General features: G+C 65.9%; 52 protein-coding genes, 1 pseudogene and 4 riboswitches (1 of these 57 only partly in view). Of the genes and pseudogenes, 45 read left to right on the top strand and 8 right to left on the bottom strand.

The features are described from left to right. Positions 1-179: 179 nt before the first annotated feature. From MSP7336_RS17575 to malQ, 5 genes are read right to left on the bottom strand one after another with little or no spacing between them, the layout of a single operon-like run. On the bottom strand, positions 180-1286 hold the full coding sequence (locus tag MSP7336_RS17575; RefSeq protein ID WP_113964227.1) for a PDR/VanB family oxidoreductase: 1107 nt from the start codon (positions 1284-1286) through the stop codon (positions 180-182). Continuing rightward, entirely contained in the window at positions 1286-2185 is a 900-nt protein-coding gene (locus tag MSP7336_RS17570; RefSeq protein ID WP_069397470.1) for a metal-dependent hydrolase, read from the bottom strand. Before MSP7336_RS17570 ends, MSP7336_RS17575 begins: the two co-directional genes overlap by 1 nt. A gap of 42 nt (positions 2186-2227) precedes the next feature. Then, entirely contained in the window at positions 2228-2698 is a 471-nt protein-coding gene (locus tag MSP7336_RS17565) for a nuclear transport factor 2 family protein (protein ID WP_113964226.1), read from the bottom strand. Beyond that, the gene (locus MSP7336_RS17560) at positions 2695-3585 is read right to left on the bottom strand and encodes an LLM class F420-dependent oxidoreductase (RefSeq protein WP_069397468.1); all 891 of its coding nucleotides are present in this window, start codon (positions 3583-3585) and stop codon (positions 2695-2697) included. Before MSP7336_RS17560 ends, MSP7336_RS17565 begins: the two co-directional genes overlap by 4 nt. Positions 3586-3597: 12 nt before the next feature. Beyond that, complete coding sequence (malQ, locus tag MSP7336_RS17555; RefSeq protein ID WP_069397467.1) at positions 3598-5742, bottom strand: 4-alpha-glucanotransferase; 2145 nt, start codon at positions 5740-5742, stop codon at positions 3598-3600. A 266-nt stretch (positions 5743-6008) separates the two neighbouring features. On the opposite strand from malQ, the gene eccB reads away from it, so the two are divergent. The 27 genes and pseudogenes from eccB to MSP7336_RS17425 all read left to right on the top strand — a co-directional run bounded on the left by eccB (position 6009) and on the right by MSP7336_RS17425 (position 38002). Then, the gene (gene eccB, locus MSP7336_RS17550; protein WP_069397466.1) at positions 6009-7526 is read left to right on the top strand and encodes a type VII secretion protein EccB; all 1518 of its coding nucleotides are present in this window, start codon (positions 6009-6011) and stop codon (positions 7524-7526) included. Continuing rightward, the gene (gene eccCa, locus MSP7336_RS17545; protein WP_069397465.1) at positions 7523-11707 is read left to right on the top strand and encodes a type VII secretion protein EccCa; all 4185 of its coding nucleotides are present in this window, start codon (positions 7523-7525) and stop codon (positions 11705-11707) included. Before eccB ends, eccCa begins: the two co-directional genes overlap by 4 nt. Positions 11708-11961: 254 nt before the next feature. Further along, positions 11962-13161, top strand: a complete 1200-nt coding sequence (locus MSP7336_RS17540; RefSeq protein WP_113964225.1) for a PPE family protein — start codon at positions 11962-11964, stop codon at positions 13159-13161. 206 nt (positions 13162-13367) lie between these two features. Then, positions 13368-13667, top strand: a complete 300-nt coding sequence (locus tag MSP7336_RS17535) for a PE family protein (protein ID WP_113964224.1) — start codon at positions 13368-13370, stop codon at positions 13665-13667. A gap of 13 nt (positions 13668-13680) precedes the next feature. Then, positions 13681-14844, top strand: coding sequence for a PPE family protein (locus MSP7336_RS17530; protein ID WP_113965019.1), 1164 nt, complete (start codon positions 13681-13683; stop codon positions 14842-14844). A 32-nt stretch (positions 14845-14876) separates the two neighbouring features. Further along, a pseudogene (locus MSP7336_RS24595) lies at positions 14877-15050 on the top strand (cytochrome P450); the annotation flags it as partial. A gap of 377 nt (positions 15051-15427) precedes the next feature. Then, complete coding sequence (locus MSP7336_RS17525; protein WP_069397462.1) at positions 15428-15727, top strand: PE family protein; 300 nt, start codon at positions 15428-15430, stop codon at positions 15725-15727. A 105-nt stretch (positions 15728-15832) separates the two neighbouring features. Next, the gene (locus tag MSP7336_RS17520) at positions 15833-16129 is read left to right on the top strand and encodes a WXG100 family type VII secretion target (RefSeq protein WP_069397461.1); all 297 of its coding nucleotides are present in this window, start codon (positions 15833-15835) and stop codon (positions 16127-16129) included. 58 nt (positions 16130-16187) lie between these two features. Beyond that, positions 16188-16472, top strand: coding sequence for a WXG100 family type VII secretion target (locus tag MSP7336_RS17515; protein ID WP_069396469.1), 285 nt, complete (start codon positions 16188-16190; stop codon positions 16470-16472). Between the two features lie 83 nt (positions 16473-16555). Beyond that, positions 16556-17467, top strand: a complete 912-nt coding sequence (locus tag MSP7336_RS17510; RefSeq protein ID WP_069397624.1) for an ESX secretion-associated protein EspG — start codon at positions 16556-16558, stop codon at positions 17465-17467. Positions 17468-17638: 171 nt separating this feature from the next. Next, complete coding sequence (eccD, locus tag MSP7336_RS17505) at positions 17639-19150, top strand: type VII secretion integral membrane protein EccD (RefSeq protein ID WP_069397623.1); 1512 nt, start codon at positions 17639-17641, stop codon at positions 19148-19150. Then, entirely contained in the window at positions 19128-20849 is a 1722-nt protein-coding gene (gene mycP / locus MSP7336_RS17500) for a type VII secretion-associated serine protease mycosin (RefSeq protein WP_113964223.1), read from the top strand. Before eccD ends, mycP begins: the two co-directional genes overlap by 23 nt. Further along, positions 20846-22045: a type VII secretion protein EccE gene (eccE, locus tag MSP7336_RS17495; protein ID WP_069397621.1), complete on the top strand. Its 1200-nt coding sequence runs from the start codon at positions 20846-20848 to the stop codon at positions 22043-22045. Before mycP ends, eccE begins: the two co-directional genes overlap by 4 nt. Beyond that, positions 22042-23874 (top strand): type VII secretion AAA-ATPase EccA, encoded by a 1833-nt coding sequence (gene eccA, locus MSP7336_RS17490; RefSeq protein ID WP_069397620.1) that lies wholly within the window; start codon positions 22042-22044, stop codon positions 23872-23874. The genes eccE and eccA overlap by 4 nt, the downstream gene beginning before the upstream one ends. Before the next feature lie 226 nt (positions 23875-24100). Next, positions 24101-24271, top strand: a riboswitch (M-box (ykoK) riboswitch). Between the two features lie 248 nt (positions 24272-24519). Further along, complete coding sequence (locus MSP7336_RS17485) at positions 24520-24819, top strand: PE family protein (RefSeq protein WP_069397619.1); 300 nt, start codon at positions 24520-24522, stop codon at positions 24817-24819. A 12-nt stretch (positions 24820-24831) separates the two neighbouring features. Beyond that, positions 24832-26013, top strand: a complete 1182-nt coding sequence (locus MSP7336_RS17480) for a PPE family protein (RefSeq protein WP_113964222.1) — start codon at positions 24832-24834, stop codon at positions 26011-26013. Between the two features lie 180 nt (positions 26014-26193). After that, a riboswitch (M-box (ykoK) riboswitch) is annotated at positions 26194-26364 on the top strand. 287 nt (positions 26365-26651) lie between these two features. Next, a complete protein-coding gene (locus tag MSP7336_RS17475; RefSeq protein ID WP_069397617.1) occupies positions 26652-26951 on the top strand; it encodes a PE family protein in 300 nt (99 codons plus the stop codon). A gap of 9 nt (positions 26952-26960) precedes the next feature. Next, positions 26961-28160, top strand: a complete 1200-nt coding sequence (locus MSP7336_RS17470) for a PPE family protein (protein WP_069397616.1) — start codon at positions 26961-26963, stop codon at positions 28158-28160. A 247-nt stretch (positions 28161-28407) separates the two neighbouring features. After that, positions 28408-29640: a sodium-dependent bicarbonate transport family permease gene (locus MSP7336_RS17465; RefSeq protein ID WP_113964221.1), complete on the top strand. Its 1233-nt coding sequence runs from the start codon at positions 28408-28410 to the stop codon at positions 29638-29640. A gap of 619 nt (positions 29641-30259) precedes the next feature. Next, on the top strand, positions 30260-31561 hold the full coding sequence (locus MSP7336_RS17460) for a PPE family protein (RefSeq protein WP_069397614.1): 1302 nt from the start codon (positions 30260-30262) through the stop codon (positions 31559-31561). A 48-nt stretch (positions 31562-31609) separates the two neighbouring features. Beyond that, positions 31610-33007 (top strand): PPE family protein, encoded by a 1398-nt coding sequence (locus tag MSP7336_RS17455; protein WP_113964220.1) that lies wholly within the window; start codon positions 31610-31612, stop codon positions 33005-33007. Positions 33008-33130: 123 nt separating this feature from the next. After that, positions 33131-33451 carry a DUF732 domain-containing protein gene (locus MSP7336_RS17450; RefSeq protein ID WP_113964219.1) on the top strand — a complete coding sequence of 107 codons (321 nt, stop codon included), beginning with the start codon at positions 33131-33133 and terminating at the stop codon, positions 33449-33451. Between the two features lie 25 nt (positions 33452-33476). Continuing rightward, complete coding sequence (locus MSP7336_RS17445; RefSeq protein ID WP_113964218.1) at positions 33477-33776, top strand: PE family protein; 300 nt, start codon at positions 33477-33479, stop codon at positions 33774-33776. A 79-nt stretch (positions 33777-33855) separates the two neighbouring features. Then, on the top strand, positions 33856-34443 hold the full coding sequence (locus MSP7336_RS17440; RefSeq protein WP_113964217.1) for a TetR/AcrR family transcriptional regulator: 588 nt from the start codon (positions 33856-33858) through the stop codon (positions 34441-34443). A gap of 194 nt (positions 34444-34637) precedes the next feature. Then, on the top strand, positions 34638-35861 hold the full coding sequence (locus MSP7336_RS17435; RefSeq protein WP_069397628.1) for a PPE family protein: 1224 nt from the start codon (positions 34638-34640) through the stop codon (positions 35859-35861). A 7-nt stretch (positions 35862-35868) separates the two neighbouring features. Further along, complete coding sequence (locus tag MSP7336_RS17430) at positions 35869-37227, top strand: PPE family protein (RefSeq protein ID WP_113964216.1); 1359 nt, start codon at positions 35869-35871, stop codon at positions 37225-37227. Positions 37228-37273: 46 nt separating this feature from the next. Further along, positions 37274-38002, top strand: coding sequence for an MgtC/SapB family protein (locus MSP7336_RS17425; protein ID WP_113964215.1), 729 nt, complete (start codon positions 37274-37276; stop codon positions 38000-38002). 25 nt (positions 38003-38027) lie between these two features. On the opposite strand, the gene MSP7336_RS17420 is transcribed toward MSP7336_RS17425, so the two are convergent. Next, positions 38028-38948, bottom strand: coding sequence for an alpha/beta hydrolase fold domain-containing protein (locus tag MSP7336_RS17420; protein ID WP_113964214.1), 921 nt, complete (start codon positions 38946-38948; stop codon positions 38028-38030). 68 nt (positions 38949-39016) lie between these two features. Here MSP7336_RS17420 and MSP7336_RS17415 point away from each other — a divergent pair, with 68 nt between their 5' ends. The 3 genes from MSP7336_RS17415 to MSP7336_RS17405 all read left to right on the top strand — a co-directional run bounded on the left by MSP7336_RS17415 (position 39017) and on the right by MSP7336_RS17405 (position 41417). After that, positions 39017-39958, top strand: coding sequence for a sterol desaturase family protein (locus MSP7336_RS17415; RefSeq protein WP_069397607.1), 942 nt, complete (start codon positions 39017-39019; stop codon positions 39956-39958). A gap of 92 nt (positions 39959-40050) precedes the next feature. After that, positions 40051-40662: a LysM peptidoglycan-binding domain-containing protein gene (locus MSP7336_RS17410; protein WP_069397606.1), complete on the top strand. Its 612-nt coding sequence runs from the start codon at positions 40051-40053 to the stop codon at positions 40660-40662. Positions 40663-40790: 128 nt separating this feature from the next. After that, the gene (locus MSP7336_RS17405; protein ID WP_069397627.1) at positions 40791-41417 is read left to right on the top strand and encodes an Rv1815 family serine proteinase; all 627 of its coding nucleotides are present in this window, start codon (positions 40791-40793) and stop codon (positions 41415-41417) included. Positions 41418-41421: 4 nt separating this feature from the next. On the opposite strand, the gene MSP7336_RS17400 is transcribed toward MSP7336_RS17405, so the two are convergent. Next, positions 41422-41865 carry a nitroreductase/quinone reductase family protein gene (locus MSP7336_RS17400; protein WP_069397605.1) on the bottom strand — a complete coding sequence of 148 codons (444 nt, stop codon included), beginning with the start codon at positions 41863-41865 and terminating at the stop codon, positions 41422-41424. A 115-nt stretch (positions 41866-41980) separates the two neighbouring features. On the opposite strand from MSP7336_RS17400, the gene MSP7336_RS17395 reads away from it, so the two are divergent. The 3 genes from MSP7336_RS17395 (at position 41981) to MSP7336_RS17385 (ending at position 44691) form a co-directional block, all read left to right on the top strand. Beyond that, positions 41981-42667 (top strand): TetR/AcrR family transcriptional regulator, encoded by a 687-nt coding sequence (locus tag MSP7336_RS17395; protein ID WP_069397604.1) that lies wholly within the window; start codon positions 41981-41983, stop codon positions 42665-42667. 72 nt (positions 42668-42739) lie between these two features. Continuing rightward, positions 42740-43240 carry a VOC family protein gene (locus MSP7336_RS17390; RefSeq protein ID WP_069397626.1) on the top strand — a complete coding sequence of 167 codons (501 nt, stop codon included), beginning with the start codon at positions 42740-42742 and terminating at the stop codon, positions 43238-43240. Next, entirely contained in the window at positions 43237-44691 is a 1455-nt protein-coding gene (locus tag MSP7336_RS17385) for an FAD-binding protein (RefSeq protein ID WP_069397603.1), read from the top strand. Before MSP7336_RS17390 ends, MSP7336_RS17385 begins: the two co-directional genes overlap by 4 nt. A gap of 107 nt (positions 44692-44798) precedes the next feature. Here the strand turns inward: MSP7336_RS17385 and MSP7336_RS17380 are convergent, their stop codons facing one another. Continuing rightward, on the bottom strand, positions 44799-46712 hold the full coding sequence (locus tag MSP7336_RS17380; protein ID WP_069397602.1) for an ABC transporter ATP-binding protein/permease: 1914 nt from the start codon (positions 46710-46712) through the stop codon (positions 44799-44801). Between the two features lie 70 nt (positions 46713-46782). Between MSP7336_RS17380 and MSP7336_RS17375 the strand changes: the two genes are divergently transcribed. The 12 genes from MSP7336_RS17375 to gcvP form a co-directional block, all read left to right on the top strand. Further along, on the top strand, positions 46783-48420 hold the full coding sequence (locus MSP7336_RS17375) for an acetolactate synthase (protein ID WP_069397601.1): 1638 nt from the start codon (positions 46783-46785) through the stop codon (positions 48418-48420). A gap of 13 nt (positions 48421-48433) precedes the next feature. Further along, positions 48434-50770 (top strand): accessory Sec system translocase SecA2, encoded by a 2337-nt coding sequence (gene secA2 / locus MSP7336_RS17370; RefSeq protein ID WP_069397600.1) that lies wholly within the window; start codon positions 48434-48436, stop codon positions 50768-50770. A gap of 11 nt (positions 50771-50781) precedes the next feature. After that, a complete protein-coding gene (locus MSP7336_RS17365; protein WP_069397599.1) occupies positions 50782-51381 on the top strand; it encodes a CDP-alcohol phosphatidyltransferase family protein in 600 nt (199 codons plus the stop codon). Continuing rightward, positions 51368-52279 (top strand): DUF881 domain-containing protein, encoded by a 912-nt coding sequence (locus tag MSP7336_RS17360; RefSeq protein WP_113964213.1) that lies wholly within the window; start codon positions 51368-51370, stop codon positions 52277-52279. Before MSP7336_RS17365 ends, MSP7336_RS17360 begins: the two co-directional genes overlap by 14 nt. A gap of 29 nt (positions 52280-52308) precedes the next feature. Continuing rightward, positions 52309-52641: a small basic family protein gene (locus MSP7336_RS17355; RefSeq protein ID WP_069397597.1), complete on the top strand. Its 333-nt coding sequence runs from the start codon at positions 52309-52311 to the stop codon at positions 52639-52641. A 16-nt stretch (positions 52642-52657) separates the two neighbouring features. Then, positions 52658-53470, top strand: a complete 813-nt coding sequence (locus MSP7336_RS17350; RefSeq protein ID WP_069397596.1) for a DUF881 domain-containing protein — start codon at positions 52658-52660, stop codon at positions 53468-53470. A gap of 23 nt (positions 53471-53493) precedes the next feature. Further along, complete coding sequence (gene gcvH / locus MSP7336_RS17345; protein WP_069397595.1) at positions 53494-53889, top strand: glycine cleavage system protein GcvH; 396 nt, start codon at positions 53494-53496, stop codon at positions 53887-53889. 160 nt (positions 53890-54049) lie between these two features. After that, positions 54050-54523: a glycogen accumulation regulator GarA gene (gene garA / locus MSP7336_RS17340; protein WP_069397594.1), complete on the top strand. Its 474-nt coding sequence runs from the start codon at positions 54050-54052 to the stop codon at positions 54521-54523. Then, positions 54523-55266, top strand: coding sequence for a transcriptional regulator FtsR (ftsR, locus tag MSP7336_RS17335; protein WP_069397593.1), 744 nt, complete (start codon positions 54523-54525; stop codon positions 55264-55266). Before garA ends, ftsR begins: the two co-directional genes overlap by 1 nt. A gap of 86 nt (positions 55267-55352) precedes the next feature. Beyond that, a complete protein-coding gene (locus tag MSP7336_RS17330; RefSeq protein WP_069397592.1) occupies positions 55353-55847 on the top strand; it encodes a bifunctional nuclease family protein in 495 nt (164 codons plus the stop codon). Positions 55848-56046: 199 nt separating this feature from the next. Further along, positions 56047-56661: a MerR family transcriptional regulator gene (locus tag MSP7336_RS17325; protein WP_069397591.1), complete on the top strand. Its 615-nt coding sequence runs from the start codon at positions 56047-56049 to the stop codon at positions 56659-56661. Positions 56662-56729: 68 nt separating this feature from the next. Then, positions 56730-56827, top strand: a riboswitch (glycine riboswitch). Positions 56828-56829: 2 nt separating this feature from the next. After that, positions 56830-56951: riboswitch (glycine riboswitch) on the top strand. 33 nt (positions 56952-56984) lie between these two features. After that, a protein-coding gene (gcvP, locus tag MSP7336_RS17320) for an aminomethyl-transferring glycine dehydrogenase (protein WP_113964211.1) crosses the window boundary here: on the top strand, positions 56985-57671 show its 5' portion. Its footprint extends 2145 nt past the window's final position; the window shows 687 of its 2832 coding nt (coding positions 1-687); its start codon is at positions 56985-56987; the stop codon falls past the right edge of the window.

Genomic DNA, 57671 nt, shown 5'->3' with positions numbered 1-57671 from the left:
AGGTAGCTCATAAGAACGCCTGTTCAGGGGCCACATGGCAACCCGACGAGCGGGGCGCGCGATATCTGTATCCGAATTTCCGAAGTGATATCGGTGTTCCAATCGAATTTTCTACAAAATAGCTTGTAATAACTCGAAATTACGGAATCGAGAAACGCCCAGCTCCCTTCAGCGCCGGGCTACAGATCGAGCACGAGGTTGTCGCCCTTGGCGGCGCGCGAGATGCAGATCAGCATCATCCCGTCGGCGCGTTCGGTGTCGGTGAGCAGCGTGTCGCGGTGGTCCACACGGCCGGACAGGACACGGGTGCGACAGGTGCCGCAGAACCCTTGCCGGCATGAGTACGGCGGCCAGACGTCGGCGTGTTGCAGCGCCGACAGCAGGGTTTCGTCGGCGCCCACCCGCACCGTGGCGCCCGTCGAGGCGAGCTCGACGTTAAACGGCTCCCCGTCGATCACTGGCGGTGCGGCGAACCGCTCGAAGTGCAGCTCGACGTTGTCGCGGCCCGCCAGCTCTGCGCGGATCCCGGTCAGCATCGGGGCCGGCCCGCAGGCATACACCGCTGTCCCGTCCGGACATTCACCGAGCAGCTCAGCCGGCGTCGGCAGGCCGTGGACATCGTCGGTGCGGACCTCGACCGGCTCGCCGAACACGGCCAGTTCGTCGATGAAGGGCAGGCTGTCGCGGCTGCGACCGGCGTACACCATCGACCAGTCGACACCGAAATGTTCGGCGTGGCTCACCATCGGCAGGATCGGCGTGATGCCGATTCCGCCGGCGATGAAGCGCAGGCGCTGTGCGGGTGATCCGTACCCGGGCAGGGTCAGGGGAAACGCGTTGCGCGGTCCGTGTGTGGTCACGGTGGTGCCGACGCCCAACGCGTCGTGCACCTCGGCCGAACCGCCACCGCCATCGGGGATGCGGCGCACCGCGATCCGGTACACGTCGCGACGGGCGGGATCACCGCACAGTGAGTATTGCCTGAGTCGCCCGCTGGGCAGCTGAATGTCGAGGTGTGCACCAGGTCGCCAAGGCGGCAACTGGGCGCCGTCGGCCGCCGCCAATGTCAGCGCCACGACGTCCTCATCGCACGCGACCACACGGCGATCTGTCACCGTCAGCGCGATGTGGTCGTCGTGGGCAGCCGGTGCGCTGATCCGTCTGATCGATCCCGACAGCGCCAGCAGCCCCGAGATCGCGGCGTCCCCCAGGCCGATCAGCGCGTCGTGCCGCAACCGACCGAACGCGCTCGGCGGCACCTGCCGTAACCGGTCGAATACCTCCATCACAAGTGCGCCGCGCGGGCGGCGGGCGAACTTGCCAAATAGGCGACAGCCTGCGCCGTCGAACCCATCTTCTCGGGCGAGAAGCCGGGCAGGAAATATGCAAAAGTGTTGGAGCCAAACAATTTTCGATAAGTGGGCAGCAATCCTTTCTTGGAGTCCTGCGCCCGAAGCCACTGCATTTTCCACCAGCCCATGTCGAGTTCCGGGTCGGTCTTGGTCAGGTACCAAGTGCCGCGCTGGAAGAAGACCCCGATCAGCGTGACCGCCACTACCATCGCTCGGATCCGATCCAGGTAGCTGTCGCGGAAATAGACCGCGACGTCGTGAGCTACGTTGCGGTGTTCGACTTCTTCACTGCCGTGCCAGCGGAATAGGTCGACGATCATGGGATGGGCGTCGTAGTCGTCCCACCGGGAGTTGAGGGCGAAATCCCCGAGAACCGCGGTGTAGTGCTCGATCGCGGCGATGAGCCACAGCCGGTCGCACAGATGGTTGAGCCGGCGCCGCGGATCCGGCGAGGTGGACGGCGCCAGCGTGCGTGAGAAGATGTGGTCGATCTGATCCAGCAGTGGTTTCGGGTCGACGCCGTGGGCGACCATCAAGTCGTACAGGATGCCCTCGTGGACATCGGCGTGGGTGGCCTCCTGGCCGATGAACCCGCGCATGTCGTCGGCAAGCTTGGGGTCCTTGACCAGCGGCAGTGCCTCGTTGAACACGGCGACGAACCAACGTTCGACCGCCGGTAACACGACGTTGAGCAGGCTGGCGAAGTTCGACGCCACCGGATGTCCGGGGATCCAGTGCAGCGGGACGTCCGAGACGTCGAAGTGGACTTTGCGGGCCTGGATTTGCACTGGGCCCGGGTCGTACTCGTGGTCGAACCTGCGTGGTCGCAACATAACAGCTCCTTGGCCTGACAGTGTAAGTGAAAACGGCTTCGGTTATGCCCTATCGGTGGGGCGCAGGCTGCGCGCCGGGCGGTGTTCGATCGCGTTGATCGTCAGTGCCCGCCGACTGATCCGCCAGCAGGCTTCGGTGCACTCATACTCGTCGTCGTACCGCAGATGCCAGACCACATCGGTGATCTCGTCGCCGCGCGCAATCCAGTGATGCGCGATGCAGGTGATGCGGCCGAGCGCTGTCGCGTGCCGCGCGCCGACGTCGTAGACCTCTCCCACGATGGCGTGTTCGGTGCGGGCGGTGGCCGCGACGGTGCCGACCGCCGCCGCGATGGCGTCCTGGCCGCGGTGCCGGGCGACGGGTTCCAGCGTAGCCGGTGGCTCGGGCACTAGCAGCTCCGCGTCCTCTGTGAAAAGTCTTGCCACAGCGTCGAATTGGCGGTCGTCGACGCCGGCGCCGTACCGGTGCACCAAGTCCGAGAGCGCGGCCCGGTCCGTTGCGGTGAGCATCATGTCGGCAACGACAGACGCTGTGCGCACGCCGACAACGTGTCCTTGGCCTCTTCGATGTCGGTGATCGGCGGCATCGCCAGCACGATCCGGTCCGCGCCCTGGTCGGCCAGCCTGCCGGCACGCTCTGAGTCGACCTTGGTGACCGAATGCCCCAGCGAAACCTCGAGGCCCGCCGGATCACGGCCCGCGGCCGCAGCCGCCTCCCGCATCAGGCCCAGCAACGACGCCAGCTGCTCGCCAGCCACTCCGAGCGGCTGAAAGCCGTCGCCCAGGCGTCCGGCTCGCCGCGCCGCCGCCGGGCTGTGCCCACCGATGTGTATCGGAAGACGTGCTCGGGCAACGGGCTTCGGATAGCACGCGATGTTGTCGAAATGAAAGAACTCGCCGTGGTGACTGACCCCGCCCGGCTGATCGTCCCAGAGCGTGCGCAGCACCGCCAACTGCTCGTCGGCCCGTCGTCCCCGGCTCTCGAAATCCGTTCCGCAGGCTTCGATCTCCTCACGCAGCCAACCCACGCCGACACAGAGCCGAAGCCGACCGCCGGACAGCGCATCGATGGTCGCCGCTCGTTTGGCAAGGACGACCGGGTGGTGGTTGGGCAGTACCAGCACGCCGGTGGCCAGGCCGAGGTGTGTCGTGTGAGCGGCCAAAAACGCCAGCACGTCAAGGGGATCGGGGATCGGACACTCGGGCGCCAGATCCACCCGTCCGGAGCTGTCATAGGGATAAACACTGTCGTAGCGGGTCGCCAGCACGGTGTGCTCGACGATGACGATCGACTCGAACCCACACGCTTCCAGGTGTTGCGCGAAGGCCGCCATCCACACCGGGTCGGCGGTCACGCCGGCACCGACCGGCGCAACCACGCCGAACTTTGGAACCTTCATGGCCACTCGAAGCTAACAGCTGGGCTCGGCGGCGGTGTGCGCCCTGAGCGTCTCGGCGAGCCGGGCCGCGCGCCGGTCGGTGAAAACCTCCTCGAGAAGCATCGGCCGGCCGTCCGGGCCCGACAGCGGAACCCGCCAGTTGGGATATTCGTCGGTGGTACCGGGCTGATTCTGGGTCCGCCGGTCACCGACCGCATCGGTCAGCGCCAGACCCAGCAGCCGCGACGGTGTGCGGCCCAGATACTCGTGCAAGGCCACCACGGTCTCTTCGAGGTCGGCGTGCTTGCCCAGCAGCCCGGCCCGGCGCAGCTCGGCCAGCCACGCGGCGCGCTCGGCCTGCGCGGCGGCGAGTTCGGTGTCAACCGGGCGAGTCAACAGCCCCAGTGAATCCCGCAGGCGCACGTGCTCGTCGGCCAGATATCCGGCGGTTGGCGGCAGGTCGTGGGTGGTGACCGAGGACAAGCAGTACTCCCGCCACCGTTCGGCCGGCAACGGACGTGGGGTGGGGCCGCCGTCGCTGTCGCGGTCGAGCTCGAACCACAGGATCGAGGTGCCCAGTACCCCGCGAGCCCGCAGATAATCGCGCACCCAGGGTTGCACCGTGCCCAGATCTTCACCCACCACGACCGCTTCGGCGCGATGCGCTTCCAGCGCCAGAATCCCGATCATCGCCTCGTGGTCGTAGCGGACGTAGGTGCCGTCGGTCGGCGGCGCGCCGGAGGGGATCCACCACAGCCGGAAGAGCCCGATGATGTGGTCGACGCGCACGCCGCCGGCATGGCGCAGCACACTGCGGATCAGGACTCGAAACGGCTGGTATTCCTGCTCTTCGAGCCGATCCGGCCGCCAGGGCGGCTGCGACCAGTCCTGGCCGAGCTGGTTGAACTCATCCGGCGGGGCGCCCGCCGTGACGCCGAGCGCCAAGGTGTCCTGCAGCGCCCAGGCGTCGGCGCCGTTGGGGTGCACGCCGACGGCGAGGTCATGCATGATGCCCAGCGCCATGCCGGCCGCGACCGCCCGCGCCTGCGCGGCGCCGAGTTGCTCGTCGAGCTGCCACTGCAGCCAGCGGTGGAAATCCACCCTCGCCGCATGCTTGGCGACGAACTCCGCGACTTCCTCGCCGGCCGGATGCTGCAGGCCCCGCGGCCACTGGTGCCAATCACCGCCGTACTTCTCGGCGAGTGCGCACCAGGCCGCGAAGTCGTCGAGCGCAGCACCCTCCCGCGCGCGATACGCCGCGTACGCCAGCTCGCGGCCCGCCGAGCGCGGCACTCGGTACACCAGTCGCAGCGCCTTGCGTTTGGCCGCCCACGCGGTGTCGCGGTCGATGGTGTCGATGCGCGCCGCGTGTTTGCGAACGTCGTCTCGCAACCGCCAGACCCGGCCGCGTTTGCGCAGATAGCCGAACTCGTCAATCGCCTCCACGCGAAGGTAGAGAGGGTTGACGAAGCGCCGCGACGACGGCAGGTACGGCGACGGCTCCATCGGCTCGACGGGCGTGGCCGCATGCAACGGGTTGACCAACAGATAGCCGGCGCCGTGCGCGGACGCCGCCCAAACCGCCAGGTCGGTGAGGTCGGTGAGGTCGCCGACTCCCCAGGACCGTTCGGACCGCACGCTGTACAACTGAGCCGCCAGCCCCCATGTCCGGCGAGCGCCGACGCGCTCCGGCAACCCCAGCCAGTCCGGCGTCACGATCAGCGCGGTGCTGGCCTCGTCCTGGCCGGACCGCAGGTGCACCCGGTGATAGCCGAGCGGCAGGTCGGCGGGCAGCACGAAGCTCGCTTCGCCCACCCGGCGACCGTCCAAGTCGAACGGCGCAGTGAAATTGTCAATTTGGCGAATCCCGCCGTGCACCGTGCCGTCTTCGAGTCGTAACCAAACTTCGGCAGGATGTCCGTCCGTCACATGGACCCAGAACTTCGTCTCCGTCCCGGCCCGCGCCACGATCGTTACGGGCAGCGGGCGCGCCCAATATCGGCGCTCGTGGGCGGCCAGCGCGGCCGCGCGCTCCGATTCGGTGCGGGCGGGCACGCCGAACGCGGCGAGGACGGCAACGACGGTGCTTTCCGGGACCACCACCCGGCGGCCCGTCCAGTCCTCGTATTCGGTGGCGATCCCGAACCGGCCGGCGAGCTCGCCCAACGAGGCAGTCATGGCGCCAATCTATCCACGGTTTCTTCCCGGGCCGACTGTGCGCGACACCGCTACCATGCGAGTAGATAATCAGGCGGTTTCAGCAGGGCTAATGGCAAGCAATGGCGCTGGCGTGCAGACCACGCCGGGGCAAATGACGTGCTCGGTCGATTTCGCGCGGCAACTTCTCGCGTGGCGAGGCAGGTCGGGGTGTCTTACGGTGATCGGTGTGAATGTGGGGAATCGGCAGTATCCAGGCGTTTCTTTCCGACGGAGTGTGATTCACCATGCCGTCTGAGGGCGGGCAGCGCGGGTCCGGCTACGGACTTGGACTGTCAACCCGGACCCAGGTAACCGGTTACCAATTCCTGGCGCGCCGGACGGCGCAGGCGCTGACCCGGTGGCGGGTCCGTATGGAGATCGAACCGGGACGGCGCCAGACCCTGGCCGTCGTCGCCTCGGTCTCGGCCGCGGCGGTGATTTGTCTGGGTGCGCTGCTGTGGTCGTTCATCAACCCCTCCGGCCAGATGAACGAGTCGCCGATCATTGCCGACCGTGATTCCGGTGCGCTGTACGTCCGGGTGGGCGACACCTTATATCCCGCGCTCAATTTGGCGTCGGCGCGGCTGATCACCGGTCGGGCGGACAATCCGCACAAGGTGCGGTCGAGTCAGATCGCCGAGCAGCCACACGGTCCGCTGGTCGGCATACCCGGCGCACCGTCTTCGTTCGCGCCGACCAGCCCGGAGTCCTCGTCGTGGCTGGTCTGTGATGCGGTCGCGTCGACGTCGGGCGTGGGCGCTCCGTCCCCGGTGACCGTAACGGTGATCGACGGCACCCCCGACCTGTCGAATCACCGACGGGTGCTGAGCGGCTCCGACGCGGTGGTGCTGCGCTACGGCAACGACACCTGGGTGATCCGCGATGGTCGCCGGTCGCGCATCGATGCGACAAACCGCGCGGTGTTGTTGCCGCTGGGCGTAACGCCCGAGCAAGTCACGCAGGCCCGGCCGATGAGCCGTGCGCTGTATGACGCCCTGCCGGTCGGACCGGAGCTCACGGTGCCCAAAGTGCCCGATATCGGCAGCCCGGCCAATTTCCCGAACGCGCCCGGGCCGATCGGGACAATCTTTGTGACGCCACAGATCAGTGGGCCGCAGCAGTATTCGGTGGTGTTGGCCGACGGCGTGCAGACGGTGACGCCGGTGGTCGCGCAGATTCTGCAGAACGCCGGCGCCACCCCGGGTGCGCGACCGGCGACGGTCGCGCCCTCCGCCCTGGCGAAAATGCCGGTGGTCACCGGGCTGGATCTGTCCGCCTATCCGGAGGGCCCACTGAACGTAGTGGACATGCGCGAAAATCCGGCAACGTGCTGGTGGTGGGAGAAGACCGCCGGTGAAGAGCGCGCCCGCACCCGGGTGATCTCGGGGCCGACGATCCCGGTGGCCCCGGCCGAGGCCGGCAAGGTGGTGTCGCTGGTCAAGGCGGACACCACGGGGCGGGAAGCCGACCGCGTCTACTTCGGCCCGGGCTATGCCAATTTCGTCGCCGTCACCGGCAACGATCCGGGAGCGTCGACGACGGAGTCGTTGTGGTGGCTTTCGGATTCAGGTGTGCGGTTCGGGGTAGACAACAGCCGTGATGCACGGACGGCCCTCGGATTGACCTCGAACCCGAGTCCGGCCCCCTGGGTGGCATTGCGGTTACTGGCGCCGGGCCCGACGCTGTCGCGGGCCGATGCGCTGGTGCGCCACGACACCCTTCCGAAGGATATGAACCCTGCAGAGTTGGTGGTACCGAAGTGAAACGTGGCTTTGCCCGGCCGACGCCGGAACGTGCGCCGATGGTCAAGCCGGAGAACATCGTTCTACCGACGCCGCTGAGTGTTCCTCCGCCCGAAGGCAAACCGTGGTGGCTGATCGTGGTCGGCGTCCTGGTCGTCGGCTTGCTCGCCGGCATGGTCGGTATGACGGTGGCCAACGGTTCACGACTGTTCTTGGGCGCCGGTTCGATCTTCCCGATCTTCATGATCGGTGGCGTCGCGATGATGATGTTCGGCGGTCGCTTCGGCGGCGGCCAGCAGCAGATGAGCCGGCCGAAGCTGGACGCGATGCGCGCACAGTTCATGTTGATGCTCGACATGCTGCGCGAAAGCGCGCAGGAGTCGGCCGACAGCATGGACGCCAACTACCGGTGGTTCCACCCGGCGCCGGACACCCTGACCGCCGCAGTGGGGTCGTCGCGGATGTGGGAGCGCCAGCCGGACGGCAAAGACCTCAACTTCGGCGTGGTGCGGGTCGGGGTCGGCATGACACGGCCCGAGGTGACCTGGGGCGAGCCGCAGAACATGCCGACCGACATCGAGTTGGAGCCGGTCACCGGCAAAGCGCTGCAGGAGTTCGGGCGCTACCAAAGCGTCGTCTACAACCTGCCCAAGATGGTGTCCCTGCTGGTCGAGCCATGGTATTCGCTGGTCGGGGAGCGCGAGCAGACCCTGGCGCTGATGCGGGCCATGATCTGCCAGCTGGCGTTCTCCCACGGTCCCGACCACGTGCAGATGATTGTGGTCACTTCGAATGTGGCCCAATGGGATTGGGTCAAGTGGCTACCGCACTTCGGGGACCAGCGCCGTCGTGACGCCGCAGGCAACGCGCGCATGGTCTACACGTCGGTGCGCGAGTTCGCCGCCGACCAAGCCGAATTGTTCGCCGGCCGTGGCTCGTTCACACCTCGGCACGCCAGTTCGTCGGTGGAGACTCCGACCCCGCACCATGTGATCATCTGCGACATCGAAGATCCGCAGTGGGAATACGTGATCAGTACCGACGGTGTCGACGGCGTGACGTTCTTCGACCTCACCGGCTCACCGCTGTGGACCGCCGCTCCCCAGCGGGTGCTGCAATTCGACAGCAAGGGGATCATCGAGACACTGCCCCGCGACCGCGACACCTGGATGGTGATCGACGACAACAAGTGGTTCTTCGCGTTGGCCGACCAGATCAGCGAATCCGAAGCCGAGGAGTTCGCGCAGCGCATGGCGCGCTGGCGGCTCGCGGAGGCCTACGAGGAAATCGGTCAGCGGGTAACGCACATCGGCGCGCGAGACATCCTGTCTTACTACGGGATTGAAGATCCCGCGTCGATCGACTTCCAAGCGCTGTGGGATGGCCGCGGCGACCCGATGCGGCGGTCGCGGTTGCGGGTGCCGTTCGGTAACCGGTCGGACAACGGCGAGCTGCTGTTTTTGGACATGAAGTCGCTCGATGAGGGTGGCGACGGCCCGCACGGCGTGATGTCGGGAACCACAGGTTCCGGGAAGTCCACGCTAGTGCGTACGGTGATCGAGTCTTTGATGCTCGGTCATCCGCCCGACGAGCTGCAGTTCGTGTTGGCCGACCTCAAGGGTGGGTCTGCGGTCAAGCCGTTCGCCGGGGTGCCGCACGTATCGCGGATCATCACCGACCTGGAGGAAGACCAGGCGTTGATGGAGCGCTTCCTGGACGCGCTGTGGGGCGAAATCGCCCGGCGCAAAGCGGTTTGCGACAACGCCGGTGTCGATGACGCCAAGGAATACAACGAGATGCGCACCCGGATGCGGGCGCGCGGGCAGGACATGCCGCCACTGCCGATGCTCGTGGTGGTCATCGACGAGTTCTACGAATGGTTCCGGATCATGCCCACCGCGGTCGATGTCCTCGACTCGATCGGGCGGCAGGGTCGCGCCTACTGGATTCATCTGATGATGGCGTCGCAGACCATCGAGAGCCGCGCCGAAAAGCTCATGGAGAACATGGGATACCGGTTGGTGCTGAAAGCGCGGACCGCGGGAGCAGCGCAGGCCGCCGGCGTGCCCAACGCGGTGAACCTGCCGGCGCAGGCCGGGCTCGGTTACTTCCGGAAGAGCCTCGACGAGATCATCCGATTCCAGGCGGAGTTCCTGTGGCGCGACTACCGCCGCGGCGTGTCGCTTGATGACGACGGCCAGGCGCCGGTGGTGCACAACGTCGATTACATTCGGCCGCAACTTTTCACCACCGCGTTCACGCCGCTCGAGGTCAGCATCGGTGGCACGGACTTCGACGGTGATGGCCAGGCCGGCAACGGCGAGGTGCTCCTCGACCGTGAGCTCCCGGACGTCGAGATCGCGCCGGAAGAGGAAGAGGAAGAAGAAGCCATCCGCACGCCGAAGGTCGGCACGGTGATCATCGACCAGCTGCGCCGCATCGACTTCAAGCCCTACCGGTTGTGGCACCCGCCGCTGGACGAGCCGATAGCCATCGACGAGCTGGTGAACCGCTTTCTGGGCCGACCGTGGCAGGAAAGCTACGGCACCGCGAGGAATCTGGTGTTCCCCATCGGGATCATCGACCGGCCCTATAAGCACGACCAGCCGCCGTGGACGGTCGACACGTCGGGCGCCGGCGCCAATGTGCTGATTCTGGGTGCCGGCGGCGCGGGCAAGACCACTGCGCTGCAGACGCTGATTTGCTCGGCCGCCATGACCCACACCCCCGAGCAGGTCCAGTTCTATTGCCTGGCCTACAGCAGCACGGCCCTGACGACCGTGGCGGGGCTGCCGCACGTCGGCGCGGTGGTCGGCCCTACCGACCCATACGGTGTGCGCCGCACCGTCGCCGAGCTGCTGGCCTTGGTCCGGAACCGCAAGCGCAGTTTCCTCGAGCACGAAATCGCCTCGATGGAAATGTTCCGGCGACGCAAGTTCGGCGGGGAGCCGGGTGCGGTGCCCGACGACGGGTTCGGCGATGTGTTCCTGGTGATCGACAACTACCGGGCGCTGGCCGAAGAGAACGAGATCCTGATCGAGCAGGTGAACCAGATCATCAATCAGGGACCGTCATTCGGCGTGCACGTGGTGGTAACGGCCGACCGGGAGTCGGAGCTGCGGCCCCCGGTGCGCAGCGGATTCGGCTCCCGGGTGGAGCTACGGCTGGCGGCGGTGGAAGACGCAAAGCTGGTGCGGTCTCGGTTCGCCAAGGACGTCCCGGTCAAGCCGGGACGCGGCATGGTCGCGGTGAACTACGTTCGGCTGGACAGTGACCCGCAGTCCGGCCTGCACACGCTTGTCGCCCGGCCGGCGCTGGGCAATACCGAAAAGTCCGTGTTCGAGTCCGAGAGCGTGGCGGCCGCCGTCAGTCAGGTGGCGGTCGGGCACGCGCCCCCGGTACGGCGGCTGCCTGCGTGGTTTGGCCTGGACCAGCTGCGCGCGTTGGCGGCGGCCGACCGGCGCCAAGGCGTCGGTGCCGGCGGAATCGCTTGGGCGATATCGGAATTGGACCTGCAGCCGGTCTACCTCAACTTCGACGACAACGCGCACCTGATGGTGACCGGCCGGCGCGAGTGTGGGCGCACCACGACGCTGGCCACGATCATGGCCGAGATCGGCCGGATCTATGCGCCGGGCGCCAGCAGCGCACCGCCGACATCGCAGCCGTCGGCGCAGGTGTGGCTGGTTGACCCGCGCCGCCAGCTGCTGACCGTGCTGGGCACCGACTACGTGGAGAACTTCGCCTACAACCTCGACGGCGTGGCCGCGATGATGGACCAGCTGGCCGCCACCCTGGCGCGCCGCGAGCCGCCGCCCGGGTTGTCGGCCGAGGAGCTGCTGTCCCGGGCGTGGTGGAGCGGGCCCGAGATCTTCCTGATCATCGACGACGTGCAGCAGCTTCCGCCGGGATTCGACTCGCCGCTGCACAAAGCGGCGCCGTGGGTGACCAGGGCCGCCGACGTCGGCCTGCACGTGATCATCACCCGCACCTTCGGCGGCTGGTCGTCGGCGGGCAGCGACCCGATGTTGCGTGCGCTGCATCAGGCCAACACACCGCTGCTGGTGATGGATGCCGATCCGGACGAAGGCTTCATTCGCGGCAAGATGAAGGGTGGCCCGCTGCCGCGCGGCCGTGGCTTGCTGATGGCCGAGGACACCGGCGTTTTCGTTCAGGTCGCGGCCACCGATCTGCGCCGCTGACCGATACCGGCCTGCGCACCGCGGTTTGACCGTCGTTGAACGGCGGATGAACACCCGTTGATCGTGGATGAACACTTGCCGTCCAGGCATGAATAGTTGGCGTCGCCGCCGGTCAAGCGTGTTTTGACCCTTTAATGTCGTCAACGAACGACGAATATCGAATGTGTCGACGCTAAGAGTTTGGAAGTGAGACGAAACCGCGCTTCGGTAAGGCACCCCATCGGGTGTGCCGAATCTGACGGGGGCATGTAGCGGTGGATTTCGGGGCGTTGCCGCCGGAAATCAATTCGGGTCGGATGTATTCAGGTCCCGGGGCCGGGCCGATGCTGGCCGCTGCGGGCGCCTGGGACAGCGTGGCGGCCGAATTAGGTCTCGCGGCAACGGGCTACAGTTCGGTGCTCGCCGACTTGACCAGCGGGCCCTGGGTCGGCCCGGCGTCGATGGCGATGGCCGCGGCCGCCGCACCGTATGTGTCCTGGCTTAACACCGCCGCCGCGCAGGCCGAACAGACTGCCGCGCAGGCCAGGGCGGCGGTGGCCGCCTACGAAGCCGCGTTCGCGATGACGGTGCCCCCACCGGTGGTCGCGGCCAACCGTGCGCTGCTGATGGCGCTGATCGCCACGAACTTCTTCGGGCAAAACACTCCCGCGATCATGGCCACCGAGGCGCAGTACGCCGAAATGTGGGCTCAGGACGCGGCCGCCATGTACGGCTATGCCAGCGCGGCGGCCAGCGCCTCGAACGTCACCCCGTTCGAGGCGCCCCCGCAGACCACGAATCCCGCCGGTGACGCCGGTCAGGCCGCAGCGATCGCCAAGGCCGCGGCGACCCCCGCGGGTGACTCCGCCCAGACCGCCGCAACAGCGACGACGCAGCTGAGCTCCGCGGGTGCTGTTTCGGCGCAACAAGTTTCAGCATCACCGGTGACCGCAGGATCGAGTTCGCCGTGGTCGTCGTTGCTGCCGCCGCCGGCCGGAACCGGTCCGGCGCTCAGCAGCGCGAGCTACGGCAACTTGCTGAAGCAGATGACGGGCGTCGCGGGTTATTTCCCGCTCGGGATAACGCAGTCGCTCGCCTCGATTGCCCAGCAGCTGATCCCGGGCACCGCCGGTGGCGCCGGAGCGTCTGGATCGGCGCCGTTGCCCGGCGCCGGCCTGCCGCTCGGCGGTGCCTTGGGTGGCCTGGGTGGCAGCCCGGTGGCGGCTAGCGCGGGCGAGGCCAATGCGATCGGCAAGCTGTCAGTCCCGGCCAGCTGGGCCGCCGGCAATACCGGGGGGAACCCGACGACCGGGCTGTCCCCCGTGACAAGCATCAACGCCGGCGCCGAAAACAGCGGATCCGGTCTGCTGCGCGGTATGCCCCTCGTCAGCGCCGGCCGGCGTGTTGCCGGTGGCTACACCCACCGCTACGGGTTCCGCTATGCCGTCGTGACGCGGTCGCCGTCCGCCGGTTAACGCGATCGGGTCTATGCAAATGCAGGTCGCAATCAGACGAACAACCAAACTTGCAGTGAACGGCGGCTACGACCGAGTGAACACTGACCGTTTTGCCATGAACACTTGGCGTCGCAGACGTCTGGCCACCTCCACGGCGGTTAATCTCAGATCTGAACGACTTTCCGCAGGTCATTGGGGCTGAGGATTATGAGGAGGCAAATCCAATGTCATTCGTGACCACCCAGCCGGAAGCGCTGTCGGCGGCCGCCGGCAGTCTGCAGGGGATCGGCTCGGCGTTGAGCGCCCAGAACGCGGCCGCCGCCGCCCCTACCACCGGAGTGGTGCCGGCCGCCGCCGACGAGGTCTCGGTGCTGACGGCCGCTCAGTTCGCCGCACATGCCCAGATGTATCAAGCCGTCAGCGCTCAGGCGCAGGCGATCCACGAGATGTTCGTCAACACATTGACCACCAGCGCCGGGTCCTACGCGGCCACCGAAGCCGCCAACGCGGCCGCAGCCGGCTAGGAGGAGAGTAGTGCTGGACTTCGGGGCATTACCCCCAGAGATCAACTCAGCGAGGATGTATGCCGGGCCCGAATCGGCACCCATGGTCGCCGCGGCATCGGCCTGGAACAGCCTTGCCGCAGAACTCAATTCGGCGGCCCTCGCGTATGAGAAGGTAATCACTGCGCTGTCCAGCGAAGAGTGGATGGGACCCGCATCGGCCTCGATGAGCAATGCGGCCGCACCTTATGTGAATTGGATGACGACCACGGCAGTTCAGGCCGAGCAGGCCGCCAATCAAGCCAGGGCTGCGGCTGCCGCATATGAGAACGCGTTTGCGGCAACCGTGCCGCCACCACTGATTGCGCAAAACCGTGCTCAGCTGGCGCAGCTGGTCGCGACGAACATCCTTGGGCAGAACACACCGCTGATCGCTGCGCTGGAGGCCCAATACGGTCAAATGTGGGCAGAAGACGCCGCGGCGATGTATGCCTACGCCGGTCAGTCCGCGACCGCAGCCAGGGTGACACCGTTCGCCGCGCCGGAGCAGGCGGTCAACCCCGCCGGCCAGGCCATGCAGGCAGCGGCGGTCACCCAGGCGTCGGCCACGTCAGCGGGAACCGCGAGTCAGACACTGTCTGAGACGGTTGCTTCGCTACCCAACGCGCTGCAGAGCCTCGCGACGCCCGCGGCCACCACGTCCGTTTCGGATTTCTTGTCGGACTGGGCACCATTAGCCGGCGTTATCTACAACGTCGAGGGTCTGCCGTATTTCACGGTCGGTATGAGCAACAACTTTGTCCAGATGGCGAAGACGTTCGGGTTGATCGGTGGATCGGCCCCCGCCGCCGCGGGCGGCGCGGCCAATGCGGCGCCGGGACTGGGAAACCTGGGCGGCCTGCTGGGCGGCGGAGCTGGCAGCCCGGTGTCGGCGGCGTTGGGCGGTGCAGGCTCCGTCGGCGGCAAGCTGTCGGTGCCGCCGGTGTGGACCCCCCCAACTGCCGCGCCAACGGTTCCGACCCCGGGGTCGCCGTTGCCGATCAGCAGCGTCAGCGCCGCTCCGGACGCCGGTGCGGGCGCCGGAAGCCTGTTGGGCGGCATGCCTTTGGCGGGTGCGGGCGCTGGGGCAGGCCACGCCGCCGGTCCGCGCTACGGGTTCCGCCCGACAGTGATGACACGCCCGCCGTTCGCCGGGTAACGCAACGCAATTCGTGCTGCCCACCGAGCGCCCGCTGCCTGGGTTCTCATTTGGCACGTATGGAATTGACCATCCTCGTCGATGAATAGCTGACGCGGATTCCCGAGTTCGACCTACCTTCTGACTACCACGCCGAGATCGCGTATCCGGCGAAAACTTTTGCGTTCAAGACTGCGTTCAAGACATTGCCGTTGCAGTTCGGCTGACGACACCTCGCACGTTTTACTGGCGCGTGTATAACAAAGTTGGATTTGAGAGTTCTGCTCTGCCTGAGTTTTTTCCTTGCCGACATGATCGCCCACGTGGTCGCCGCCCGGTGCACACCGACCGATCGACGACGCACGGCGAAATCGGCGTTCGCAGGCTGACGAACGCCCGGGGGTTCGCACAGGTGGCGCCATACCTCGACGCCTCGGCCGGAGTCGCTGGGCTCGACTGTTACTGCACGATTACCGGAGATGAACAATTGATTCTGACAGGTAAACACTTGCGAACACCGGCCTCGGCGGGCGGCATCGGACCTCTAGGCCATCTAGGCTCATCCTCGAAGCGATAAATCGCTGATGAGAAGGAGAAAAGCTAGATGTCGTTCGTGACCACACAACCGGAGGCATTGACGGCAGCAGCTGGCAGCCTGCAGGGGATCGGCTCGGCGTTGAGCGCCCAGAACGCGGCTGCGGCGGCCCCGACGACGGGGGTAGTCCCGGCGGCCGCCGACGAGGTCTCGGCGCTGACGGCCGCGCAATTTGCCGCGCACGCGCAGATGTACCAGGCGGTCAGCGCCCAGGCGCAAGCGATCCACGAGATGTTTGTCAACACGCTGGGCACCAGCGCCGGGTCGTACGCGGCCACCGAGGTGGCCAACGCGGCGGCGGCCGGTTAGCGGGGAAGGGGGAGCGCCCATATGTATTCGAGTCGGCGGCTACGCCACCGCGTAACCCGTCCGGCAACCATCGCGCCAGTCAATGACGAGTAAGGAGAGATTTACGTGACTACGCGCTTTATGACCGACCCGCACGCGATGCGGGACATGGCGGGCCGTTTTGACGTGCACGCTCAGACCGTTGAGGACGAGGCCCGCAAGATGTGGGCATCCTCGATGAACATCGCCGGTGCCGGCTGGAGCGGCACAGCCCAGATGACCTCGCACGACACCATGGCCCAGATGAACACCGCGTTTCGCAACATCGTCAACATGCTGCACGGGGTGCGCGACGGGCTGATCCGCGACGCCAACAACTACGAACAACAAGAGCAGGCCAGCCAGCAGATCCTGAGCAGCTGACCTGCTGCGCTCGCGTTCGCGGCTGCGTAAGCTTTCACACGTTAGGAGAACACTTGCAATGACGATCAATTACCAGTTCGGCGATGTCGATGCCCACGGTGCGCTGATCCGTGCCCAGGCCGCCGCCCTGGAGGCCGAGCACCAGGCCATCATTCGTGATGTGCTGGCCGCCGGTGACTTCTGGGGTGGTGCCGGTTCGGTGGCCTGCCAGGAGTTCATCACCCAGTTGGGTCGCAACTTCCAGGTGATCTACGAGCAGGCCAACGCCCACGGGCAAAAGGTGCAGGCCGCCGGCAACAACATGGCCAGCACCGACTCCGCCGTCGGCTCCAGCTGGGCCTAACCAAAGAAGTCAACCCAGGCGCGGCAGCACACCCGGTGTGCTGCCGCGTCCTGCGGTAATCGACCACAGGACGCGAGAGGGCGATGGACCAACAGGGCACCCGGACGGATATCACCGTCAATGTCGAGGGCTTCTGGATGCTCCAGGCGCTGCTGGACATCCGGCACGTCGCGCCCGAGCTGCGCTGCCGACCATACGTTTCCACTGATTCGAATGACTGGATCCACCAGCATCCGGGCATGACGGTGATGCGCGAGCAGGGCATCGTCGAAGACGATCAGGTGATCGAGCATGTGGCGGCCCGGATGCGCGTTCTGGCGGCGCCCGACCTCGAGATCATCGCGCTGCTATCCCGAGGCAAGTTGCTCTACGGCGTCAAGGACAAGGAAGAAGGCGAAGAGGAGCAGGTCGGGTCGCGCGACATTCCGGACAACGAATTCCGGGTGGTGCTGGCCCGCCGCGGCCAGCACTGGGTGTCGGCGGTACGCGTGGCCGATGAGATCACCGTCGACGATGTCGCGATCACGGATTCCGCTTCGATCGCGTCGCTGGTCTTCGACGCGATGGAGTCGATCCACCACGCCGAACCCGCGCAGATCAACGCAGTCAATGTGCCGCTCGAAGAGATGCTGGAGGCAACCAAGGCGTGGCAAAGCGCCGGGTTCAACGTCTTCTCCGGCGGCGATCTGCGCCGCCTGGGGATCAGCGCGGCGACGGTGGCCGCCCTGGGCCAAGCATTGTCGGATCCGGCGGCCGAGGCCGCGGTCTATGCCCGCCAGTACCGGGACGACGCCAGGGCGCCCAGCGCGTCGGTCGTCTCGTTGAAGGACGGCTCGGGTGGGCGCATCGCGATGTATCAGCAGGCCCGCACCGCGGGATCTAGCGAAGCGTGGCTGGCCATCTGCCCGGCAACCCCGCAACTGGTGCAAGTGGGGATAAAGACAGTTTTGGACACACTTCCTTATGGGGAGTGGAAAACGCACCGCAGAGTCTGACAATTACACACGAAATACCGCGATTACCAACGGCTTTCACTCAGCATTCACTCATCGTGCAAAACTAGGGAAATACCTTAGAATTACCTCAAGAATTGGGACAGGGCCCACAATTACAGACCGCGAGGCGAGGCACATGGATTCACAATTCGTCGTAGACGGAGCGGCGCGATGACCGCGGTGGTTGCCGAGGCGCTACAACCTGGTGCCGAGGCAGTCGCCACGCCGCAGGCGGCGGTGGTCGCGATCATGGCCTCCGACGTGCAGATCGGCGTGCTGCTGGATGCTAACGCCCCGGTCTCGGTGATGGTCGAGCCGCTGCTGAAGGTCGTCAACACCCGGCTACGGGAACTGGGCGTGCCCACGCTGGAGCCGACGGGACGAGGCCGGTGGGCGTTGTGCCTGATTGACGGGACACCGCTGCGCGCCGCGCAGTCGTTGACCGAGCAGGACATCTACGACGGCGACCGGCTGTGGCTACGGTTCATCGAAGACACCGAGCGTCGCTCTCAGGTCATTGAGCACATCTCGACGGCGGTAGCGGTCAACCTGAGCAAACGGTTTGCCGCGATCGACCCGGTGGTTGCGGTCCAAGTCGGCGCCGCGATGCTGGCGGTCGGCGTGCTGCTGGCCACCGGCCTGCTGGGCTGGTGGCGATGGCAAGACGACTCCTGGTTGAGCGCGGTCTTTGCCGCCGTGGTCGCCGTGGTGATGTTGCCGGTGGCCGCGATCGTGCTGATGCGGGCCACCACGGTGCCGGGGCGCCGGGTGGGCGACATGATGCTGCTCAGCGGGTTGGCGCCGCTGGCCGTGGCGGCCGCCGCCGCACCCCCGGGCCCGGTGGGCTCGCCGCATGCCGTGCTGGGTTTTGTGGTGGCGGGAGTCGCCTCGATGCTGGCGCTGAAGCTCACCGGCCGACGGCTCGCCATCTACACGGCGCTCGTCACCATCTGTGTCGCCGCCACCTTGGCCAGCGCCGCGCGGATGCTGCTGTCGACCGGCGCGGTGACGCTGATGTGCACCATCTTGCTGGCATGCGTGATCGGCTACCACACCGCGCCGACGATGTCTCGGTGGCTTTCCGGCATTCGGTTGCCGGTCTTCCCGTCCGCCACCAGTCGGTGGGTGTTCGAAGCACGGCCCGACCTGCCGACCACGGTGACCCAGTCCGACGGCGGCCGGCCGGTGCTGGAGGGCCCCGCCTCGGTGCGTGACGTGCTGCTGCGCGCCGAGCGAGCCCGGGCGTTCTTGACCGGCCTGCTGGTCGGCATGGGCGTGCTGGTGGTGGTCTGCGCTGCAGGATTGTCCGATCCGCACACTCACCAACGCTGGCTACCGCTGCTGTTGGCCGGCTTCACGGCAGGCTTCCTGCTGTTGCGCGGGCGATCCTATGTCGACCGCCTGCAGGCAATCACGCTGGCGCTGACTGCAGTGGTCCTGGTCGCCGCGGTGGTGGTCCGGTACGTGCTGGTGCTGCAATCACCGGTGGTGGTTGGCGTGGGCGCGGGGCTCCTGGTGCTGTTGCCGGCGGCCGGATTGACCGCTGCGGCGGTGGTGCCCAACACCATCTACAGCCCGCTGTTCCGTAAATTCGTGGAGTGGATCGAATACATCTGCCTCATGCCCATCTTCCCGTTGGCACTGTGGTTGATGAACGTCTATGCAGCGATTCGTTATCGGTAGCAGGCGTGCGGCCGGACTAGCCGCCACCACGCTCATCGTTGCTTCGGCGGCACTGACCGGCTCTGCACCGGCGTACGCGATCAACCCCCCTGTGGTGGATCCGGCCGCCGTACCGCCGGACTCGCCGCCCGGACCGGAACAGCCGATGCGGCAAAGCGCCTACTGCACCGAGGTTGGCGTACTGCCGGACAGCGATTTTCGCGTGCAGCCGAAGTACATGGACATGTTGAACCTGTCCGAAGCTTGGCGGTTCGGCCGCGGCGCCGGTGTGCGGGTGGCCGTAATCGACACGGGGGTGACGCCGCACCCGCGGCTGCCGCACTTGGTCCCCGGCGGGGACTACGTGATGGGCGGCGGCGACGGGCTGTCGGACTGCGACGCGCACGGCACACTCGTGGCATCGATGATCGCGGCGGCTCCGGCGTCCGCCGAAACACCGGGAGCGCCGGGTCCGCGACGGCCGCCTCCGGTTCCCACCAACGAACCACCGCCACCCGCGCCACCGCCGCAGACGGTGACGTTGTCGCCGCCGGCACCCACGACCGTCATCCTCCCGCCTCCGGCGCCGCCGGAAGAGGGAGCTCCGCCGGCGCCGTTTCCGTTCGGGCCGCCACCCAGGGCGCCCGGCGCATCCAACCGTGGCCACGGAAAAATAGTGGCGCCCAACTATTCCGGCGGTCGGCATGATCGCGCTGTTGACTACCCACGACCGGCTGCTCCGCCGCTGGCCGATGCCTTCAGCGGCATAGCGCCCGAGGCCGAGATCATCTCGATCCGCCAATCCAGTCAAGCGTTCACGCTCAAGGATGCGTTCACCGGCGACGAGGATCCGCAGACCCGGCAAAAGATGGACAGCATTCGCACGATGGCGCGTGCGATCGTGCACGCGGCCAACATGGGCGCTTCGGTGATCAACATCTCCCAGGTGCTGTGCATGAGCGCGCGCAGCGTGCTCGACCAGGCCGATCTGGGGGCCGCGGTCCGCTACGCGGCGGTCGACAAGGACGCCGTCATCGTCGCGGCCGCCGGCGACACCAGTCAGAAAGACTGCAAGCAGAATTCGCTGTTTGACCCGACGCGACCGGACGATCCCCGGGATTGGAATGGGGTGACCACCGTGGTCACTCCGTCATGGTTCAGCGACTACGTCCTGACCGTGGGAGCCGTCGACTCCAACGGCGCACCGATGGACAAAAATGGACAAAACGGAAGCTTGGCCGGCCCATGGGTGTCGATCGCGGCTCCGGGCACCGACGTCGTCGGATTGTCGCCCCGCGACGACGGCCTGATGAACGCGATTGACGGCCCGGACAACACCTTGCTGATACCGACCGGCACCAGCTTCTCGACTGCCATCGTGTCGGGCGTGGCGGCGCTGGTCCGGGAAAAGTATCCGAACCTGTCGTCGCACCAGATCATCAACCGACTGATTCACACCGCCCGAGCGCCTGCCCGAGGAGTCGACAACCAAGTCGGTTACGGCATCATCGACCCGGTGGCCGCGCTCACGTGGGACGTGCCGGACGGCCCGGTCGTGTCCGACAAACTGTCGTCACCGCTGGAGTTGCCTCCACCGCCACCCGAGCGCAACATGACACCGGTGTGGGTGGCGGCCGGCGGGTTGATCGCCGCGTTCCTGGTGGCAGTGGCGATATTCGGTGGCATGGTGTTAATACGGCGAACGGGGCTCAACCGATGAAAGCGCAACGGCGGTTCGGGCTGGCCCTGTCCTGGCCGCGACTCACCACGGTGTTCCTCGTCGACGTCGCAGTGCTGGCGATCGCCAGCCACCTTCCCGATGCCTGGCAGACAGGGCACGCCGCATGGTGGGCCGGGGTGGCGGTGGCGGCGCTGTTAACGGTTGCCGCATTGGTCACCTTCGGTGGGATTCCGCTGGTATCCGCACCGGTGGCCCGGGTGCGCAATTGGTACGCCGACCCACAGGCGCTGATCGCCGGTTGCACGCCCGGGATCGACCACCAACGCCGCTTCGGCCGTGACGTCGTCGGAATCCGCGAGTACGAGGGCCAATTGGTCACGGTGATCTCGGTGGAAGCCGCGCCGGACGTCGCGTCCGGCCGGCATCGCCAGCAGGCCGCGGCGCCGGGCATCCTGCCAGTAGATGTTGTCGCTGCAACGTTGCGGCAGTTCGACGTTCGGCTTGATGGTGTGGACATCGTCTCGGTGGGATTTCGGCGGGGACCCAAGGCATCTCGGGGTGTCGAATCGGCGGTGCAAGACGACTTCGGAGCCGCCGGTGAACAACGCCCGCTTGATGAGCGCAGAACCTGGCTGGTGGTGCGGATGGATCCGCAGAACAATGTCGCTGCGGTGGCGGCCCGCGATTCGGTCGCCGCGACGTTGGCCGCGGCGACCGAGCGGATCGCGCACGATCTGGACGGCCGCCAATGCATGGCGCGCCCACTGCGCGCCGCCGAGATCGAAGACGTCGACGACGCCGTGTTGGCCGGCCTTGATCCCAACCTGATCCGGCCGTACTGGCGATTTCTCAAGCATCCCGACGGATTCGTGACGAGCTTTTGGGTCTCACCTTCGGACATCACCGCCGAAACCATGGAGGAACTGTGGTTCCCGGACACCGATGTGACCGTGGTGACAGTCCGGCTCACCCCGCGCCGCGGCGGGATCGACGTGTCGGCGTTCGTGCGCTATCACAGCGACAGGCGAGTGCGAAAGAGCGTGTGGGGCGGGCTGAATCGGCTCACCGGACGCCAATTGGGCGCTGTGCGCGCCAGCTTGCCGGCACCGTTGCCGGGTCCGCCGCTGGCCATGCCGAGCCGCACACTGAGCGACGACGAACACCTCACCGTGCCGATCGACGGAAGCGCACCGACTCCCGAGTACTCGCTGGGTCCCGCTGGGGCGGATAGATGAGCGGACCGCAGACCAACGCAACGGATGCGCGCAACGCGATGGTCGCTGGACTGTTGGCGTCCGGCATCTCCGTGAATGGGTTGCAGCCCAGTCACAATCCGCAGGTGGCATTGCAGATGTTCACCACGGCGTCCCGGCTCGACCCGGACATGTGCGATGCCTGGCTGGCTCGGGTGCTGGCCGGTGATTCCAGCATCGAGACGCTGACCAATGCTTGGGAAACCTCGAAGACGTTCGGCTGGGAGATCCGCCGGCTGGGCCTGACCGATCTGGAATTCCGTCCCGAGGTATCCGACGGGCTGTTTTTGAAATTGGCGGTCACCAGCGTGGAATCGCTGGCTGCCGCGTACGCGGCCGCGCTCGCCGAAGAGAAGCGCTACGAGGAAGCATCGCAGTTGCTCGATCGCGTCGAGCCGCGACATCCGTTCGATGCCGAACTGATCAAGTACGTGCGCGGTGTGCTGTACTTCCGCACCGGCCGCTGGCCGGACGTGCTGGCCCAGTTCCCGCCCGCAACGCAGTGGCGTCTTCCCGAGTTGAAGGCTGCCGGCGCGGCCATGGCGACCACCGCGTTGGCATCGCTGGGGGTGTTCGAGGAGGCGACCCGACGGGCCCAAGAGGCCATCGAGGGGGACCGGGTGCCCAGTGCGGCCAACGTCGCGATGTACACCCAGGGAATGTGCCTGCGGCATCTGGGCCGCGAGGACGAAGCCATCGAATTGCTGCGCCGCGTCTACTCGCGAGATGCGAAGTTCGCGCCGGCCCGGGAAGCATTGGACAACCCGAACTACCGCCTGGTGCTCACCGATCCCGACACGATTGAGGCGCGGACGGATCCGTGGGATCCGGACAGCGCGCCGACGCGCGCAGAGGCCGAGGCCGCGCGGCACGCCGAGATGGCCAAGAAGTATTTGGCCGAAGGCGATGCTGAGCTCAATGCGATGTTGGGCATGGAGCAGGCCAAACGCGAGATCAAGCTAATCAAGTCGACGACGAAGGTGAATCTGGCTCGCGCCAAAATGGGCCTGCCGGTCCCGGTGACGTCACGCCACACCCTGCTGCTGGGCCCGCCGGGGACCGGCAAGACAACGGTGGCGCGGGCGTTCACCAAGCAGCTGTGCGGACTGACCGTACTGCGCAAGCCGTTGGTGGTGGAAACCAGCCGCTCGAAGCTGCTGGGCCGCTACATGGCCGATGCGGAAAAGAACACCGAGGAGATGCTCGAGGAGGCGTTGGGCGGGGCCGTCTTCTTCGACGAGATGCACAATCTGCACGAGAGCGGGTACTCGCAGGGCGACGCCTACGGCAACGCGATCATCAACACCTTGCTGCTCTACATGGAGAATCATCGCGATGAGCTGGTGGTGTTCGGCGCCGGCTACGCCAAAGCGATGGAAAAGATGCTGGAGGTCAATCAGGGTCTGCGACGGCGGTTTTCGACCGTGATCGAGTTCTTCAGCTACAACCCGAAAGAACTGATCGAATTGACCCAGCTGATGGGCCGGGAGAACGAGGACATCATCACCGACGAGGCGGTCGACGTGTTGCTGCCCGCGTACACCAAGTTCTACAACGACGAGAGCGTGTCGCCGGACGGCGATCTGATCCGCGGGATCGACGTGCTGGGCAACGCGGGGTTCGTGCGCAATGTGGTGGAAAAGGCCCGGGATCACCGCAGCTTCCGCCTCGATGACGAGGAGCTCGACGCGGTGCTCTCCGGCGACGTTGAGGAATTCAGTGAGGATCACCTGCGCCGGTTCAAGGAGTTGACCCGCGATGACCTCGCCGAGGGCCTCAGCGCGGCGGTAGCCGAAAAGAAGACGACGTAGGGTAGGCCACAGCAAATCGGCAGCTAACCGTGACGCGACTGGCAGGCAGGCCGTTTCTCGGCCTTTGCGGCTCTAATGAAGGCGGCGCGTCTCAGGTAACTCCTGGTTAACGCCTATTTTCGGTCCCGCTCAGGTCGCCGCGGCGCGCTTGCGCCGCCGCAGTGCTGTGCGCAATGCCCGCTGAGGTGGGTTGACCCGCGCAAACCCTGGTGTCACGATGACGCCGCATGCACCTCGGTAGGTGAGGCGTCTGCACGGATATAGGCCACTGACCTCGAACGTCGAGAGACGCCCAGGGTCAGGACAGCTCCTCCCGGCTTAAGGGTTGAGCCCAAGTGGCTTCCGGGACAACCGGATACGCCGTGTGGTGCCAAAGCTCTGACGAGAGGGGTTGGCTCACCTTTTTCGTCGCGCCTTGGCCTGCTGCGGTGTCTTAGCTGCGTGAGGGGGTGAGGCGAGAGAGCCAAACCTTTCGATGGTTCGCGTCAGAGCTAACCGATATCGATGACCGTTTCACTCCGATCCGGTCACGGCTGCGTTTTCACCAGCTGAATCATGGCGCGCCAGAATGTATTTCCCGCTCGTCGGCAGCACGAGGACCGAGGCCCGTATCCGGGTCGGACCGTATCCGTAAGGAGAAAGTCCATGTCTTTCGTGACGACACAACCGGAATCGCTGTCTGCGGCTGCCGCCGATCTGCACGGGATTGGTGCCGCGCTGACCGCGCAGAACAATGCGGCCACTGGGCCGACGACGGCCCTGGTTCCTGCGGCCGCTGACGATGTCTCCGCGCTGACTGCGGCGCAATTCGCCGCACATGCCCAGATGTATCAGGCGGTCAGTTCGCAAGCGGCGGCAATTCACGACATGTTCGTCAACACGCTGGCGATCAGTGCGGGGTCCTACGCGGCCACCGAGGCTGCTAACGCGCTCGGCGCGGGTTAAGGGGCTGGGCCAATGGACTTCGGGGCATTTCCACCAGAATTCAACTCCGCGCGCATGTATACCGGTGCTGGGTCGGGGCCGCTTTTGGCTGCGGCAGCGGCCTGGGATGGGCTGACCAGCGAGCTGGGGTCCGCGGCATCCGCGTATGCGTCGGTGATCTCCGGGCTGGTCGATGGGTCGTGGCTTGGGCCGGGGTCGGCGGCGATGGCCGCAGCGGCTTCGCCCTATGTGGCGTGGATGGCGCGCACCGCCGGCCAGGCGGAACAGGCGGCCGGCCAGGCGCGATTGGCGGCAGCCGCGTACGAGTCCGCGTTCGCGATGACGGTCCCACCGCCGGTGATCGCGGCCAACCGCGCGCAACTGATGGCATTGATCGCGACCAACTTCCTTGGTCAAAACACCCCGGCGATCGCGGCCACCGAGGCGCAGTACGCCGAGATGTGGGGCCAGGACGCCGCCGCGATGTATGGCTATGCTGCGGCATCGGCGGCCGCCACCAAGGTGGATCAGTTCAGCGCGCCGGCCCAGACGACGAGTTTGGCAGGCGTCTCGGCGCAGGGTGCCGCGGTCGCGCAGGCCCAGCTGTCGCAGGGGGTTTCTGCGGTACCCGGTGCCTTGCAGGCACTCTCGTCACCTACGGCGGTGACGGGCACCAGTTCAGGGATCGGCGCAATTGCAAGCGCTCTCGGTTTGCAGCCCGGAGATCTATCGAACGCGGTGACAAACCTTGCCAGCGGGTTTATGACACCCTATTCGCTGGCCGGTATCACTCAGGTCGGGTCCGATCTCGCCGTGCTGCGCGGCGCCGCCCTGGCGCCCCACGACCCGTTCGGTTTGGGTGCATTGGATGGCTTGCTCGGCGGGTTTCCAGCGGCGCCGGGCGTGGGAATCGGTGCGTTCGGGCAAGCCGGATTCGGCGAAGCCGCGGCGGTGTCGGCGAGCCTCAGCCGGGCCCCCTTGGTTGGCGCACTGTCGGTGCCGCAGGGCTGGGCTGCCGCCTCCCCGCCGGCGAGCTTGCCTGCCGCTACGCCGTTGCTGTCCAGCTGGACCGCGGTCCCGGAGACCGGAGCAGCCGGAACGCCAGGGGTGCCCGGGATGCCGATAATGAGTTCGGGTGCGCGAAGTATCGGCTTCGTAGCACCCCGATATGGATTCCGGCCCAGCGTGATCGCCCACCCACCCGCGGCCGGTTGACGGTGGGTTCACTCACAGGAAGTCGCCAGTTAACCAGCAGTCAGGAGACGAGTATTGCGACGGTCTTGAAAGTTGGCTGGTCGAGGCATATCTCATCTTCCATTTGCGTCGCGGATCCGCTGTGACAGCTAAAGCGCGGCGAGTTGACGAATCCGCGACACGGTGTCAAGATAGTGAGCGTATGCACCTCGCTAGGTGAGGCTTCTGCACGGATATAGGCCACTGACCTCGAACGTCGAAAGACGCCCAGGGTCAGGACAGCTCTTCCCGGCTTAAGGGTTGAGCCCAAGTGGCTTCCGGGACAACCGGATACGCCGTGTGGTGCCAAAGCTCTGACGAGAGGGGTGCGGTATCCGGCTCGTCCGGCGGCCTCATCCCTTTGTGCGATTGGTTGGCACCCGCGTGTGCCCCGGCCGTGAGGAGGTGAGAGCGACATTGAGTCCTAGTGATAGTCCCTATCCCAGATCGATGACCATTTCGCTCGAATCCGTCCCCGGCACGGTTTCCGTCGTCTGATTTGCTTGGCGCCCAAGGGCGCTGATAGCGCGCGCCGTTTTAATGCGAACGCGCGCTGCTTAAGCATGTCCTGACCCCGGTGTGACGACACGGATTCGGGCTGTTCCTCCTGGAGAAGTCCGATGACTTTTGTAACCACGCAACCGGAAATGCTGACGGCCGCCGCGGGCGACCTGCAGCGCATCGGTTCGGCGATATCGGCCCACAATGCGGCCGCCGCCGGCCCGACAACCACCGTGCCCCCGGCCGCCGCCGACGAGGTATCGGCCTTGACAGCAACACAATTCGCCGCTCACGCGCAACTTTACCAAGCGGTCAGCAGCCAGGCGGCGGCGATCCACGAAATGTTCGTAGCCGCGTTGGGCAGCAGCGCCGAGTCCTACGCAACCACCGAGGCCGCCAACGCGGTCGTCGCACGTTAAGGAGTCACAATGGATTTCGGTGCATTGCCCCCAGAGATCAACTCAGCTCGGATGTATGCCGGACCAGGTTCGGCACCGATGCTGGCCGCCGCCTCGGCGTGGGACGGACTGGCAGCCGAATTGCGTTCGGCGGCAGCGTCTTATCAGTCTGTCATCGCCGGGCTTACCGGCGAAGGATGGATGGGACCGGCGGCGCAGGCGATGGCCGCCGCCGCCGCGCCCTACATCTTGTGGATGAGCACGACCGCCGAGCAGGCAGCCCAGACCGCTGCCCAGGCCAAGGCGGCAGCCGCCGCCTATGAAGCGGCGTTTGCGATGACGGTGCCACCGCCGGTGATCGCGGCCAACCGCGCGCAGCTGGCCGCGCTGGTCGCAACCAACGTGTTGGGGCAAAACACCCCGGCGATTGCGGCGACCGAGGCCCAGTACGGCGAAATGTGGGCGCAGGACGCGGCCGCGATGTACGGCTATGCCGGCAACTCGGCAGTCGCTGCGCAGTTGACACCATTCAGCGCGCCGCAGCAAAACACCAATCCGGCGGGATTGGCTGCCCAAGGGGCGGCGACGGCTCAGGCCGCCGGCTCCGGCATCCAGAGCCAGCTGTCGCAGCTGGTGTCCACAATGCCCACCACCCTGCAGGGGCTGGCGGCACCACTGCAGACCGGGACGCCCGGCGCGGTGGGGCCGTCCATCCCGGCGATTTTCGGGATCGAGCCGGGAGACCTGGCGAACGCCAGCACGAACCTGTTGAGCAGCTCGTTTAGCCCGATGGGACTGGCCGGTATCACCCAGGTCGCCTCGGATCTGGCCGTGGTCCGCGGTGCGGCCCTCGTCCCCGACGACCCATTCGCTCTGGGCGCCCTCGACCTGTCCGACCTCGTGCCGGGTGCGGCGAGCTCCGGGCTAACCCCGTTGGCGGGGACCAACTTGGGTGGCGCGGCGGTGTCTGCGGGTCTGGGCCGAGCCAGCTCTGTCGGGGCTTTGTCGGTGCCGCAGACCTGGACGACCGCCGCACCGGCGGCAAACGCGACCGTGACGTCGTTCCCGGGCGCCAGCTGGGCCTCGGCGCTACCGGAAGCGGAGGCAGCCGGCGTGCCCGGTATGCCGGGGATGGCGGTGCCGGGTTCAGGTGGACGTGGCGTCGGCCTTTCTGCGCCCAGGTACGGCTTCAAGCCGACGGTGATGGCGCGACCGGTGGCCGCCGGGTAACACGACGCGGACCATGAGGCCCCGCAACGCGGAAGGAGGGATCAACTGAGGGCTGGCGACTCTCAGCAGACTTCCAGCAACCAAGCAGCGCTGGTCCAGAAACACCTGAGATGCTCTTTCGAATGTTAGTAGACGATAGCGACTACTAATTATCCGGCTTCTGGTATGCGGATCATCTGGAAGCTGTTGAGCTACAACTGAAAACAGATCAGCAGATCCCTTGAATAGGAAGGCGAACGAGAGCTCGATGTTGCATGAGTTCCTGGAGAACTTCCTCCATAACCTCTTCAAGCCGCTGCTGCTGTTCTTCTACTTGGGCTTTTTGATCCCGATCCTGAAGGTGGAATTCGAGTTCCCCTACGTCCTCTACCAAGGTTTGACGATGTATCTGTTGCTGGCCATCGGCTGGCACGGTGGTGAGGAGCTGGCGGCGATCGATCCGTCGTCGATCGGCAGCATCGTCGGATTCATGCTCATGGGGTTCGTCTTGAACGCCGTGATCGGCGTTGTGGCCTACCTTCTGCTGAGCCGCATGACGACCATGCGGCGCATCGACAAGGCAACCGTCGCCGGCTATTACGGGTCTGACTCGGCAGGGACCTTCGCCACGTGCGTGGCCGTGCTCGGGACCATGGGAATGGCCTTCAACGCCTACATGCCGGTCATGCTCGCAGTGATGGAGGTCCCCGGCTGCTTGGTGGCGCTGTACCTGGTGGCGCGGCTTCGGCATCGGGGCATGGACTCGGCCGGGTTCATGCCCGACGAGCCGGGCTATACCCCAGGTGCCATGGTCACCGCCGGGCCCGGCGCCGCGACCCAGCCTCTTCCCGGCGAGCTTGTCGCACCCCTGCGCGAGCGAGAGATCGAGCAGGAGTCGGAGCTCTCGTTGGAAAAGCGTGAGCATCCCGAATGGGACCGTGGCCTTGAGAACGGCCGCATGGCATCGATCTTCTCACCCCAGCTGCTGCGGGAAGTCTTGCTCAACCCAGGGTTGTGTCTGTTGTTCGGGGGCATCGTCATCGGTCTCATCAGCGGACTGCAGGGACCGAAAGTCGTGCACGACGACGACAATGTCTTCGTTGCCGCGTTCCAGGGTGTGCTCTGCCTGTTCTTGCTCGAGATGGGCATGACAGCTTCCCGCAAGTTGAGGGACCTGAAGTTCGCCGGCCGCGGTTTCATCTTTTTCGGCCTACTGGCACCAAACCTCTTCGCGACGCTCGGCATCATCACCGCGAGCACCTACGCGTATTTCACTCACGCGCAGTTCGATCCGGGAACTTACGTCTTGTTCGCGGTGCTCTGCGCCGCAGCCTCATATATCGCTGTGCCCGCAGTGCAGCGTCTGGCGATACCGGAGGCGAGCCCCTCCTTACCGCTCGCTGCATCGCTGGGTTTGACGTTCTCCTACAACGTCACGATCGGAATCCCGCTCTACATCGAGATCGCCCGGGTTGTCGGGCACTGGTTCGGGAGAACCTGACGCTCGAATAATTCGAAATCGGGTGACAGGGATATCACCGCTTAAATTTAAGCACTAGCGTCTAATTGCATCAGATGCAAGTGACGACACGGTGTTTCGTTCATCTGTGTCACGTCGCGCTGGACTGGCTCGCGCGCTTAACCATCAAGCGCGGCAAACCCCAAGTTTCCCAGCGGATTTTCAGCAAGTAACCAGTGCGGTGTCAGCACTGGCTGCGATGCTATTACCAGTTAGGAGACACCCATGACTATTATCTACCCACCGGCGGCACCGCGTCTTTGTGATGTGACTCACGTCAATCAGCGTGGCGGCCAGGCACTTTCCAGCCATGGTGCTGGTTTGCAGCTGGTGCGGATATCACCGGGGGTCAGTCCGGCAAGTGATCAAGATTTAGCTTGGCGATTACCTGGCTGGAACCTCACGCGAACAACGCAACACCAACATGGCGACGGACGACCGACGCGTCAAAAGCAGAGTTCACAAAAGTTCCGTGAACAAAGGCAGCATCAATTAACGCGTCAAACACGCTGCTGGACAACATATCTTGTGCAGGAGGGGTCACTTCTCATGATGGCTAGTGATCGGTTGCTGCTCGCGCACGGGCGCTTGAGGTAAAAACATGGATTTTGGCCTGTTACCACCGGAGATCAATTCGGGCCGGATGTATACCGGCCCTGGGCCGGGCCCAATGTTGGCCGCTGCCGCGGCCTGGGAGGGGCTCGCCAGCGAATTGAGCTTAGCGGCATCGTCCTACCAATCGGTGATCGACGCGCTTATCGGCGGACCGTGGCAAGGGCCGTCTTCGGCGTCGATGGCCGCAGCGGTAGCGCCGTTTATCGGCTGGATGAACATGATTGCGGCGCAGGCCGAACAAACGGCTGCGCAGGCCACGGCGGCGGCAGCCGCGTATGAAACCGCGTTCGCTGCAACCGTTCCGCCGCCGGTGATCGCGGCGAACCGCGCTCTGTTGGCGATGCTGATCGCGACCAACTTTTTGGGGCAGAACACGCCGGCCATCGCGGCCACCGAATTCCACTACGCCGAGATGTGGGCTCAGGATGCCGCGGCCATGTACGGCTACGCCGGATCTGCTGCGGCCGCAACGCAATTGACACCGTTCACCGAGCCGCCCCAGACCACCAATACGGCCGGGACCGCGTTGCAAGCGTCTGCGGTTACTCAGGCCGGCAGTGCAAGCGGATTGAACATCAGCACACAGCTCAGCCAGTTGATCAACTCGTTGCCGAATGCCCTGCAGGGCCTGGCAACCGGTTTGGCGGAGTCGCCGACGACGGGATCGACGAATCTGTTGTCCGAACTCGCCTTGCCGCAGCTATTCGATTTGTCGCTGCCACCGGGACTCGAGACGGACCTGACCAACTGGAACACAATCTTTTCGACCATCGTCAACGGGCCGTACTCGCTGCAAGGTCTCACCTCCATACCCGGCGGTCCGTTCCTGTCGTTCGGGCAGGTCTATTCGTACGCCCAAAATGGGCAGGGCGTCGCGTCTTTCCTCGCGGGCCCGAAGCCCATCACCGGGGCGCTGGCTCCGCTGGTGGAGCCGGCCAACCCGATGCTGAGCTCCGCTGGCGTGCCGGTATCGGGGGCGATTGGTCGCGCGGCGGTGGTCGGAAGTTTGTCGGTGCCACAGGGCTGGGCCGAAGCCGCTCCGGCGATCAGAACACTCGCTGCGGCGCTACCCACCAACTTGGCCGCGGCCCCAACGGCGTCAATCGCCGGCGAGGGCGGCGTCTTCAGCCAGATGGCGTTGTCCAGCCTGGCCGGACGCGCTGTCGCTGCCACCGCGACCCGTTCGGTGGGCGGTGCTGCCGCGGGAGCGGGTTCGCTGGGCGGTGTCGTCACCCAGGCTGACCCGGCCGCGGCCACCATCATCGTGATCCCGGCCCTTGAGGACTGACCCCGTGACTGCCATGACGCCGCACACAACCACATCAGGGGGATAGGCATGTTTTTCGCAGCGTTTCCGCCGGAGTTCAACTCAGGCCGGATGTATGCCGGTCCCGGATCGGATTCAATGCTGGCCGCAGCGGCGGCCTGGGACGGGTTGGCCACCGATCTGCAGTCGGCGGCGGCGTCCTATTCGTCGGTGATCTCGGCCCTGGCCAGCGGCCCGTGGATCGGGCCGTCGTCGCTGAGCATGGTGGCCGCGATCACCCCGTACGTGAGCTGGATGCAACAGACCGCCGCCCAGGCCCACGAGGCCGCGAGCCAGGCCACCGCGGCGGCCAGCGCCTATGAGGCTGCGTTCGCCGCGCATGTGCCTCCACCGGTGATCGCGGCCAACCGCGCCCAGTTGGCGTCGCTTGTCTCGACCAATGTCTTTGGGCAGAACACCGCGGCGATCGCGGCCACCGAAGCCCAATACGCAGAAATGTGGGCGCAGGACGCCCTGGCGATGGATACGTACGCGGCATCGTCGGCGGCCGCCTCCAAGTTGACGCCGTTCACCGCGCCGCCGCAGACGACCAGCCCCGGCGGGGCGGCCAACCAGGGGGCGGCAGTGGCGCAAGCCGCTGGCAGCGCCGCCGGCACCGGTGCGCAATCGCTCGCCTCGACAGCAGCCTATGCGGGTTCGCCTTTGCTGCAGTGGCTGGCAGACCTGTCCACCGACTACACCGACACGATGAATGGGCTGCTCAACTCCCTCTTCGGGCCATCCGGGGCGTCGACGATCACGGCCCTCTACACCGCCATAAAAACCCCACTCGGCTTCACGACCGCGTTCAACGACATCGGGCTGCTCGTCAACCTTCCGGTGTCGCAATTCCTGAAGTTCGCCCCGGCGCCGGGATTTGGCTTGCCCCCGGTGGACGGGCTGGGTGGTGGGCTCGCGGGTCCTTGGTGGGGCCGGGGCTGGCTGAGCGGCGCGGTGTCGGCGAACATGGGAAATGCCGGCACGCTGGTCGGAAAGTTGTCAGTCCCGCCGACTTGGGCCACGGCCACCCCGGCCATCCGGACGGTCGCGGCGGCGTTGTCAGCTGCCGGGCCACAGACCGTGCCGGCCGCCGCGCTGGGCGAAGGAGCGCTGCTCAGCTCCGCGTCTGCGGCGGGAATGCTCGGCAGCGCGGTGGGTGCCGGGGCTCCCAGCGCTCTGAGCAGCACCGGTGTTCGCGCCCGTCTCGCTCCGTTCAAAGACCTCAAAGATCGCCATACGCCCGAGCAGCTGAAACAGCTGGTCGCGCAAATATCGGACAAGCCCGAAAGTGTGCAGCACCACTCCGTCGATCAGGACGGCCTTGACAGTCTGCTCGAACAGCTTTCGAAAAAGCCCGGAATCCATGCGGTGCATCTGACCAAAGGCGGCAAGGGCAGGGTTGTGCAGCCGGATGCACGGTTGGGCTAATCCAAATGGCATCCGCTGCAGCGATTCCGACGACCGGGCCACAGCCCAATGTCATTGGTACAGAGGCACTCTGCATCGGCCACCAGACGAAACGTGAATTCTTCGGCACCGAAAGGATGAGTTATGCGATTGCGACTTGGGATATTTGGCATTTTCGCGGTGATCGGTCTTGCCGCGCCGGCCTATGCTGACCCGGGCGAAGGCGGCGGTAACGACGCGGCCTTCATCGCTGCTCTGAACCAGGCCGGGATCAGTTATCCCACTCCGGGTCAGGCCATCGGAACTGCTCAATCAGTGTGCGGGTGCTTGAATAACGGCATGTCCGGCCTGGCGCTCGTCCACGAGCTGAAAACCCGCAACCCAGGATTCAGTATGGACGATGCGTCCGATTTCGCCATGATCGCAGCAAGATTCTATTGTCCGCAACAACTCGCTGCGAGCTGAGAACTCCACAGCTTAAGGAGAACTCGTGTCTTTCGTGACCACACAACCAGAAGTGTTGGCGGCGGCGGCCGGGAATCTGGCCGGGATCGGCTCGGCAATGAGCGCCCACAATGCCGCTGCGGCGGGGCCGACGACGGGCGTGGTTCCGGCTGCCGCCGATGAGGTGTCGGCGATCACCGCGGCCCAGTTCGCCGTCCACGCCCAGGTGTACCAGACAGTCGGCGCCCAGGCGATCGCGATTCACCAGATAGTTGTGGATACTTTGGTGACCAGTGCCGATTCGTATGCGGCCACCGAGGCCGCGAACACGGCCGCCGCCGACTAAAACCAGGGTCGCAGCAATCGATTTCGGGTGCATGGTCACGGCCCGCCGGATGTGACGAGTCGGGTCTACTATCAACTAAATGGCGCAGCAGACCAAGGCGATTCGCAGCCGCCGTCGCGGTGATGAGTTCGAGGACGCGCTCTATCACGCGATCCTGGCCGAGCTGACTGCCGTCGGATACGCGCGGCTGACCATGAAAGGGGTTGCGGCGCGAGCGCGTACCGGCAAGGCCGCGCTGTATCGCCGCTGGCCCAGCAAACATGATCTTGTGCGAGCTGCGCTGCGCTACGCATCGCCACCGTTGCCCGAGCTCCGCGCCGACAAGTCTGCCCGCGAAAACCTGCTGACCGTGTTGACCAGCCACCGCGACTTGCTGGCCGGCAAGACGGCATTTCCCAGTCTGGCGATCGTTGGCGAGCTCTTCCACGAACCCGAGCTACGTGCAATCTGGGCCGACGCCGTGCTGACCCCACGGCTGCAGCTCATCGAAACGATCCTGCGGACCGCCGTCGGCAACGGCGAAATCGACCCGGAAACGCTGACCCCATTCACCTGCCGGGTCGGGCCGGCATTAATCAACCAGTACATGCAGCTCACCGGCGCGCCGCCGACCGGGCGTCACCTCGCCGTCATCGTCGACACGGTGATCCCACCTCTAACGCGCTGAAATAGCGCGGATTGCCAGCAATTTCGCAGCATCGACGCTGGGATGTCCCAGTCTTCGACATCCTGCGGGCCCTCATAATCGGCGCGATGGGAAAGCCGCTGCCGATGTTTCGGATAAGCGATTTGTCCGCGGGAAGCTTTGTCGGCGCCCATTATGACCACCAGCACGTCCACGGCCAACGAAGGGGTGTCGCGATGGATTTCGGAGCGCTACCGCCGGAAATCAACTCCGGCCTGATGTACGCGGGTCCCGGATCAGGACCAATGCTCACCGCCGCCGCAGCCTGGGATGCGGTGGCGACAGAATTGGGCACCACAGCGTCGTCGTATCAGGAAGTGATCGAGGGTCTGACCAGCGGATCCTGGTATGGCCCGACGTCGGCGATGATGGCGGCGGCCGTCGCGCCCTATGTGCACTGGATGGCTACCAGCGCCGCACAGGCTGAGCAGACTGCCGGTCAGGCCCGGGCCGCGGCGGCCGCATACGAGGCCGCGTTCACCGCCATGGTTCCTCCGCCGGTGATCGCCGCCAATCGCGCGCTGCTGGCGGCGCTGATCGCCACCAACTTCCTGGGGCAAAACACCGCGGCCATCGCGGCCACCGAGTTCCATTACGCCGAAATGTGGGCGCAGGACGCCGCCGCGATGTACGCCTACGCGGCTTCCTCGGCAAGTGCCACCCAGCTGACACCGTTCGCTGAACCGCCCCAGACCACCAACGCCGCCGGCTTGGCGGCACAGTCGAACGCCGTTGCGCAGGTGGGGGGAACCGCGCAGACGACGTTGACGCAGCTGATCTCCGCGGTGCCGACCGCCCTGCAGAATCTCACGTCGCCCGTTGCGGCCGCGGCGCCCGCTCAGGCCGAATCGCCGCTGTTCGCATTCTTGGATTTGATCACCGGCCCGACATCGCCGATTTCGTATTTCCCGATCGCCGGTGTGCCCTATCTGCTGGGTTTCCAGAACGTGCTGCTGCCCATGGCGGGACAGAACCTCGCCGGCGCAGTAGCCAAGGCGTCTGCGATCCCGGCCGCGACCAGCGGATTACTGGCCGGCGAGCTCGGTCCGGCGACACCCGCGCTGGGGACGGTCGGCGTCGGCTCGTCCGTCTCGGCGGGGCTCAACCAGGCCGGCCTGGTCGGCAAGCTGTCGGTGCCGCAGAGCTGGGCCACGGCCGCGCCGGCCATCAGGCCGGCCGCATTCGTGGTGCCGAGCACCAGCCTCGCGGCCGCTCCCGCGGCGATGGCCGACGGCTCGGGGAGCCTGTTCAGCCAGGCGGCCCTGTCCGGTATGGCTGGACGGGCCTTGGTCGGTACCGGCGGCGGCGTGGCGCGCTCGGCGGGCGGTACCACGGGCGTCTCCATCGGCGGCGACGCCGCCAGCACGGCCACCATCATCGTGATCCCGGCGGACGAGTGAGGTAGCGATGGATTTCGGAGCATTACCGCCGGAGATCAACTCCGGGCGCATGTATGCCGGTCCCGGACCGGAATCGCTGGTGTCCGCCGCGGCGGCCTGGGACGCGCTGGCCGCCGAACTGCGGGCCGCCGCGGTCGCCTACACGTCGGCGATCACCGGGTTGACCGACGAATCGTGGCAGGGCCCCTCCGCGACGGCGATGTCGGCTGCCGCCGCCCCGTACGCGGCCTGGATGAACAGCACCGCGGCGCAGGCCGAGCAGACCGCCGCCCAGGCCAGGTCGGCGGCCGCGGCCTTCGAGACCGCGTTCGCCGCGGTGGTACCGCCTCCGGTGATCGCGGCCAACCGCGCCCAGCTGGCGTCGTTGGTGGCGACCAACATCTTCGGGCAGAACACCGTGGCGATCGCGGCCACCGAGGCGCAGTACGGGGAGATGTGGGCCGAGGACGCCGCCGCGATGTACGGCTATGCCGCGCAATCCGCCAGCGCCTCGCAGGTAACGCCGTTCACCGCGGCGCCGCAGACCACCAACCCGGGTGGGTTGGCCGTCCAGGCCGCGGCCGCCGGGCAAACCGCCGGCGCCAACACCCAAACCACGCTCGCCCAACTGATCGCCGGGGTTCCCCAGGCGCTGCAAAGCCTCGCCGCGCCGGCCCAGGCGGAGCTCCCGTCGGTTGCGCAGATCAGTTCATATCTCGAGGCGATACCCAAGCTGCTGCTGCCGGCCAACGACATCCTGCTCACCGTCATCTACGGGTTGGTGCAGGGGGTGCGGGCGGTCCAGACCGGGACAGGAGCCGCGGCGGCGGGATCGCTGGCAGCCGGTCTGGCGTCGACGACTCACGTGGCCGGTGTCACCAGCCTGGGTGCGGCCGGCGGAGCGGTGTCGGCCGGCCTGGGCGAGGCGGCTGCGGTCGGCGCAATGTCGGTGCCGCCCAGCTGGGCTGCGGCCACCCCGACGATCCGTCTGGCGGCCAGCGTGTTACAGAGCACCAGTGTGGGGGCCGCACCCGCCGTGGTCGCGGAGGGTTCGGGTGGCCTGTTCAGTCAGTTGGCCCTGGCGGGCATGGCCGGAAGTGCCCTGGGCGCCGCCGCCCCTCAAGCGGTCGCCGGCGGTGTCGGGCGGGTCGGGCGCCCGCTCACCGACAACAAGGACAAGACCGACAACACCGAGAACAAGAAGTCGGACAAGCTCGAGCGCGTGCTGGCCGAGATGTCCCAGAAGCCCGAGTCGGTGCAGCACTGGCATACCGACGAAACGCAGCTTGAGAGTCTGCTCGCGCAGTTGTCGAAGAAGCCGGGCATCCACGCCGTGCACGTATCGAACAAGGGCAAGTCGACATCTCGCCAGCCGCCGCCGATCTGACCGAGGCCGTCGCGCGGTCGTTGCCCAGGTCGGCCACACTAGAGGGATGCAGACGCTGAGCATCGCCGACTTCACGCTGCGGCTGGGCGTCGGGCTGGGGTGCGGTGCACTCATCGGATTCGAACGGCAGTGGCAGGCGCGGCGGGCCGGCCTGCGCACCAATGCGCTGGTTGCCACGGGCGCAACGCTGTTCGTGCTTTACTCGGTCGCTGCCAACGACTCCAGCCCGACCAGAGTTGCGTCCTACGTCGTGTCGGGGGTGGGCTTTCTCGGCGGGGGTGTGATCCTGCGCGAGGGATTCAACGTCCGCGGGCTCAACACGGCGGCAACACTGTGGTGTTCAGCAGCCGTCGGCGTGCTTGCGGCCGCCGGTCACCTGGTCTTCGCTTTGATCGCCACCGGCACGATCGTCGGGATCCACCTGCTGGGACGCCCGCTCGGGCACTTGATCGACCGCGACAAAGTGGTGGAAGAGGACGAGGACGACCAGCCCTACCAGCTGCAGCTGGTGTGCCGCCCGAAATCCGAAAAGTATGTGCGCGCCCAGATCGTCCAGCGCACCAGCGGCAACGACTTCGTGCTGCGCGGGATCCATACCGGCCGCACCGGCGATGACACCGTCGCATTGACCGCATATCTGCTCAGCGACGGTCACGCCCCCGCCCGGCTGGAGAAGCTCGTCGCAGAACTGTCCCTGCAGCCAGGCGTTCAGGCCGTGCACTGGTATGCGGGGGATCAAGACGAGCCGATGCCGCCGGTGGCCCAACGGAGCTAGTCTCGCGCGCAGCGGATTGCGCCGCTCAACCGTTTAACACCTGTCGGATCTGGGTCAACGCCGCACCGGCGTGAGGCCCGGGCAAGAACATCCACACGTGCATGGCTCCGGGCCGCTCATACCAGTTGATGTCGAGCCCGTCAGCGGTTGCGCGTTGATGAAACGCGCGGGCATCGGGATTGAGCACATCGTGGGTGCCGGTGAACACCGTCAGCCGCGGTAGCCCATTCAGCGGTCCGACGCTCGGGCTGACCAGAACGGTGTCCAGCGGATCGCCACCGGCGTAACGAATTCCAGCGGCGCGCAGATCATCCAAGTTCAGCAGCGGATCGACCTTGGCGACGGCCGGCACGGCGGGGTCGGGAAGCGCGACATGCATCCACGGCGAGAGCAGCACCGCGTCGCTCGGCTGCGGCAGGCCGGCGTCGCGGACCGCGTGACACAACGCGAATGCCATCCCACCGCCCGCTGAATCACCCATAAACGCAATCGATTCCGATGCATGTGTCTCCAGCAGCCGTTGGTAGACGTGCAGCAGGAACGGGAACACCTCGCGGTAGGTATGTTCGGGCGCGATCGGGTAGATCGGCACGGTGGCGGTGCGCCGCAAAGTGTTGACCAGTTTGGCAATGGCCGGCCAGTGAAAGTGTGGCAGCAGGTCGAGCACATAGGCGCCACCGTGCAGGTACAGCAGGTGACCGGTGAGCTCGGCGCCGTCCACCAGCCGTGGGCTGACGTGGTATACCGGGCGACCGTCGAGATCGGCGCGTTCGACCTGGATTTTCTTCAGGACCCGTTTGGATGGCCGACCCGTGTACGGCTGACGGGGATGGGCAGCCCACTGATCCAGCTTTGCCGCGGGGAAGAGCCGGTGCCGCACCCCGGTGGAGCGCAGCAACCGCTGGGAGAGGCTCGGCTTGAGCGTCGTACGGTCGATCGCCTTCATCAGCGCCAGTCTGGACCGCCGGCGGCTGCACGCCAAGAGATTGGCCGCGACGGCCTAAAGTATCTGGTGTGAATGCGATCGCGGAGTTCTTGTCCGTGCTGCCGGAGCAAATGCGTGACCCGGTGCTGTTCGCGATCCCGTTCTTCTTGCTGCTGTTGATTCTCGAGTGGGCCGCGGCGCGCAAACTCGAACACATCGAGGCCGCCGCCAGGCCACCGTCCGGTGCCTATCATCCCCGTGACTCATGGGCGAGCATCTCGATGGGGTTGGTATCGGTGGCCACCACGGCCGGCTGGAAATTCGTGGCCCTGCTCGGCTATGCGGCGATCTACGCATATCTGGCGCCCTGGCACCTGTCGGCAACCCAGTGGCACACCTGGGTCGTCGCGATCCTCGGGGTCGACCTGCTGTACTACTGCTATCACCGCATCGCCCACCGGGTACGGCTGATCTGGGCCACCCACCAGGCCCATCACTCCAGCCAATACTTCAACTTCGCCACCGCGCTGCGGCAGAAATGGAACAACAGCGGAGAGATCCTGATGTGGATACCGTTGCCGCTGTTGGGAATTCCGCCGTGGATGGTATTCGTCAGCTTTTCGGTCAACCTGATCTACCAGTTTTGGGTGCACACAGAACGGATCGACCGGCTGCCGCGGCCATTCGAATTCGTCTTGAACACGCCGTCGCATCACCGGGTGCATCACGGAATGGATCCGGAATACCTCGACAAGAACTACGGCGGCATTCTGATCATCTGGGACCGGATGTTCGGAAGCTTTCAGGCCGAGACGTTCCGGCCGCACTACGGGCTGACCAAGCAGGTCGACACGTTCAACATCTGGAAGTTGCAGACCCACGAATACCTGGCGATTCTGCGCGACCTGCGCGCGGCGAGCAGACTGCGTGATCGGCTCGGTTACGTCTTCGGGCCGCCCGGCTGGGAGCCGGCGAATTCACCTGCCGTTCGCCAATTGGATTCGATTGCGGCGAGCCGAAACCTGGCCTAGCAAAACCAAGATCAGTAGGCTTTTGCTCGTCGTCCATTTGGTGTCGACGCCCGGTCGGTCCCGATCGCGCACCCCGAGGAGAAGGGAATCCTATGGCAGACACGCTTACCGAAGGCCAAAAACTCGTAAAGGGGGAATCGCTCACTTCGAACAACGGGGCTTACACCTTGACCTTGCAAGACGACGGCAACCTGGTGCTGGCCTCGCGCGGCAAGGCGATCTGGGCGACGGGCACCGACGGTCAAAATGTGGTGCGCGCTGAGGTTCAGCGCGACGGAAATTTCGTGCTCTACACCGCCGATAAACCGGTGTGGCACACCGATACTAAAGGCAAAAAGAAGACGAAGCTCGTCCTGCAGGACGACCGCAATCTGGTGCTGTACGCAGCCGACGGGCCGGCATGGTCGACCAAGACCGAGACCGACGCTCCGCCTCCGCCGGAACCGCAGGCTGCCGAAGTCACAACTGCCGCGCAAGAGCCGGTTCCCGCGCCGGAAGCCGAACCGGCAGCCGAACCAGTGGCCGCATCGGCTCCAGAGCCGCAGCCCGCGCCGCGGACCTACACCGTCGTATCCGGCGACACACTGTGGGCCATTGCGGAGCGCTTCTACGGCGACGGCAGCAAATACCAGACGATCGCCGATGCCAGCGGGATTTCCAACCCCGACCTGATCTACCCGGGACAGGTGCTAACGATTCCCTGACATTTGCAAGCCTAACGTCGATAACCTAACTAGGAGGCCGGCACCACGTCGGCCCCTAGTGATCGGAGTCGACGGTGCGCCGCTTGGTCTTGCGGGGGTTCGTTGCGGTAGTCACCGCTGGGGCGCTGATGGCCGGGCTGCGGCCTGCGGCGGTGGCTACCGCCGATCCCGTGTTGGTGTTTCCGGGGATGGAAATTCACCAGGGCACTCACCTGTGCACCCTGGGTTTCGTCGATCCCGAGCTACGCGTGGCGTTCACGGCCGGTCATTGCCACGGCGATGGGCCAGTCACCGACAAGGACAACCACGTGATCGGTCACCTCGCGGCGTTCCGGGACAACACCCCCAACGGCGCGACGGTGGCCACTGATCAGCAGATCATCGATTACGAGTCGATCGTGCTGGTCCCGGAGGTGACGGCGAACAACATCCTGCCCGGCGGGCGCCCGCTGGAATCGGACCCCGGGCTGGTCGTCAAGCCCGGCGACGGCGTCTGCCATTTCGGCGTGGTCACCGGCGAGAGCTGCGGAACCGTCGAAAGCGTCAACAACGGGTGGTTCACCATGACCGGCGGCGTCGTCAGTCAAAAAGGCGATTCCGGCGGGCCTGTGTATCTGGGCGGCCCCGGCGGTCCGGCCCGGATAGTCGGGATTTTCAACAGCACATGGGGTGACTACCCCGCCGCGGTGTCGTGGCGGTCGGCGTCGCAGCAGATACTCGAGGACGGTGGGGGACCTCCGGCCAGGCCCGCCTGATCGGTCACTGCGGCGTCAGCGCGAAAACCGGGATCGACGGTGCCGCCGCGCGCAGCTCCTGCTCGTTGGAGGCGGGAGTCAAACCGGCGACATGCCCCTTGACCTGCCAGTACCACCGGTCCAGGTAGCGCTTCAACAGCTCCGGTTTGTCAGCGTCGGCGACCTCCGTGGCACTTCTGTGCCGGCTGCGCCAGCGCGGACCCAGTTCGAGGCTGCCGGCGGCCCGCAGGTTGCGCGCCCACTGCGTGTTGCCGCGGGGCGACACCAGGTAGTCCACGTCGTCGACGGTCAAGACATTGACCACCACACCCTGCGGCTTTCCGGTCCTGCGGCCGCGCACGCGAATTGCCCGGGTGCCCGCCAGGCTGATCCCTCCTTCGGCGAGCCACCGGATGACCGCATTGGCGGCCCGGGCCACTCGGTTTGGTTCGTCGTATCGCACTGGCATGGCGCACCCTCCGGTCTCCTGATGTTTAGAGAGCAGTGCTCTCAGAAATTTGAGGCTGCCACACCAGCGGAGAAAAATCAAGAGCAGTGTTCTCGGTTGTGTCACACTGGTCTCGATGGGCAAACGGCGCGAATCGCGAGAGCGGATCGAAAAGCAGATCATCGAGCTTGGCCGGCGTCACCTGGTGGAACGCGGCGCCGCCGGGCTGTCACTGCGCGCGATCGCCCGCGACCTGGGCATGGTGTCTTCGGCGGTGTACCGCTATGTGGGCAGCCGAGACGAGTTGTTGACGCTGCTGCTGGTCGACGCGTATTCCGACCTCGCCGATGCCGTCGACGCAGCCCGCGACGCGATGCCCGACCTGTGGAGCGACGACGTCATCGCGATCGCGCACGCCACCCGCAACTGGGCCGTCACCCACCCGGCCAGTTGGGCGCTGCTGTACGGCAGCCCGGTGCCTGGCTATCAAGCGCCGGCCGAGCGAACGCTCGGACCGGGCACCAGGGTGATCGGGGCGTTGCTCGATGCGGTCGCCGCCGGCATCGAAACCGGCGACATCGTGTTGACGAATGAGGCTGTGTCTCAACCGATGTCGTCGGATTTCGAGCGACTCCGCCACGAGTTCAGCTTTCCCGGCGATGATCCCGTCGTCGCCAAGTGTTTCGCAATCTGGGCCGGTATCGTCGGCGCCATCAGCCTTGAGGTCTTCGGGCAATACGGTTCCGACACGCTGACTGACGCGCAGACGATGTTCGATACCCAGGTTCGGCTGCTGGTCGGCATGTTGACGCAGCCGAATTAGAACGTGTTCATCCATGCCTCGGCGGTGCAGTGGCTCCTGCTCACGGCAAGCGCTGGGCTATTCTGCGAAACGATGGCCCTAACTGTTGGATCGCCGGTCCAGATCGCCTGGGTGACTCGCGATCTGGATGTCACGGAAACCGCTCTCACCAGCCTATTAGGGGTCAAGAAGTGGATTCGGATGGCCGACGTGCACTTCGCCCCGGACACTTGCAGCTACCTCGGCCGGCCGGCCGACTTTGTCGCAAGTATTTCGCTGAGCTATCTCGGCGATATGCAGCTGGAGCTGATCGAACCGGTCCGCGGTCCTAACATCTATAGTGACTTTCTGCGTGATTGCGGCCCCGGTCTGCACCACATCTGCGTCGAGGCGGAAACCACCGAGCGGTTTGCCGCGATGCTGACCGAAGCGACCCAACACGGTGCCGGCGTGGTGCAGCAGGGCGTGATGCCCGGGGGCATGCGGTTCGCCTATGTGTCTGACCCGCAGGCCGGGGTGCCGTTTGTGGAGATCGCGCACATCAGTCCGGAGATCCGGCAGTTCTTCGACTACATCAAACAGGAGCAGCGGTGAGTGGTACCGACATCCCGGCGACGGTCAACGCGGACGAGGTAGAGGCCTGGTCGGACGACGTCGACGTCGTCGTTATCGGCTTCGGCATCGCCGGTGGCTGTGCGGCGGTGAGCGCAGCCGCCGCCGGTGCGCGGGTCTTGGTGCTGGAGCGTGCCGCTGCGGCCGGCGGCACCACCGTGATGGCCGGCGGGCACTTCTATCTCGGCGGTGGGACCGCGGTTCAACGGGCCACCGGTCATGACGATTCGCCCGAGGAGATGTACAAGTATCTGGTCGCGGTGTCACGCGAACCCGATCACGACAAGATTCGCGCCTACTGCGAGGGCAGCGTCGAACACTTCAATTGGTTGGAGGACTTGGGCTTTCAGTTCGAGCGCAGTTTCTACCCGGAGAAGGCGGTGATTCAGCCCAACACCGAAGGTCTGATGTTCACCGGTAATGAGAAGGTGTGGCCGTTCAAGGAACAGGCGGTGCCCGCCCCACGCGGGCACAAGGTGCCGGTGCCCGGCGATACCGAAGGCGCGAAGCTGGTGATCGACCTGTTGCTCAAACGCGCCGAGAACCTCGGTGTGCAGATCCGCTACGAAACCGGTGCGACGGCATTGGTTCTCGACGGGTCGGGGGCGGTGAGGGGAGTGACCTGGAAGCACTTCGCGGACACCGGAGCAATCCGGGCCAAGGCGGTGATCATCGCCGCGGGCGGATTCGTGATGAACCCGGAGATGGTAGCGAAGTACACGCCCAAATTGGCCGAGAAGCCGTTCGTTTTGGGCAACACCTACGACGACGGGCTCGGTATCCGGTTGGGGATCTCAGCGGGCGGCGCCACCCGGCACATGGACCAGATCTTCATCACCGCCCCGGCGTATCCGCCGTCGATACTGCTGACCGGGATCATCGTCAACAAGCTCGGCAAGCGGTTCGTCGCCGAAGACTCTTACCATTCCCGCACTTCGGGTTTCGTGATGGACCAACCCGACAGCGCGGCCTTCCTGATCGTCGACGAAGCGCATCTACGGCCGCCCCAAGTGCCGCTCATCCCACTGATCGACGGCTGGGAGACCGTCCCGGAAATGGAAGCGGCGCTGGGTATTCCGTCAGGTAATCTGGTTGCGACGCTGGACCGCTACAACGAGTTCGCCGCTCGTGGTGAGGATCCTGATTTTCACAAGCAGCCGGAATTCCTTGCGCCGCAAGATAAGGGGCCCTGGGGCGCATTCGACCTGTCGCTGGGCAAGGCTATGTATGCGGGGTTCACCATCGGCGGGCTGGCCACCTCGGTCGATGGTCAGGTCTTGCGCGAGGACGGCAGCGTGATCGACGGCCTGTATGCGGCGGGAGCCTGTGCGTCCAATATCGCCCAGGACGGCAAGGGTTACGCCAGTGGAACCCAGCTCGGTGAGGGCTCCTTTTTCGGCCGTCGCGCCGGCGCCCACGCCGCAGCCGGGTAACCCTTGGCAACCCTTGGCGCGAGCGGGCGTGTTTGTACGCCGACACGCCGCAAGCGCCGTCGTTTTGCGCCCGCTCGGCGAAGGAGATTAGGGGAGCGGAGCTCTCGCTACACCTGGACTGGCTCGTCTTCCACGCGGCTGAGCTGCCACCGGCCTTCGCCGAGCAGTTGCAGGCGTCGATCGTGATGCTGCTCGACCGTGCTGCGGTGGCTGACGCTGACCACGATGGTGTTCGGTAACTCGTTGCGCAGCAACTGATACAGGGTCATCTCGAGCCCCTCGTCCAGCGCCGAGGTGGCCTCGTCGAGGAATACGGCCTTGGGCTTGGTCAGCAGTACACGCGCGAAAGCGACTCGCTGCTGCTCGCCCGGGGAGAGGACTTTCGCCCAGTCTTCTTCCTCATCAAGACGGTCCACCAGGTGCGGGAGCACCACTTTGACCAACATGTCACGCAACTGCTGGTCGGGGATGTCACCCGACGAACCCGGATACGACACCACCGCGCGCAGATCGCCCAGCGGCACGTAGGGCAGCTGCGAGAGGAACATTGTCTCGTTCTCGGCATCGGGTCGGCGCAAGGTGCCCGAGGCGTACGGCCACAACTCGGCGAGGCTGCGCAGCAAGGTGGTCTTGCCGCTGCCCGAACGCCCGGTGATCACCAATGCGTCGCCGCTGTCGAGGTGTACGTCCAGCGAGTCGATCAGCTGGTCGCCGTCGGGCGTTCGCACCTCGAGGCCCTCGATGTCGACGGCGTCGTCAACGCTTGCGGTGGTGTGGATTTCGGGTAACTCACGCGCCTGCTCGTCGGCCTCGACCAGTCCGTAGAGCCGGATGATGGCGGCCCGGTAGCTGGCGAACTGGTCGTAGGCCTGGCGGAAGAACGACAGTCCCTCCTGGATGTTGCCGAAAGCGGTCGCGGTCTGAATGACGTCGCCGAATTTGATCTGGCCGGCGAACAGCCGGGGCGCCTGCAACACCCAGGGCAACGGGACAATCGCCTGGCTTGCCGAGAGGTTCCACCCGGCGAATCCGATCGTCCGGTTCACGTACCGCAGGTAGTTGTCGATGATGGGGCGGAACCGCTGAGACAGTTGCACCCGTTCGGCGCGCTCACCGCGGTAGAACCCGACCGCTTCGGCGGCGTCGCGCAACCGGACCAGCGCATAGCGGAATGCGGCGTTGGTGAGCTCATTACGGAAACTCAGCCAAATCAGCGGCCGGCCGATCCAGAACGCGATGATCGTCACTACGAACACGTAGAGGATGACGACCCAGAACATCGCCCTCGGCATGTCCACCCCGAAAACGGTCAGCGTCCCCGACAGGTTCCACAGGATGGCGGTGAACGAAATCATGGTCAGGATCTGCTGAATCCCGCCGAAAAGCAGGGTGGTGCCGGTGCCATTGGACGGCACGTTGGGTGTGGGACCCACATTGGCGGTGAATATGTCGATGTCCTGCTGGATGCGCTGGTCCGGGTTGTCGATGGTGGCATCGATGAATCGTGCGCGGTAGTAGGACCGCCCGTCCAACCAATCGCCAGTGAGCCGGTCAGTTAGCCATACCCGCCATGCCACGATGAACCGCTGGGTCAGGTAGATGTCGAGCATCACCCGCATGACGTGCAACACCGCCATGATGCTGAAGATCAAAAGTGACATCCAAAACCCATGAACCCCAGACTGTTTCACGGCGTCATTGTGGGTTGCCATGCCCTGCACGGCGGTCTGAACGGAGGAGTTCAGATCATTGGACTGATAGCTGAACAACACGGTGAGCCGCACGTTGATGATCACCGACAGCAGCAGGACGCCGAGCATGGTCCACACCGGGATGCTTTGCCGGCCGATGAAGTAGTCGCCGCTGATCCGCCAGAATTGGTGACCCCACGGGGTGACGAATCGCAGCACCACCAGCACGACGACTACGCACACCGCGGTGGTCGCCCACGCCAGCGCAATCCAGGACACCGACTCCGTTAGCGCATGACCCCAGTCGATGGACGGCTTGAAAAGCTCCACGGCCCGACTCTCTCCTCGATCAAACTTTCCCGGGCGAAGCTACAGCAGGGATGACTAGGCTCGCGTCAGGATGACTATTGACGCTCCCACAACCCTGCACGCCGGCCAGCTCGTCGCACGACGACTGAAGGCCAGCGGCATCGACACGATGTTCACCCTCTCAGGTGGTCATTTATTTTCCATTTACGACGGCTGCCGCAGCGAGGGCATCCGGCTGATCGACACCCGGCACGAGCAGACCGCAGCTTTCGCGGCCGAAGGCTGGTCGAAGGTGACGCGGCTGCCCGGCGTGGCGGCGTTGACGGCCGGTCCTGGCGTCACCAACGGGATGAGCGCGATGGCAGCCGCGCAGCAGAATGCCTCACCGCTGCTGGTGCTTGGCGGCCGGGCCCCCGCAGCGCGGTGGGGCATGGGATCGCTGCAGGAGATCGACCACGTGCCGTTCGTGGCGCCGTTGACCCGCTTCGCGGCCACCGCGCAGTCCGCCGACGCGGTGTGCGAGCTGGTCGATACCGCGCTGCGGGCCACCGTCGGCGCCCCGTCGGGGGTGGCGTTCGTCGACTTCCCGATGGACCACGTGTTTTCCCAGTCGGCGGACGATCCGCGCCCCGGCGCGCTGACCGACCTGCCCCCGGCCCCGGCGCCCGACGGCAATGCCCTCGATCGCGCCGCCAATCTGCTTGCCGGCGCGCGGCGGCCGGTGATCATGGCGGGCACCAATGTGTGGTGGGCGCACGCGGAGGCCGCGCTGCTGCAGCTGGTGGAGCAACGGCGAATACCGGTGTTGATGAACGGGATGGCCCGCGGCACCGTGCCCGCCGATCACCCGTTGGCGTTCTCACGGGCACGCTCAAAAGCCTTGAAAGAGGCTGATGTTGCAGTGGTGCTCGGAGTTCCGATGGATTTCCGGTTGGGCTTCGGCGGGGTCTTCGGACCGGACACCCAGCTGATCGTGGTCGACCGGGCAAAACCCGACCGCCAGCATCCGCGGCCGGTCACGGCCGAACTCTACGGCGATGTGTCCGCAATCCTGTCGGCGTTGCGTGAAAGCGGGCAGCCCGGCCACGACGATTGGGTCAGCGATCTGCGCGCCACCGAATCGGCCGCGCGCGACGGCGAACAAGCCGAACTGGCCGACGACCGGACACCGTTACACCCGATGCGGGTCTACGCCGAGCTGGCGCCGTTGCTGGACCGCGACGCGATCGTGGTTGTCGATGCCGGCGATTTCGGCTCGTACGCGGGCCGGGTGATCGACAGCTACGTTCCGGGCGCCTGGCTGGACAGCGGCCCGTTCGGTTGTCTCGGTTCCGGGCCCGGTTACGCTCTGGCCGCCAAACTGGCCCGGCCCGATCGCCAGGTCGTGCTGCTCCAGGGCGACGGCGCTTTCGGGTTCTCCGGGATGGAATGGGACACGCTGGTCCGCCACGGCGTCCAGGTCGTTTCGGTGATCGGCAACAACGGCATCTGGGCGTTGGAGAAGCATCCGATGGAGGCGCTCTACGGTTATTCGGTGGTGGCCGAATTGCGGCCGGGCACTCGCTACGACGACGTGGTGCGCGCGCTGGGCGGCCATGGCGAGCTGGTGTCGACGCCCGCCGAGTTGCGGCCGGCCCTCGAGCGCGCGTTCGCTAGCGGGCTACCCGCCGTCGTCAATGTGCTGACCGATCCCGCCGTCGCCTATCCCCGCCGATCCAACCTGGCGTGAGTACGGTTGTGCTGTGCCGAAGACGACTAGCGCTAAACCAGGCCGGCTAGCCAGCAGGTTCTGGCAGCTGCTGGGCGCCACCACCGAGAAGAACCAGAATCGTTCGCTCGCCGAGGTCGGCGCCTCCGCCGAGTACGACGAAAAGGCCGCCGGCCTCGACGACGACCAGTTGAAGCAAGCCGCGGGGCTGCTCGACCTCGAGGACCTCGCCGAGTCGCCGGACATCCCCCAATTTCTGGCCATCGCCCGCGAAGCCGCGGAGCGATCCACCGGGCTGCGCCCGTTCGACGTGCAACTGCTCGGCGCGTTGCGCATGCTGGCCGGCGACGTCATTGAAATGGCGACTGGCGAAGGCAAGACCCTGTCCGGGGCCATTGCGGCCGCCGGCTACGCGCTGGCCGGACGGCACGTGCACGTCGTCACCATCAACGACTACCTGGCCCGCCGCGACGCCGAGTGGATGGGTCCGCTGATCGAGGCGCTGGGTCTCACGGTCGGCTGGATCACCGCTGAATCAACGGCCGAGGAGCGTCGAGCGGCCTACAAGTGCGACGTCACCTACGCGTCGGTCAACGAGATCGGCTTCGACGTGCTGCGCGACCAGCTGGTCACCGACGTCGAGGACTTGGTGTCGCCGAATCCGGACGTGGCCCTGATAGACGAGGCCGACTCGGTGCTCGTCGACGAGGCACTGGTGCCGCTGGTGCTGGCCGGGACCACCCATCGCGAAACACCGCGGCTGGAGATCATCCGGCTGGTCGGCGAGTTGGTCAGCGGCGAGGACGCCGACAGCTACTTCGGCACCGACGCCGAGGGCCGCAACGTGCACTTGACCGAGGAGGGCGCGCGTCGAATCGAAGAGGCGCTGGGGGGTATCGACCTGTACTCCGAGGAGCACGTCGGCACGACCCTCACCGAGGTCAACGTGGCCCTGCACGCCCACGTGCTGTTGCAACGCGACGTGCACTACATCGTGCGCGACAACGCCGTGCACCTGATCAACGCATCGCGCGGCCGCATCGCCCAACTGCAGCGCTGGCCCGATGGTCTGCAGGCCGCGGTGGAGGCCAAGGAGGGCATCGAAACCACCGAGACCGGCGAGGTGCTCGACACCATCACGGTGCAGGCCCTGATCAACCGGTACGAGACGGTGTGCGGGATGACCGGCACGGCGCTGGCCGCCGGTGAACAGCTGCGCCAGTTCTACAAGCTCGGCGTGTCGCCAATTCCGCCGAATACTCCCAACATTCGCCAAGACGAAGCCGACCGGGTCTACATCACCGCGGCCGCCAAGAACGACGCGATCATCGAGCACATCATCGAGGTGCACGAAACCGGCCAACCGGTGCTGGTCGGCACCCGTGATGTCGCCGAATCCGAGGAACTCTACGAACGGCTGCTGCGTCGCGGTGTTCCCGCGGTGGTACTCAACGCGAAGAACGACGCCGAGGAGGCCCGGGTGATCGCCGAGGCCGGCAAGCTCGGTGCGGTGACGGTGTCGACCCAGATGGCCGGCCGCGGCACCGATATCCGGCTGGGCGGCTCCGACGAGGCCGACCATGACAAGGTGGCGGAGCTGGGCGGACTGCACGTGATCGGGACCGGCCGCCACAACACCGAACGACTGGACAACCAGCTGCGTGGACGTGCCGGGCGTCAGGGCGATCCCGGTTCGTCGGTGTTCTTTTCCAGCTGGGAGGACGACGTCGTCGCCGCCAACCTCGATCCCAACAAGCTGCCGATGGCCACCGACGAGGACGGCCGGATCGTCAGCGGGAAGGCGGCCGGCCTGCTGGATCATGCCCAGCGCATCGCCGAGGGCCGGATGCTCGACGTGCACGCCAACACCTGGCGCTACAACCAGTTGATCGCCCAGCAACGCGCCATCATCGTCGAGCGCCGAAACACGTTGCTTTCCACCCCGGCTGCGCGCGAGGAGCTGGCCGACCTGGCACCCGAGCGCTACGAAGAGTTGTCCAAGACGCTGTCCGAAGAGCAGCTGGAGAAGATCTGCCGGCTGATCATGCTCTATCACCTCGACCGCGGCTGGGCCGACCATTTGGCTTACCTGGCCGATATCCGCGAGAGCATTCACCTGCGGGCGCTTGGCCGGCAGAATCCGCTCGACGAATTCCACCGGATGGCGGTCGACGCGTTCGCGTCGCTGGCCGCCGACGCGATCGAGGCGGCCCAGCAGACCTTCGAAACGTCGCCGACCATCGAGGAGGAACCGGGTGTGGACCTGTCCAAGCTGGCGCGGCCGACGTCGACGTGGACGTACATGGTGCACGACAACCCGCTGGAGGACGAGTCGCTGTCCGTGCTGAGCTTGCCGGGGATCTTCAGATAGGGTCAGCCCTCATGAGGCGCGGGCCGGCGCAGGACCGGGTGCTGACGGTGCCCAACGCGCTGAGCGCAATCCGGTTGGTGCTGATCCCGGTTTTCGTGTACCTGCTGTTTGCTCATCGTGACGGCTGGGCGGTGGCGATTCTGATGTTCACCGGCGCCTCCGATTGGGCGGACGGGAAGATCGCCCGGCTGCTCAACCAGTCGTCGAAGTTCGGTGAACTGCTGGATCCGGCGGTTGACCGGCTGTACATGATCACGGTCCCGATCGCGTTCGGGCTGCGTGGCATCGTGCCGTGGTGGGTCATCGGGGTGCTGCTGGCGCGTGATGTGCTGCTGGCCGCGGAGTTGCCGGTGCTGCGAAGCCGCGGCTTCACGGCGCTGCCGGTCATCTATCTGGGAAAGGCCGCGACGTTCGCGCTGATGTCGGCATTCCCGCTGATTCTGTTGGGCCAGTGGGACGCCCGGTGGAGTCGGGTGGTGCTCGCCGTCGGTTTGGCGTTTCTGATCTGGGGCATGTACATGTACCTGTGGTCGTTCGTGCTTTACGTGGCCCAGATGGTGCTGGTGGTGCGCCGATTGCCCAGGGTGCCGGCCCGAGGTGCTCATGGCTGACCAGGCGCTCGGCGGCTATGACCCCGAGGCGGGCCGCAACATCCACGAGGCGGGACGTCCGCAGCTCCTCCCGGTGCCGTCGCTGCTGCGGGCGTTGCTCTCCGAGCACCTGGATCCCGGATACGCGGCCGCGGCCGCCGCGCGGGAGCGCAGCGGCCCACGACCATCCGTCGTCGACTGGGCGTGGAAGGCGCTGGCGGCACTGTTGGTGGCAGTCGTGTTCGGCGTCGCGGCCGCGCAGGCCCGGTTGCTGGCGCCCGGGGTAAGCGCCGCCCGGCAGGTGCTGGTAGGCAGTGTGCGCGCCGAGGAGGCGTCCACCGCCGAGCTCACCGCCCGCCGCAATCAGCTCACCAGCCAGGTCGACGACATTCAGCGACGCGCACTCGTCAATGACGCGGAAGGCCAGCGGCTGCTGGCTCGCCTCGACGCGCTCAGCCTTTCCGCCGCCAGCACTGCCGTGATCGGTCCGGGGCTGAGCGTGACGGTGACCGACCCGGGCGTCGGCCCGAATCTGTCCGACGTGTCCAAAGAACGGGTGGCCGGCAGCAAGCAGATCATCCTCGACCGCGACCTACAGCTGGTGGTGAACTCGTTGTGGGCCAGCGGCGCTGAGGCGATCGCGCTCGGTGGTGTCCGGATCGGACCGAACATGACGATCCGGCAAGCCGGCGGCGCGATCCTGGTGGACAACAATCCGGTCGCCAGCCCCTACACGATCCTGGCGATCGGGCCACCACGCGGCATGCAGGATGTCTTCGACAGCAGCCCCGGCCTGCACCGCCTGCGGCTGCTGGAAGCCTCCTACGGTGTCGAGGTCAACGTAAGCGCCCGTGACGGTCTGACATTGCCGGCTGGCGCAGTTCGAGATGTCAAGTTCGCCAAACAGATTGGGACCTAGTTGTCTGTATTTCGAGGAGACGGTTTCCGGTGATCGGTGTTGTGGCACTCCTGGTGGGCATCGTACTGGGCGTGGTGTTCCACCCCAGCGTGCCCGACGCCGTCCAACCGTATTTGCCCATCGCGGTGGTCGCTGCACTGGACGCGGTGTTCGGCGGGCTGCGCGCTTACTTGGAGCGGATCTTCGACCCGAAGGTCTTTGTGGTGTCGTTCGTGTTCAATGTCTTGGTGGCGGCGTTGATCGTCTACCTCGGAGACCAGTTAGGCGTCGGCACACAGTTGTCCACGGCGATCATTGTCGTGTTGGGCATTCGCATCTTCGGCAACGCGGCCGCCCTGCGGCGCAGGCTTTTCGGGGCGTGACGAATGTGAGATTGCGGTGACCAAGTCAGATCCCAACGGTGCACCACCGGACGGCAACACCGACGCCGACGACGCCCAGCACGGCAGGCACGAACTGCCGCCGCGTCAGGCGCGGCGCCAACTGCCGGGCATGCTGCGGCGGGGCAGCATGATGTTCGGGGTACTGGCAATCCTGCTGTGTGTGCTGCTCGGTATCGCCATCGTCACCCAGGTGCGGCAAAACGAATCGGGCGATGCCCTGGACACCGCGCGGCCCGCGGACCTGCTGGTACTACTGGATTCGCTGCGACAACGCGAAGCCACCCTCAATACCGAGGTGACTGAACTGCAGCGCACATTGGCCTCGCTGCAGGCCTCCGGCAGCGGCGATCAGGCCGCCATCGAAAACGCTCAGGCCAGACTGGCTGCGCTGTCCATCCTGATCGGAACCGTCGGCGCCACCGGCCCGGGCGTCACCGTGACCATCAGCGACCCGGGCCCCGGTGTGGCGCCCGAAGCCGTGCTCGATGTGATCAACGAACTGCGCGCCGCCGGCGCTGAGGCCCTTGAAATTCGGGATGCACGTCAGGCCGTCCGGGTCGGTGTGGACACCTGGGTGATCGGCGCGCCTGGTGCCCTGACTGTCGACAGCAAGACTCTTTCACCGCCGTATTCGGTTCTGGCCATTGGGGATCCGCCAACGCTGGCCGCAGCGATGAACATTCCCGGCGGCGCGGTCGACAGCGTCAAACGCGTCGGCGGCACCATGACGGTGCAGCAATCCGACCATGTGGAAGTCACCGCCTTGCGACAACCAAAACCGCGCCAATACGCTCAGCCCGTCAAGTGAGCAACCGAAGAATAGGAAGCCCCGTGAGCGAAATCCCGCCCGACCTGCACTACACCGCCGAACACGAGTGGGTTCGCCGCACCGGCGAGGACAGCGTGCGGGTGGGGATCACGGACTTCGCACAGTCCGCACTGGGCGACGTCGTGTTCGTCCAACTGCCCGACGTCGGTACCGAGGTGACCGCCGGCGAATCGTTCGGCGAGGTGGAATCGACCAAATCCGTGTCGGACCTGTTTGCGCCGGTCTCGGCGAAAGTCATTGCCGTCAACAGCGATCTGGAGGGCAGTCCGCAATTGGTGAACTCCGACCCGTACGGCGCAGGCTGGATGGTGGACCTCCAGCTCGACCCGGCCGCCATCGAGGAGAGCTTCTCGGCACTGCTGGACGCCGAGGCCTACCGCGGGACGCTGACCGAGTAGAGAATTGTTAGGGTGCCCGACGCGGATGTGCAGAACGTGTGGTGGTTGGCCCATTGCGGACCCGTGCGCGGTACGGTCGACACACCACGATCAAGCCGGTGGGGAATCGGCCGACCTGGCTTGACCAGACAACGCCACAGCGGCCAGTGAGGAGCAGCGGGTGACGGAAAAGGACAACGACCAGACCTCTGATGAAGTCACGGTGGAGACGACATCCGTCTTCCGGGCTGACTTCCTCAATGAACTGGACGCCCCGGCACAGGCGGCCGGTGAGAGTGCGGTTTCCGGCGTCGAAGGGCTGCCGGTCGGCTCGGCGTTGTTGGTCGTCAAACGTGGCCCCAACGCGGGGTCGCGCTTCCTGCTCGACCAGGCGACCACGTCGGCCGGTCGTCATCCCGACAGCGACATCTTCCTCGACGACGTCACCGTGAGCCGCCGGCACGCCGAGTTCCGGTTGGAAAACGATGAGTTTCATGTCGTCGACGTCGGCAGCCTCAACGGTACGTACGTCAATCGGGAGCCGGTTGACTCCGCGGTGCTGGCCAACGGCGACGAAGTCCAGATCGGAAAGTTCCGCCTGGTCTTCTTGACCGGCCCGAAGCCCGGCGACAACGACGGGGGACCGGGAAGCTAGTGACCGCGCCCGATACCCCCCCGCTGGCCGGGATGTCGATCGGAGCGGTGCTCGAGGCGCTACGGCCGGAATTCCCGGATGTGACCATCTCCAAGATTCGCTTCCTGGAGGCCGAAGGCCTGGTCACCCCGCAGCGCTCCGCATCGGGGTATCGCCGATTCACTGCTTATGACTGCGCGCGACTGCGTTTCATTCTCACCGCCCAGCGGGACCACTACCTGCCCTTGAAGGTGATCAAGGCGCAGCTGGACGCGTTGCCCGACGGGGAACTTCCGCAGTCCGGATCGCCTTATGGCGTACCGCGATTGGTGTCGGTGGTCGGCAACGGGGCCATAGGCACCGGTTCCGATCCGGCAGCGGTGGCACCCACCGCGGTGCGGCTGAGCCGCGAGGACCTGCTGGAGCGCGCCGGAGTCGAGAACGAGCTGCTGACCGCGCTGCTCAAGGCGGGAGTGATCACCACCGGGCCGGGTGGGTTTTTCGACGAGCACGCGGTGGTGATCCTGCAATGCGCCCGGGCGCTTTCCGAATACGGGGTGGAGCCACGCCACCTGCGGGCATTCCGCTCCGCGGCAGACCGCCAATCGGACCTCATCGCGCAGATCGCGGGCCCACTGGTCAAGGCCGGTAAAGCCGGGGCCCGGGACCGGGCCGACGACTTGGCCCGGGAGGTGGCCGCGCTGGCGATCACCTTGCACACGTCGTTGATCAAGTCGGCTGTGCGCGACGTTCTGCACCGTTGAAGGACTAGACTTTTCTCGACGGGTTAGTGGCCGGCAGAACCCGGGTCTGAGTGGGATACGGCAGCAGTTGCGGAGGGCAGACACAAATGGGTGAAGTTCGCGTCGTCGGCATTCGCGTCGAGCAGCCGCAGAACCAGCCAGTGCTGTTGCTGCGTGAAGCCAATGGTGATCGCTATCTGCCGATCTGGATCGGCCAGTCTGAGGCGGCGGCAATCGCCCTTGAGCAGCAAGGTGTCGAGCCGCCACGCCCTCTGACACATGACCTGATCCGTGATCTGATTGCCGCGCTTGGGCATTCGCTGAAAGAGGTGCGAATCGTCGACCTGCAGGAAGGCACCTTCTACGCCGACTTGATCTTTGACCGCAACATCACGGTGTCGGCGCGGCCGTCGGACTCGGTGGCCATCGCGCTGCGGGTCGGTGTGCCGATCTACGTGGAGGAGTCGGTGCTTGCCGAAGCGGGCCTGCTGATTCCGGACGAGACCGACGAGGAGCCGAGCAGCGCCGTACGCGAGGACGAGGTGGAGAAGTTCAAAGAATTTCTCGACAGCGTGTCCCCGGACGACTTCAAGGCGACCTGACGACCCAGACCCAAGATTACGGATGGGTCTCATCTGCGAGTTCGGCGTCGACACGCCCCGAAGATGCAGGGCCGACTCCCCGTCCGGCGGCCATACTTTGATGACGAACCGGATCAGTTCTACAAACACGACAGAGCGTCCAAAGCGTATGCTCACAGACACTCGGCCTGAGCAAACGCGATCGGCGAGAGGAAGCACTGTGGGCGATCAACCACGTCAGGATCAGTTGGACCTCGAGACCGGAACCGACCAGACCGCCAGCACCCCGAGCGAACCGGTCCAGGCCGGCCTGTTTCCCGACGATTCCGTGCCCGACGAACTGGTCGGTTACCGTGGTCCGAGCGCCTGCCAGATCGCTGGAATCACCTATCGCCAGCTGGACTACTGGGCGCGTACCTCGCTGGTGGTGCCGTCGATCCGCAGCGCGGCCGGATCTGGCAGCCAGCGGTTGTATTCGTTCAAAGACATCCTGGTTCTCAAGATCGTCAAGCGGCTCCTGGACACCGGTATCTCGCTGCACAACATCCGGGTCGCCGTCGACCACCTGCGCCAACGCGGTGTGCAGGACCTGGCCAACATCACGCTGTTCTCCGATGGCACCACGGTTTACGAGTGCACATCCGCCGAGGAGGTCGTCGACCTGCTGCAGGGCGGCCAGGGTGTGTTCGGCATCGCCGTTTCCGGAGCGATGCGGGAGCTGACCGGCGCGATCGCCGACTTCCCCGGGGAACGCGCCGACGGCGGCGAATCGATCGCTGCGCCGGAAGACGAGTTGGCGTCCCGCCGCAAGCACCGCGACCGAAAAATCGGCTAACCGCGTCGTTTCGCGAGCGTGCTGAGCTCGCGCCGGTGGCGGACGCCCCAGTAGACTGAACCCCGCATCGCCCTCGCGCGGGAGAGTTCCGTGACCGCCAGCCACGGACGCCGAAGGAGCAACACCTCTCCGTCAACCTCTCAGGCACCAGGACCGCGCCAGGCCACGATGCCTCTGGAAAGCGGTGGCTCGTCTGCTTCGAGCCGCCCGCCGATGGGGAAAGGCACCGCGTCGCGGCGCGGCGCCGAATCTCTCAGGCGCCCGGCGCGGGTAAAGACAGAGGGAGAGGAACGGCCGTCCTCTACCCATGTCAGGAGTCCCGAGTGTCCGACCACACCGAGCCACGTTTCGCCGACCGGCACATCGGCCCGGACAGCCGGGCCATCGCGACCATGCTCAAGGTCATCGGCGTCGACTCCCTCGATGACCTGGCTCGCCGAGCGGTGCCCGCCGGCATCCTCGACACGCTGAACGGCTCCGGCGCTGCCCCCGGCCTGGACCGGCTGCCGCCGCCGGCCACTGAGGCCGAGGCGTTGGCCGAGCTGCGGGAGATGGCGAACGCCAACGTCATTGCGGTGTCGATGATCGGCCAGGGCTACTACGACACGCTCACCCCGCCGGTGCTGCTACGCAACATTCTGGAGAATCCGGCCTGGTACACCGCCTACACGCCGTATCAGCCCGAGATCAGCCAGGGCCGGCTCGAAGCGCTGCTGAACTTCCAGACGATGATCGCCGACCTGACCGGCCTGGAGGTGGCCAACGCCTCGTTGCTCGACGAGGGCACGGCGGCGGCCGAGGCGATGACACTGATGCACCGCGCCGTGCGCGGGAAATCGAATCGGCTTGCCGTCGACACCGATCTGTTCGTCCAGTCGGCGGCGGTGCTGGCCACCCGCGCCGAGCCGCTGGGCATCGAGATCGTCACCGCCGACCTGCGCGACGGGCTGCCCGATGGCGAGTTCTTCGGCGTCATCACCCAATTGCCCGGCGCCAGCGGCCGGATCACC

Origin of the sequence: Mycobacterium shimoidei, from assembly GCF_900417275.1 — a bacterium.
In the GTDB taxonomy this organism is placed as follows: domain Bacteria; phylum Actinomycetota; class Actinomycetes; order Mycobacteriales; family Mycobacteriaceae; genus Mycobacterium; species Mycobacterium shimoidei.
Note: the sequence above shows the minus strand (reverse complement) of the source record. Positions and strands in the feature narration are given on the sequence as shown.

Bases quoted from the DNA above. Each gene is read 5' to 3' on its own strand.
- MSP7336_RS17575 (WP_113964227.1), bottom strand. From the start codon at position 1,286: ATGGAGGTATTCGACCGGTTACGGCAGGTGCCGCCGAGCGCGTTCGGT.
- MSP7336_RS17570 (WP_069397470.1), bottom strand. From the start codon at position 2,185: ATGTTGCGACCACGCAGGTTCGACCACGAGTACGACCCGGGCCCAGTG.
- MSP7336_RS17565 (WP_113964226.1), bottom strand. From the start codon at position 2,698: ATGATGCTCACCGCAACGGACCGGGCCGCGCTCTCGGACTTGGTGCAC.
- MSP7336_RS17560 (WP_069397468.1), bottom strand. From the start codon at position 3,585: ATGAAGGTTCCAAAGTTCGGCGTGGTTGCGCCGGTCGGTGCCGGCGTG.
- malQ (WP_069397467.1), bottom strand. From the start codon at position 5,742: ATGACTGCCTCGTTGGGCGAGCTCGCCGGCCGGTTCGGGATCGCCACC.
- eccB (WP_069397466.1), top strand. From the start codon at position 6,009: ATGCCGTCTGAGGGCGGGCAGCGCGGGTCCGGCTACGGACTTGGACTG.
- MSP7336_RS17535 (WP_113964224.1), top strand. From the start codon at position 13,368: ATGTCATTCGTGACCACCCAGCCGGAAGCGCTGTCGGCGGCCGCCGGC.
- MSP7336_RS17525 (WP_069397462.1), top strand. From the start codon at position 15,428: ATGTCGTTCGTGACCACACAACCGGAGGCATTGACGGCAGCAGCTGGC.
- MSP7336_RS17515 (WP_069396469.1), top strand. From the start codon at position 16,188: ATGACGATCAATTACCAGTTCGGCGATGTCGATGCCCACGGTGCGCTG.
- MSP7336_RS17510 (WP_069397624.1), top strand. From the start codon at position 16,556: ATGGACCAACAGGGCACCCGGACGGATATCACCGTCAATGTCGAGGGC.
- eccD (WP_069397623.1), top strand. From the start codon at position 17,639: ATGACCGCGGTGGTTGCCGAGGCGCTACAACCTGGTGCCGAGGCAGTC.
- mycP (WP_113964223.1), top strand. From the start codon at position 19,128: ATGCAGCGATTCGTTATCGGTAGCAGGCGTGCGGCCGGACTAGCCGCC.
- eccE (WP_069397621.1), top strand. From the start codon at position 20,846: ATGAAAGCGCAACGGCGGTTCGGGCTGGCCCTGTCCTGGCCGCGACTC.
- eccA (WP_069397620.1), top strand. From the start codon at position 22,042: ATGAGCGGACCGCAGACCAACGCAACGGATGCGCGCAACGCGATGGTC.
- MSP7336_RS17485 (WP_069397619.1), top strand. From the start codon at position 24,520: ATGTCTTTCGTGACGACACAACCGGAATCGCTGTCTGCGGCTGCCGCC.
- MSP7336_RS17480 (WP_113964222.1), top strand. From the start codon at position 24,832: ATGGACTTCGGGGCATTTCCACCAGAATTCAACTCCGCGCGCATGTAT.
- MSP7336_RS17475 (WP_069397617.1), top strand. From the start codon at position 26,652: ATGACTTTTGTAACCACGCAACCGGAAATGCTGACGGCCGCCGCGGGC.
- MSP7336_RS17470 (WP_069397616.1), top strand. From the start codon at position 26,961: ATGGATTTCGGTGCATTGCCCCCAGAGATCAACTCAGCTCGGATGTAT.
- MSP7336_RS17465 (WP_113964221.1), top strand. From the start codon at position 28,408: ATGTTGCATGAGTTCCTGGAGAACTTCCTCCATAACCTCTTCAAGCCG.
- MSP7336_RS17460 (WP_069397614.1), top strand. From the start codon at position 30,260: ATGGATTTTGGCCTGTTACCACCGGAGATCAATTCGGGCCGGATGTAT.
- MSP7336_RS17455 (WP_113964220.1), top strand. From the start codon at position 31,610: ATGTTTTTCGCAGCGTTTCCGCCGGAGTTCAACTCAGGCCGGATGTAT.
- MSP7336_RS17450 (WP_113964219.1), top strand. From the start codon at position 33,131: ATGCGATTGCGACTTGGGATATTTGGCATTTTCGCGGTGATCGGTCTT.
- MSP7336_RS17440 (WP_113964217.1), top strand. From the start codon at position 33,856: ATGGCGCAGCAGACCAAGGCGATTCGCAGCCGCCGTCGCGGTGATGAG.
- MSP7336_RS17435 (WP_069397628.1), top strand. From the start codon at position 34,638: ATGGATTTCGGAGCGCTACCGCCGGAAATCAACTCCGGCCTGATGTAC.
- MSP7336_RS17430 (WP_113964216.1), top strand. From the start codon at position 35,869: ATGGATTTCGGAGCATTACCGCCGGAGATCAACTCCGGGCGCATGTAT.
- MSP7336_RS17425 (WP_113964215.1), top strand. From the start codon at position 37,274: ATGCAGACGCTGAGCATCGCCGACTTCACGCTGCGGCTGGGCGTCGGG.
- MSP7336_RS17420 (WP_113964214.1), bottom strand. From the start codon at position 38,948: ATGAAGGCGATCGACCGTACGACGCTCAAGCCGAGCCTCTCCCAGCGG.
- MSP7336_RS17410 (WP_069397606.1), top strand. From the start codon at position 40,051: ATGGCAGACACGCTTACCGAAGGCCAAAAACTCGTAAAGGGGGAATCG.
- MSP7336_RS17405 (WP_069397627.1), top strand. From the start codon at position 40,791: ATGGCCGGGCTGCGGCCTGCGGCGGTGGCTACCGCCGATCCCGTGTTG.
- MSP7336_RS17400 (WP_069397605.1), bottom strand. From the start codon at position 41,865: ATGCCAGTGCGATACGACGAACCAAACCGAGTGGCCCGGGCCGCCAAT.
- MSP7336_RS17395 (WP_069397604.1), top strand. From the start codon at position 41,981: ATGGGCAAACGGCGCGAATCGCGAGAGCGGATCGAAAAGCAGATCATC.
- MSP7336_RS17390 (WP_069397626.1), top strand. From the start codon at position 42,740: ATGGCCCTAACTGTTGGATCGCCGGTCCAGATCGCCTGGGTGACTCGC.
- MSP7336_RS17375 (WP_069397601.1), top strand. From the start codon at position 46,783: ATGACTATTGACGCTCCCACAACCCTGCACGCCGGCCAGCTCGTCGCA.
- MSP7336_RS17365 (WP_069397599.1), top strand. From the start codon at position 50,782: ATGAGGCGCGGGCCGGCGCAGGACCGGGTGCTGACGGTGCCCAACGCG.
- MSP7336_RS17330 (WP_069397592.1), top strand. From the start codon at position 55,353: ATGGGTGAAGTTCGCGTCGTCGGCATTCGCGTCGAGCAGCCGCAGAAC.